The following is a 57,428-nucleotide window of genomic DNA, read 5'->3' as shown; positions in this document are numbered from 1 at the left end:
TTTGAGTGATGTGTCTATGCCGGCCCATCTCCCCACCTTCGACTCGACCCCATCCGCGCCTATGACGACATCGGCCTCTATATCGATGACCTCTCCATACCGCATGGCCCTGACGCCTTTCACAGCTCCATCCGTTCTTATCAGGTCAAGGGCCCTGGTCTTGACCATCACCTTCGCGCCTGCACGGGCTGCGTCCATCGCCAGCGCGCGGTCGAAGATCTTGCGCTCCAGCACGTACCCAACTTCATCCCCGGATTTATCCTCGGACATGACAATGCTGGAGCCATCCGGGGCGTAGAGGCGCGCCCCCTTCACCTCTGCTGCTATCCATCTCGGATCAGGTTTGATCATACTGCTAAGGCGCGACTTGCTGACCCCCTCAGCGCACCTCACCGGATCCCCGATCTCCTGCCGCTTCTCCATGAGAACGACCTTCAGGCCCCTCTCTGCAGCTGTCTTCGCAGCCATCGATCCGCCAGGGCCAGCGCCAACGACAACAACATCACACCTCATCCCTGAGCCTCCTCGAGACTGAGCGCTCCGGTTGGGCAGAGCTTGACGCACCTGCCGCACTCTATGCATCCATCAGAGACCTCAAGCCATGCCTCCACGAGCTCCAGGGCGCAGACAGGGCAGACGCCGACACATGCGCCGCAGTATCCGCAAACATATCTGTTGACAGTGATCAATCGACTCCACCCCTGCATTCAGTAGATTATCCTGAAATCATCATACCCCTTGCACTCGAGCTCCGCGATCTCCATTCCAGAGACCATCGCGCCAGATGGCCCTGATTTCATCAGGCCGAGAAGCTCGCCGACGCTCTTCCGCTCCCCCTCAAGCACAGCCTCAACGCCACCGCCGGGGAGGTTTCTTATCCAGCCCTTAACTCCAAGCGCTTTGGCGTGGGTTGTGGTGTAGTACCTATAGCCGACGCCCTGAACCCTTCCTGAGACCCTGACGCGAACGCATATGGTCATGATCTCAAACCCCGGTTACCAGATCCTCGAGCGCCTTACGCTGGTCCTTCGCCTTCACGATCCCCGAGGCCAGAAGCACGCCCACAGCACCGAGCTCAAGAGCTGCTCTGAGATCATCGCCGTGGGTGATTCCTGCGCCGCAGAGCACCCCGACATCTTTCTCTATGGCCCTGACAGCCTCGACCGAGCCCCTGACGACCTCAGGATCTGCCTTGGAGACGGGTATCCCGGAGCCTATGAGCTCTGGCGGCTCCACAGCGACATAATCCGGCTGCAGGGCTGCAGCTGCCCTTGTTGTTGCGACGTTGTTCGTGCATATTATCGACCTGAGACCCTCTGCTCGGCATGCCCTGAGAGATGCCTCGATGTCAGCAAGCCTGAGCCGGCGCTCCGAATGGTTTATGAGAGAGCCTGATGCTCCTGCCGCCTTCACGGAGGCAGCCGTGATATGCCCTGTGAAGCTGCCGAAGCCGACGCCATCGACGTGCTGCGCATAAACCGGTATGCTCACAGCGGCTGCAACCGCTCTTATATCAGCGACCTGCGGCGCAACCGCGATATCAACACCATACTCAGATGCTACGCTCTCACATATCTTTGAGAGGGCGACAGCCGAATCTCCTGTCGCCTCCCTGTAGGTCTTGAAGTTGAGAACTATCAGCGTCAAAGCCCCTCCCACCTAAACTCTGTGACCGACTGACCTGCCAGGCGTTCTGACCTCGCACAGGCCCTCGCATTTCGCTGCGTGCTCATACTCCGCGAACGATCTGGCGCTGCCTGTCTCGAGCATCATCACGGTGCCGTCTGATACCAAAGCGACAAGCGGAAGCCTGCCGCTCTCCTCCTGGTGCAGGATGTGGTAGATGAGACCCTCTGGTTTTGAGTACTCAAGCCTGATGCAGCGGAAATCCGGGTGGTCATTTAGGAAACGCTCCAGCTCTGGCGCGGCATCCCTGCATACCGGGCAGCCTTCCCGCTCCACGAAGAGCGCGACGCGGCCGTGCTTCAGGCTCTCTGCGAGGCTGAGCGCGGGCCCGTAAACCCTCTGAATCATGCGATCAAGAATCTCATCGATCTCATCGGGATCCAGACCATACTTGGCCTCGAGCTGCGCTCTGAGGTCGCGCCGGGATCGCACCAGAAAGTCCCTGATCAGGCGCTCCAGCTCCATGAGCGGGAATTTCACTTCAAGAAATAAAACTATGGTGGTGGCCCGCTCAGGCCATCACCTGCTCCTTCAGGAGATAGCGTATTAGGTCCTCGGAGAGTTTCGTCTCGCGATGCACCTTTTTCACAGTCTCATCGATGCTGTAGCCCTCAGCCATGAGCGAGGCTATTCGATCTATGACCTTCTCGCTCACGGAGTAGTACTCGTCTATGTCCTTGCGATGGCCCCAGACGTCGCCCTTGAGGATCTCTATCCCCTGAAGCTCCAGGAACTGCTGCGCTGCCTTCGACATCGTCTGATAGTAAGATGGAGGAATCTGAACTGCCTTGAGCCGCGGGCACGTCCTGACCAGGTTCATGACGTCCATGTTGGAGGCCCTGAATGCGAGATGGACGACCTGCTCGTTCCGGTTCAGGTCTGGTATCTCCTTCTTAGAGCTCACAACCCTTAATCTCATGATTAGAAACAATGATGTTAAAATATATATAGATAATGGTAATTGTAGTAGTCAAGAAACTGATATTCTATAAGTAGAAACTGAATCTGCATATATCGCACGTATTTTTGGCCTGCCAAGAATAAGTGAGAATAGATCTTAAGAGTGGTATATGACGCATCCACGCATACCATTGAGATGAGCTGAATGCTGCCTCGTGTGATCTATGGTGCATTGCCAGTGCATGCTGGTTCCCGAAACCCCGTTCGATCAAGGCCCACGACCTGCATCCGTATGATATTTGAGGCAGAAGATCACGCAAATTGTTCATCGAAGACCTCAAACGCTTTTGGCATTGTCTGAGGACGTCAAAAGCTCCCGACTGCACCCTGTGGCTTCAGCGAGCGAATCGTATCGAAGGCAGAAATCCTCGTTCTTGAGGGTCGCAGGAGCTGAAGAAGTGCGTGGAGCCGGCATTCCTGGCGAGATCCTCCGCGAATCTGAAGTCGCCTCAAAACTACAGCAGGAGTGCAGAGACGCAGTCCCCCTCCCTTCCAGAAGACCGTCCGGGAGCTGTTTCAGTGGATCATGACCTGAACTCACTGTGCAGATTCGTCTCTGGCTGGAACACAACCAAAGACCCCATCATCCCGGTACGCCTCTACGGTCGCATGCGGGTTTTGGAGAGTTCGTTCACATCCATCCAGGGATCTCCCTTCCCGGAATCCTCCGCAAAAGTTCGTGTGCTCGATCCATTCAACGCATCTCAGGAATCGCCGATCAACGGCAGGATACCTCATAAACCCTGTGGCTCACATGCTGTTGATCTGATGAGAGCACACGAACCCGCAAAACACTCAAACGATATTAATATATCCTCTATCGCAATATCTCTCCAGAAAATGTATGACTGAATAAAAAAAGAAATTCTTCGAGAGGGTGGTGATAATAATATGAAAAACAAAATATTGCTTACTTTCTGCGTGGCAGTCCTGATCGGCCTTTTATGCGTCAGCGCGCAGCGGAACATAATGATGCCGGGCAGCTTTGGTCCTGGTGTATCCGACCTGCAGAGCATGGTGGGAGGATCTGGCGCAGCCGGCACAGGCGGGCCGTCGGAGGCTGTGCTCTTCGCGGAGGCGAACCAGAGGGGCGCCCACAAGCACATATTCGAGCTTGATTCCGATGTCGGAGCGGACAGCGCATTCAACGCGACGCCCAGATCGATGGTCGTGCTGAGTGGCGTCTGGCGTCTTTACAGAGAGCCGAACTTCCAGAGCCCGTATGACATGGAGTTCGGGCCCGGCATCTACCCCTCGATCCTGGAATACGGCATAAACGCGATCGGATCCATGAAGAGGCTGCGCTAATCGACATCGCTCGTCTCAAACAGGTACGCCCCTATTGCCATGGTCGCTGCGCAGCACCCTGCGAGGAGGAGCGTATCAATAACGATGGGAAGCGAGTTCGCGCCAACGAGGCAGCCTCTCAGCGCATCAACCCCATACGTCAGTGGATCGATGTAGGAGAGGACCCTGACCGGCTCTGGCAGGTTCTGCACAGGGAAGAGCGCCCCTGATAGCAGGAATACCGGGAAGATCATGAAGTTCATTATCAGGCCGAATCCGGACATGTCCTTCATCCTGGATGCGAATGCTAGACCTACTCCTATGAACGTCGCGGATATGAGGACCATGAGCGCAACTGAGAGAATCAGTCCTGTTGGCCCCTTTATTTTCACGCCCATCGCTATACCGGGTATCAGTATTATGATGCCCTGGAGCACGGCCTGGGTCACGCCCCCTGCAGTTCTTCCCAGCACTATCGACAGCCTCGTCACCGGCGCGACCATTATCTCCCTGAGAAAGCCGAACTCCCTGTCCCAGAGAACCGACATCCCCGCGAACGTTGAGCTGAAGAGCAGTGTCATGCCTATTATCCCTGGTGCGAGATAGTTGATGTAGTCCACACCTGCGGGAACCCGGGATGCCATGCCGCTGAAGCCTGTTCCCAGAAACGCCAGGAAGAAGAACGGCGGGGCTATTGATCCCACAACCCTGGATTTGAGCCTGAAGAACCGTATCATCTCCCTCAGCCAGAGGCTGTATATCGCGTACGGATCGAACGCTCTCATGCTACCTCCTCATCAAAGCTCTTACAAGATCGCCCTTTCCGGTCTCGTCCCTCATGCTCCTGCCTGTGTACCTGAGGAAGACATCCTCCAGGGTCGGCTCGTGGACGCTAACGGATTTTATCCGCACGCCAGCGCGGCACGCGGCCAGCACGACCTCCGGGATCCTCGACTGGGCCGAATCCACACTCAGCCTGACGTATCCGTTGCTCGCGTCGAATGAGCGAACCCACTCGAGCCCCATCAGGACATCGCGGAGCCGCTCCAGACCATCCCTCACCTCCAGGGTCAGGGTATCGGTGCCGATCATGCTCTTCAGGGACATTGGGGTGTCGAGAGCCACAATCCCGCCATGGTCGATTATTGCAACCCGATTGCAGAGGTTGTCTGCCTCCTCCATGTAGTGTGTTGTGATCACAACAGTGACATCCTCCTCCCCGTTCATCTTCCTGATGTAATCCCAGATGTACCGCCTGGTCTGGGTGTCCAGGCCAAGCGTCGGCTCATCCAGAAAGAGAACATGCGGCCTGTGCATCAGCCCTCTGGCTATCTCCAGCCTTCTGCGCATGCCGCCCGAGAACTCCTCGAGGAGCACATCCGCCTTGTCGGAGAGCTCCACAAGCTCCAGAACCTCCGCGATCCTTCTCTTCCTCATCGCTCCCGGCATTCCATACATCCTGCCGTGGAAATCCAGGTTCTCCCTCGCTGTGAGCTTCCCATCGACGCTCGGATCCTGGAAGACCACGCCGATGCAGCTTCTCACCGCATCCCTCTCGCGCACGATGTGGTGGCCCCAGACATACGCCTCTCCCTCAGTTGGCCTGAGCATGGTGGTCAGCATCTTGATTATCGTGCTCTTTCCCGCGCCGTTCGGGCCCAGCAGGCCGAAGATCTCTCCCCGTCTCACGGAGAGGTTCACGTCATCGACAGCTACAAGGCCATCAAACCTCTTCACAAGTCCTCTGGTCTCTATGGCATGCTCCATGGAACCGGCGCAGTCTAATGATGGGCTGCGCCATCATCACCTCCATCAACCAGTATGCCGCATCTTTTAAGAAGATGTGCCTCAGCCGTAGCGACCACCGGTGCAACGCGCCAGTCATCGCGCATCACCTATCGGCCGGCGGGCCCCGATGAGCTGCTTGGAGGACACCTCTATATCTGCAAATCTCCTGAAGAGATGGGGAATATGATAAAGGAATGCACATGCATAAGAGTTGACAGCCTGAGCCACTCAGTGGTGCGGGATGCGGTCGCTGAGGAGATCCAGATCGAGCTGTGTGTAAATGGAGATATGCTTGGGATAGTATCGCTGAGCCCATGCCAAATCAGAGAGTTCATCGCCGGCCACCTTCTATCGGAGGGCCACGTTGGGGTGCTGGAGGAGATCGCTGATATGCACATTGAGGGTCGCAGGGCAAATGTGACCCTTCGCAGAGCGATGGAGCAGAAGTGCAAAGAGCATGCAGAAAAGACTGAATGGTTTTCGGTGGGCAGAGATGCCATATTCCGCGCGATGCGCATGCTTCTCGACTCAGATGCTCACAGGATCACCGGTGGCTTCCACCGCGCTGGGGTCTTCGCGGAGGATGGCACGGCATGGATGGCCGAGGATATAGGAAGGCATAACGCGATGGACAAGGCCATAGGCCACTGCCTGCTCGAGCGCATCGATCTCTCGAGAGTGTTCGTCCTGCTGACAAGCCGCATCTCCTCAGGACTGGCTCTGAAGTGCTCGCGCGCAGGGATCCCGATCCTCGCATCCAGGGGCGCGCCGACCAGTCTTGCCATTGAGATGGCAAATGCTGCGGGGATCACACTCATAGGATTTGTCCGCGGGGAGAGGATGAACATCTACACCCATCCGGAAAGGATGGCGGATCTGACGCTCACCGCAAAGTGATAATATGGCCCCTAAACTTCGAATGCCCCGCGGATGTTCCAAGGGTGCGACGCTGAAATTCAACAAGGCGATTGATTTTGCGCTGCTGGTGGCGTGAGAGCGGCAGCCAGATCTACCTGGCGGCCTTTGCCACACGCTCTATGCTGTCCTTCCTGCTGACAGCGAAGCTCTTCACGTCGTAGTTTGCAGCAGCTATTATCTCGTCTGCCAGGCAGCTCTGAATGGAGCGCTTGCTCTTGAATGATGCCTGCCATGCGCCCTTTGCTATGAGCATCAGCGCGGTATCGACACGTCTCTGAGGTGCGGTATCCACTGCCTTTGGAACAGTGATTCCGCCGTACTTGAGCCTGACGACCTCCTCACGCGGTCCAGCGTTTGAGATCGCCCTGACCAGGACGGAGAGCGGGTTCTCCTTCGTCCGCGAATGGATTATATCGAAGGCCTCCTCGACTATCCTGTATGCGGTCTGCTTCTGGCCCGTGTTCTTCTCCTTCCTCATCATCTTGTTGATCAGACGCTCGACCACATGAAGCTCGGACTTCTTGAACTGCTGCTTCGCATGCCTGCCGCCGGTGTGCATCACAGCCCTCGGCTTCAGGTTGATGTAGCCCTTCACGCTCAGATCCGGGATCTCCACCTCAGATGCATCCCATTTGCCAAATACCTTCACAAGATCACCTTACCGGCTTCTCCTTGCGGCCCGAGACCATCTCCTCGAGAGAGACATTGTTCACAGCGACGACCTTGAACCTCACGCCAGGTATGTCGCCCATCGACCTCCCCATTCTTCCGCCGATCCTCTCGACGATGACCTCGTCGTGCTCGTCTATGAACCCTATGGCACCATCGCCGGGGCAGAATGCCGTGACCTGCCTGCCGTTCTTTATCAGCTGTATCCTGACGCACTTGCGTATGGCTGAGTTCGGCTGCTTCGCCTCGACGCCCACCTTCTCCAGAACGATGCCCCTTGCCCTGGGGGCCCCGCCCAGAGGATCTGCCTTGACCTTGAGGCCGAGAGCCCGCCTGCAGTAATGTGGATCGCTCCACCTCAGCTTCTTCCAGTCATCTTCCATCTTCCTGGCCGCATTGATTCCCATTCCCATTTAATCACCGTTGATCGTGAATTTATGATAGCGCTCTTTCAGGGCGTTGTGCCGCTCACTGTATGATTATATCATCAACGCCATGATGCCTCTGTGCCAGCATCTTGGCTTTAAGTATGTTTCGGCCGTCCCGCCCTATGGCAATACCCTTGTCCTTGTTGGCTACCTCTACATAAGCCAATCGCTTGTTGTTCTTGTTGACCACCATGATGTTCTTGACATCCGCCGGCTGGAAGAGGTTCTGCAGGAACTCCTTTACATCATCGCTGTACTCGACTATCTCTATCTGTTTTCCAATGGACTTCTTGACGCGGTTTATGTTGCTCCCCTTTCTGCCGATCGCGGCTCCCATATCGCCCTTCTGTATGACGAAGATTATTCTGTCGTTCTCCTCGTCAACGATGCAGTCCCTTGCCATACCGCCAGTGAGGCTCTCAAAGAGCGCTATGTATCTGATCCCCTCTGTGGTGAGCTTGAACTCACTCATTCGCAACACCCCGGATCTCCCGCAGCAGCGCCATGATCTCAGAGTCCCCGGGCTCGATCACAGCCAGGGCGGCTACCGGGAATGGCTTTCCACATGCTGCGCCCAGATCCCTTCCAGAGCTCTGGTATGCATACACCGGAACCTCAAGGCTGCGAAGCTTCTGGCGCACGTGCTCCGGGCAGTCCGAAGCGTATATTATGAGCTTTGCGTCTCCCCTGATACCGTGCTCCAGGGATCTGTTGGAGCCGAGCACAACTTTACCGGTTCTTATGGAACTCCTGAGTGCTCTATCGATATTTATCATCGAACTACCTCATCAATCCTTTTTGCTACCAGCTGGACATCTCCGGTTCCGAGCTGGATCGGCTGGCCGACTATGACGTTCTCGGTGACGCCCTTGAGGTCATCCACATCACCGCGGATCGCGGCATCGAGTATGTGGTTCACGGTGACCTCAAAGGCAGCGCGAGCGAGGACGCTCGCCTTCTCTCCTGATACGCCGTGTCTGCCGATCTGCTTCACATCGCCGTCACAGGTCATGATATCGGCAACAAGCATGATGTGCCTGACATCGACCTGCAGGCCCTGCTCGCGGAGGGTCTCGGTAGCCTCGTTGATTATAGCATTGCGAGCTGCCTCTATTCCGAGGACCTCGCATATCTCATTAATGTTGTTCGTCTTGGTCCTGGTGGGATCGACGCCCTCGAACTCCAGGACCTCCTTGAGGGAGGAGCCCTCCGTGTAGAGGACGTACTCGTCTCCCTCCTTCCGTATGACCACGCGCTTTATACCATCGACGCCCTTCAGCGTGACCTTCTTTATGCGCTCCACCAGCTGCAGGAGCTCCCTGTAAGATGGCTCCTCAGGCGCCATTATGATGGTGTTTCCCCTCTGATCAACAGCCAGACCAGTGGCCACCCCCAGCTTCTCCGCCACCTCCTCGGCCGTGATCTTCCGCTGTGCCATGGCGTCCTCATTGAGCTCTATGACCACGTTCATCTCCGCGAGATCTGTGGCTATCGAGCCCAGATGCAGGATCGATGTGGCCTCGATCGCCCATGCGACCTCCCTCGCCATGTCGCGATCAGAGGCGTACTCTGGGAGCAGCCGTATGGTCATCGTCGGCGTCGATGGGATCTTGCGTGCGTCGACGATCTCTATCAGCCTCGGAAGACCGAGGGTGACGTTGATCTCCGCAACGCCTGCGTAGTGGAACGTGCGCATCGTCATCTGCGTGCCTGGCTCGCCGATCGACTGGGCCGCGACGACGCCCACGGCCTCGCATGGCTCGACCCTCGCATGTTCGTAATCCTCGACGACCTCTCTGATGATCGTCTCGAACTGCTCATCGGTCACGCTCTCAGCCTCTTCCAGGCCGTTTATCAGGGCTTCCTTGAGGCTGATCGGCAGATCGAGCTCTTCTATCCTTTTACGCCATGCATCTGGCAGCTTCATGCGTTCTCACCTGCGAGGACCTTTCTGATTATCCGATGCACGTTATCGGGGCTGGCATAGTCCCTTCTTGACGGATCGACCCCGTCCTCCCCGTACTTGAACTGGACGATCATGCCGCGGGTCTCCCTGACGGTGCCGTCATAGTTCACCTCCAGATCCTGGAGTGCGTTTACCAGGCGCCTCTGGAGGTAGCCGCTCTGGGAGGTCCTTATTGCAGTATCCACAAGACCCTCCCTGCCGCCTATCGCGTGGAAGAAGAACTCCGTCGGCGATAGACCCTTCTTGTAGCTCGACTCGACGAAGCCGTGGGCCTCTGCGCCCAGATCTCCGCGCTTGAAGTGCGGAAGGGTTCTGTCCGTGTAGCCGCGCTTTATCCTCTCGCCCCTGACAGACTGCTGTCCAACACATGCTGCCATCTGTGTTAGGTTCAGCATCGAGCCGCGGGCTCCGGAGACCGCCATGACCACGCCGCTGTTATCCAGTCCAAGGTAACGGCCCGCTATCTGACCTGCAGAATCCCTCGCCTTGCCCAGCGTCTGCATTATGCGCATCTCCAGGGTCTCCTCGAGCGTGCGTCCTGGAAGCGGTTCAAGCTCTCCCGCCCTGTATGCCTCTATGAGCTTCTGAACGTTCTCCTTCGCGGATCTTGTGACGTCCTGGATCTGCTCTGCAGCCTCCCTGGGCACATCCTCGTCGCTGATGCCGAAGCTGAAGCCAGCGAGCATGATCCCACGGAGCGCCAGAAGTGTCATCCTGTCCAGGAACTGGCTTGCAACCCCGGGGTCGTACTCCTTTATTATGCGATCGATCACCTTCCCCTTGAAGGCACCTACAGCCTCTGCATCGATCGTCCCCTTTAGAAGAACGCCGTTACGTATCACCACGTAGGCATCGTTCTCGCAATCCTCGCCCTTGCAGACAGGACAGTTGCTGCAGAAGTCAGCCTTGAACGTGAGGTTCAGCCCCTTCGGCAGTATCAGGCTGAATATCTGCTTTCCTGTCCAGTACGGATCGCCGTTCTCGTCATATCCTGCAGGCTCAGGGATGTCGCTTATATCAAGCTTCTTGAGAACCTCCATGAGTCTGTCCTTATTGAGCCTGCGCTCCTTGTGGGTGAGCAGGAAGCTTCCCGTGACGTAATCGTGTATCCCGCCTATGATCGGGCCGCCGAATCTGGGTGAGAGGATGTTCTCCTGAACCCTCATCAGGATCTCGGCCTCTGCCCTTGCCTCCTCGGTCTGCGGCACGTGCAGATTCATCTCGTCTCCATCGAAATCTGCGTTGTACGGCGGGCATACCGCTGGGTTCAGCCTGAAGGTCTTGTACGGCATGACCTTGACCCTGTGCGCCATTATCGACATCCTGTGGAGCGAGGGCTGCCGGTTGAAGAGAACTATGTCGCCATCTGCAAGCTGCCTGTCCACCTTCCAGCCGACCTCGAGCTGCTGCGCGACCTCCTGGCAGTTCCTCTCGGTGACCTTCACCCTCCTTCCATCGGCGCGTGTCACGTAATTGACGCCTGGATGGTTATCGGGCCCCCTCATCACGTACTTCCTGACGACCTCGATGTTTCTGGGGTTGACCATTATCGGAACCGTGAGCTCCTTTGCAACCTCAATCGGAACCCCCACCTCGTTGATCGAGAGATTTGGATCGGGGGAGATCACTGTTCGCGCGCTGAAGTTGACACGCTTTCCGGAGAGCGAGCCTCTGAACCTGCCCTCCTTGCCCTTCAGCCTCTGGGACAGCGTCTTGAGGGGCCTGCCGCTTCTGTGCCTGGCCGGAGGCACCCCTGAGACCGTGTTATCCAGGAAGGTCGTGACATGATACTGGAGAAGCTCCCAGAGGTCCTCGATGATCAGCTGCGGCGCACCTGCCTCGCGGTTCTCCTGGAATCGCTGGTTTATTCTTATTATATCAACGAGCTTGTGCGTCAGGTCATCCTCGCTCCTCTGTCCGCTCTCAAGCGTTATCGATGGGCGCATCGTGACAGGGGGCACAGGCAGCACTGTGAGAATCGTCCACTCGGGCCTCGCAGTCTCCGGGTTCATCCCCATGACCATTATGTCCTCGTCTGAGATCCTCTCGAACCTGTCTCGTATATCAGAGGGCGTGAGCTTGTGTCCGTCCTCTATATACGATAGCGGCCGCTCGAACTTGATCTCCTTCTGGGGGGCGCCGCAGTACGGGCATACCTTGTGTTTCCTTGCCTCTGAGAAGACCCTGTTAACCACGTCCTCTGTGGGCTGCCCGAGATCCTCAAGTGTTCTTATCTGTCTGAGAAACTCCTTCTTCTCCGGCTCGGAGAGCATCAACTTTGAGCACTCCCTGCATATCGCTCTCAGTATCTTCCTTATGAGCTTCGCGAAGCCGACGTGTATCACCGGAGCCACCAGATCGATGTGCCCGAAGTGCCCGGGGCACTCCCCTGGCCTGCCTCCGCATGTTCTGCAGCGAAGACCTGGATCTATGACACCGAGTCTGGGATCCATCAGACCCATCTCTATGGGGAAACCATCATCATCATAGGTATCGGCCGTGATCACCTTGACGACGCTCATCTTCCTGAACTCCTGCGGAGATATCAGGCCGAACCTGATCTTTCCGATTCTCTTTGGGACTGTCATTCCATCACCTAAACTGCATCCTCAAGCATGAGGCGCGGTGCCACGCCCAGCGATTTTATCTCGTCAAGCAGAAGCTTGAACGCATAGCTCATCTCCACAGGGTATATGTCAGAGTCCGTGCCGCATACCGGGCAGAGGTCCACGTTTCTTCTCCGGTCATGAACCGCTATGACTCCACACTTGCTGCACACGAGCTCCGTTACTTTATCTGACTCCTCAACGAGCCTCTCCTTCAGCGCAAGAGCAGCGCCATGGGCTATGAGCACATCGCGCTCCATCTCTCCGAACCTGAGTCCGCCCTCTCTCGCCCTGCCCTCTGTTGGCTGCCTGGTGAGCACCTGCACAGGGCCGCGCGATCTTGCATGCATCTTTCCGGTGACCATGTGGTATAGCTTCTGGTACAGGATCACCCCGACAAATATGTCGGCCTGTATCCTCTCGCCAGTCGCTCCATCGTAAAGGACCTCCTTGCCTGTGTGGGCGAATCCGAGCCTTGTCAGGGCGCTCCTGAGATCATCCTCTTTCTCGCCCAGGAATGCTGTCGCATCTATGAACCGCCCCTCAAGAGAACCGACCTTTCCGCCAATCATCTCGAGGACGTGCCCAACTGTCATCCTCGAGGGGATAGCGTGCGGGTTGAGAAGAAGATCTGGGACCATGCCGCTCTCGCTGAAGGGCATGTCCTCCTGAGGAAGAAGGAGACCTACAACCCCCTTCTGGCCGTGGCGTGATGCGAACTTATCTCCGAGCTCAGGGACCCTCTGGTCGCGGGTCTTGACCTTGGCGAGCCTGTTGCCGTTCTGAGACTCTGTGAGAATCACCAGATCGACAACGCCCTTCTCGTTGGACCTCATCGTTACAGAGGTCTCGCGCCTCTGCTGCGGGCTGATACCGAACTCCGTCGGCTCCTCCAGGAACCTCGGAGGGCTGGTCTTGCCTATGAGCACATCATTGGGGCCGACATCCGCGTTGGGATTCACCAGACCATCGGCATCGAGCTGGCCGTATGTCTCAGAGCCACGTGCGCCCCTGACCTCAAGATCGGGGATCTCGAACTTGTCCTCCTGACCGCCGGGGTATTTCCTCTCCTCAGCCTCTGAGACCCTGAAAAAGTGAGACCTGGCAAGCCCGCGCTCGACAGCGCTTTTGTTCATCACCAGAGCGTCCTCGATGTTGTAGCCCTCGTATGCGAGAACCGCCACGACGAAGTTCTGGCCTGCGGGCCTTTTATCGAAGCCGATAGCACTGGCGGTTCTGGTGCTCACAATGGGCTGCTGCGGGTAATGGAGGTAGTGGCCCCTTGTGTCAGGCCTCAGGCGGAAGTTCGCCATCGGGAGACCGAGACACTGCTTGATCATGCCAGCGCCCATGGTGTTCCTCGGGCTTGCGTTGTGCTCCGGGTACGGGACCAGTGCTGTGCATATCCCCAGGATCAGGGATGGATCGACCTCGAGATGCGTGTGCTCCTCTGTGAGATCCTTCTCCCAGATCGCTATGTAGGCATTCTCCTCCTCCTCGGCATCGAGATACTCAATCTTCCCCTCAAGAACCAGATCATCGAAGGTCGCCTCTCCCCTCTCCAGTCTCCGGATATCCTCTTCAGTGACAAGTGGCCGTCCGTTCTCCACGATGATCAGAGGCCTTCTCGCCCTTCCAGAGTCGGTGTTGATCACAATCTCGTTTGTCCTGTCGTAGTATGCGACATTGATCTGGTTGCTTATCACTCCAGATCTTCTCAGACGCCTTATCTCGGCCACGAGCTTCTCCGGCTCAGGATGATGCCCGACAATCTCCCCATTTATGAAGACCCTGGCCTCAGCCACCATAACCACCTACCGGTCTCACACCGAGATTGATCAGCATGGTCTTGACCCCCTCATAGTCCTCAACGCCCTTTGACAGTTCCACACCCTGTGCGAAGTTCTTGACCAGACCGCAGTTCGGGCCCTCCGGGGTCTCGCTCGGACATATTCTGCCCCACTGTGTCGCATGTAGATCCCTGGCCTCGAAGTGCGGCTGCGATCTCGAGAGCGGCGATATGACCCTCCTGAGATGGCTCAGGCTCGCCATGTAATCCGTTCTATCCAAAAGCTGTGAGACGCCCGTTCTGCCACCAACCCAGTTGCCTGTTGCAAGAGGATGAATCATTCTCTCCGTCAGAACATCCGCTCTCACTGTGGTGATGACATTCAGCTCCCTGTTCCTCATGCTGGCGCGCTCGAGCTGGTACTTGATATCTCTGGTGAGCCTGTTGAAGGCGACCCTGAAGAGATCCTCCATCAGATCCCCTGAGAGCTTCAGTCTCTTATTTGCATAATGATCCTTGTCGTCCTCCCCTCTCTTTCCGAGCGCGAGCTCGAAACACGCCTCGGCCATCCTCGAGAGGAAGAGTGCCTTGGCGTACCTGTCCCTCTCCTCGACGCCTATGTGCGGAAGCAGGTACCTGTCCAGGACATACGCTGCGCGCTTCTTCTGGTACTCCTTCGCCTGGCCGGCCGCGACTCTGTTGCCTATCTTCTCCAGAGCCTCTTCTGTCGTAGAGACCTCAGCCTCCTCGAGGTTCTCGAGCATGAACTTCATGATCTCCGGGTTATCGGATACTGCCTTCACTATATCCATATCAGTCTCAAGTCCCAGGGCTCTGACAAGGGTCACGAAGTTTATTCTTCCAGCGACAGATGGGAATGAGACCTCCAGTATCGATCGCTTGCCGCGCTCCACTATGACAAGAGACCTGTAGCCCTGCCTCTGGCTGAAGACCTTCGCGACCTCTATGAACTCGTCGTACCTCTGGTTGTACTCGACGAGTATCTTGTTGGGCGCCAGATCCTCAAGCGTCATTATAACGCGCTCGGATCCGTTAACTATGAAGTATCCTCCGGGATCGAGGGGGTCCTCTCCGTAGGAGATCATCTCCTCCTCGCTCATTCCGCAGAGGTTGCAGACCTTGGACATCACCATGATCGGTAGCATGCCGATCATCGCCTCGACCGGCTCCTTCTCCTCGCCCTTGTCGACTATGGACATCTCGAGCTTTATGGGCGATGCGTATGTCAGGTTCCTCAGACGCGCATCGTTCGGGTAGAGCCTCTCGACAGATCCATCCGCCTCCATGACCACAGGCCGCTCCACCCGGATCTTGCCGAGCTTGACGTATGTGTTCTCGATGTTCGTCTCGATTATCCTGACCTCGTCTATCACCTTCTGCAGACCTCTGTCTATGAATTCGTTGAACGAGTTTATGTGGTGATGCACCAGCTTGTCCTTGGTAAAATAGGCCCTGTAAAGAACGCTTCTGTCCAGCAAATCTTAAATCACCCTCTTCAATCGATAACGAGCCTGTAAAATATCGACTCCTTTGCCGTGGGGCTCTTCCGCTTTATCTTTATTATATCCCCTACCCGGGCGCCTATCTCCCTGGCCACCGGATCCGTGACATGGATCTTCGGCAGGTGGCGCGCCTCTACACCGTACTGCATCAGGACCTGCTGAGCCTCCTCTGGAGTGAGGAGGATGTGTTCCGGTACCAGCTCATGATCCTGTACGGCAAACCGCTTCATCTGATCTCCTCCCAGAAAAGCTACATACGGGCTCGGGGGGATTTGAACCCTCGGCCACCTGGTATCTCCATAAAATTTAAAAGCCAGGCGCTCTGCCTAACTGAGCTACGAGCCCCCATGAGCATACGAGCCCACGAACCGCGAATGTTGAGCTGCACTGCCCCCATGTTTAAAGAAACATGCATAAAGCTTTTTCCCTTTTATAAGCTCCTGACAAGCCTGGCTATCTCATCCCCCACCTCGGATGTGGTGGAGCTGCCGCCGAGGTCGTAGGTTCTGACCCTCCCCTCACGCAGGTTGAGCTCTATTGCTTTCACTATATCTCTGGCCGCCTCCCTCTCGCCCAGGTGCTCAAGGAGCATCGCGCCTGCCCATATCGTTGCGATCGGGTTGATCTTGTTCATGCCCCTGTACTTCGGAGCGCTGCCGTGGATCGGCTCGAACATGCTCGTCCCCTCCGGATTCAGGTTTGCACCCGGCGCAAGCCCCAGGCCGCCCTGTATCATCGCTCCGAGGTCTGTGATGATATCCCCAAACATGTTGGGCGCGACAACGACATCAAACCATTCCGGGTTCTTGACGAACCACATCGTTATTGCATCAACGAAGTTGAAGTCTGTGGTGACCTCAGGGTATCCCTTTCTCACATCCTCGAAGATCTCGCGCCAGAAGCCATAGATATCGCTCAGAACGTTCGCCTTGTCGACGCTTGAGACGTGCTTTCTTCTCTGCATCGCAAGTTCAAATGCGTATCTGATAACCCTGGTGCATCCCTCCCTGGATACCATTCCTATCTGGTACGCGATCTCATCGCTGTCAGAATCTATATCGAGGCCGAACTTCACTTTGTAAAGGGCTCTTTTCACCTCGAGATCTGCGTGGCTCCTCCCGGATCTGGCCCTTCCGCCCTGACCTATGTAGAAGTCCTCTGTGTTCTCCCTGACCACCACAAAATCTATGTCCCTTGGGCCCTTCTCCTTGAGCGGTGTCCATACCCCCTCCAGGAGCTTGACGGGCCTGAGGTTTATGTACTGGTCAAAGTAGAACCTCATCGCCAGGAGGATACCCTTCTCAAGAACCCCTGGCTTCACTCTGGGATCTCCTATGGCCCCGAGGTATATCGCTCTATAACGCCCCAGCTCTTTCAGCGTCTCCTCGCTAACGAGCTCCCCTGTCCTTAGGTAGTGATCCGCGCCAAGTGGATACTCGATCCACTCGATGCCGAAGCCGTGCCTGTCTGCAGCAGCCTCCAGCACCTTCTTGCCCTCTGCTATGATCTCCGGCCCTATGCCATCGCCCGGTATGACAGGTACCTTGTAATTCATGCTCTCACCACCTGTCTCTTCGTGTAGTTCAAAAGGCCTCCCGATCTCACTATCTCCTGCAGAAACGGGGGCAGCGGTGTTGTTGGGTAAGACTCCTTCTTGGAGATGTTCTGTACGATGCCCTTCGAGATATCCACCATCACAGAGTCGCCATCATCTATTTTCTCCGCATCCGCGCAGATGAGCAGAGGCAACCCTATGTTTATTGAGTTCCTGAAGAAGATCCTCGCAAAGGACCTTGCAACGACCGCCTCCACTCCGGCCGCCTTGATTGCAAGCGGAGCATGCTCTCTGGATGAACCGCACCCGAAGTTGGTTCCGGCGACTATGATGTCTCCAGGTCGAACGCTCTCCGCGAACTCAGGCCTGATCCCCTCAAAGAGGTGCTTGGCCAGCTCATCCGGATCATTTATCACAAGATACCGCCCAGGGATGATAACATCCGTGTCGATATCGTTTCCGAACTTCCAGGCTCGTGCCAAAATACCCATCTCCAACAGGTGGACTATCTACCAATAACAAAGCAGTATATTAAACTGATGGAGGCTGGGTGGCGTTGTTTAGTCCCGAAAGTCTTGACTTTATATACCCAATCCTGCTGGGTGAGAAATCGTAACAGGGTAGTAAAGCCGAACGAACGCAAGATTCGGTATATACTTCGAGAGAAGATCAAGAACAGGAGCAACAAAAGGATCGCAGCTGAGATGAAGGTGAGCGTCTCCACGGTTAAGCGTGTCTTGAGGCATTATCTGAGAACGGGGGAGCTGATATCGATAAAGAAGTTCGGCCGGCCGAGGTAGGAGATCGATCCTGAGTTAGAGGATCTGATATTCGAAGTCCACAAAGAGCAAATTTTGGGTGCAAGACGTCTTGAGCAGATAATCGAGTTCATGGTATCCATATTCCACACAACACGATCCACCGAGTCCTTCTGAAGCACAACCTGGCGCATCCTACACCGAACAAGAAGCGTCGGAGGAAGCCATGGATCAGGTACGAGCGAAAAGACAGTTTGACTGTGGTGCATATCGATTGGCATGACAGTGATGCAATCCCTGGGAAGAAGCTGCGCTCTTCTGGACGACAGTTCGAGGTTTATCCTTGCTGGAATAGACGAATCAGGAGACTGCAGATCACAGTATCGGGCTTGTACGGAGTTTAATCGCTGAATACGGAAACGTGCGCATGGTGGAACAGATCATAACCGACCACGTTAGCCAGTTCCACACCAGTAAGGAAAAAATGGACGCTCATCACCTCATAACAACTTATTTATTCTTGATTGACAATGTAAGTTCGCTCTTATCCATTTGATGACTTGCCCAAAGGAGCAGGGGTCATGCTATGCGTTCGTTTCGACGAATGAATGCTTTCATCGACCACATTGCATGCTCTGCAAGTTGCTACGCACATAAGAGCGGTAATGTTATTCGGACAGGACGAGCTCGTGGTCATTTCCAAAAAGCTATTTAATACCTTCAGGGGAGATTGTGCACCCCATGGGACACGTGCTCTTCAGCCCGCTGAACTGGGGCCTTGGACATGCATCTCGCGATATTCCGATAATCAGGGAACTTCTTGCGCGTGGACATGATGTGACTGTGGCATCGAGCGGAAATGCGCTGGAGCTTCTGCGAAAGGAGTTTCCTGAGTGCAGGTTTGTGGTATTCGAGGACTACCCTGTGCCATACAGCTCGACAAGATTCTTCCTTCCCAAGTTCACCGCCTACCTCCCGATAATGATGAAGGCTCTGGCAGACGAGCGCAGAAACCTGGCGCGGATACTATCGAGGGACAGATACGACCTGATCATAAGCGACAACCGCATGGGTGTTTACTCGAAGGATATACCATCATTCTTCATAACCCACCAGCTCAGGTTCAGTGTTCCCTTCTTCCTGTGGCCCGTGGAGCTTGCAACGCTCTATGTTAACGGATACTTTCACAAGAAGTTCACAGGCATCATAGTCCCGGATAATCCCCCGGGACCGAACGCCATCAGCGGAAAGCTCTCACGCTCCAGCTTCAGGGTCACAAACATCAGAACTTTCTACTCGGGCATCCTCTGCAGCACAAAAAAGATGGATGTGCAAGAGGATCTGGACTTTCTTGTTATAATCTCTGGCCCCGAGCCGCAGCGGACGAAGCTCGAGGAGATCATGCTCTCCCGCATAACCGAGCTTCCGGGGGAGAAGGTCGTGCTCCTCGGAAGCCCTAGAAAAAACAGCTTCAGACAGCTGGATGAGAGCACGCGCGTCTACTCATATGTTCCCACGGATCTGAAGGTAGAGTTTATGAACCGGGCGAGGTTCGTGATAAGCAGGTCTGGCTACACGACAATGATGGAGATCGCGGAGCTCGGTAAGAAGCACGGGCTTTTCATACCGACACCCGGACAGACCGAGCAGGAGTACCTGTCGAGGTTCTACAGAAAGATGGGATGGTTCCTCTCCAGGAGCCAGTACAGGCTTGATCTGACGAGAGACGTGGAGAGGGCCATGGGATACACCGGGTTCCCGGAGATGCCGAAGACAGAGGAGAATGTGAGGAACCTCTACGAGAACCTCCTGGCTCAGTATCTGGAATAGACCGGTGTAGTCCAGGTCGTCGGTTATATGCACTGCCACTCTACGAGAATCTCCTGGCACAGTATCTGGAATAGACCTCACAGAGGAATGGCGCTGTTGAGACATACGAGAGAAGAGATCCGCCACGCAGCACTGAGAGGGACTCTCTGAGCGCCAGCAGATACCTCCTTGCCAGCGCCGGACACGAAAACACGAGATCGCCGACGGTGATCTTTATGATTGAGGTTGAGATCTGACATGAGATCGATGAAGGCCATGATGCTCGAGAGACCCGGAGGGCCTTTGATATTGAAGGAGGTTGAGGTGCCCGCTCCTGGCGAGCGGGAGGTGCTGATCAGGGTGAGCGCATGCGGCGTCTGCCGCACCGATCTCCATATACTCGATGGTGAGCTCGCCGGAGCGAAGCTCCCACTCATACCGGGCCATGAGATCGTGGGGAGGGTCGTGGCGATTGGGGAGTGCGCAGAGCGCTTCCGCACCAGCGACAGGATTGGAGTCCCGTGGCTGGGATACACAGATGGATCATGCAGGTACTGCATGCGCGGGGATGAGAACCTTTGCGATAACGCGCGGTTCACCGGATACACATTAGATGGAGGATATGCCGAGTATGCTGTTGCAGACGAGCGATACTGTCTCCCGGTCCCTGAGAGGTACGATGATCTCAGAGCAGCGCCTCTGCTCTGCGCCGGGTTGATAGGATACAGATCATACAGGCTCGCGCTCTCGAAGCCCGGAGTGAAGCGGCTGGGCATATACGGATTTGGCGCTGCTGCTCACATAATCGCGCAGGTCGCTCTCTTCGAGGGCATCGATGTTTATGCGTTCACACGGCCGGGAGATCTGGAGGCGCAGGAGTTCGCCCTCTCACTCGGCGCTCCATGGGCCGGAGGATCTGACGAGATGCCGCCAGAGAAGCTTGACGCGGCGATAATATTCGCTCCTGTCGGCTCCCTCGTTCCAACTGCCCTCAGAGCCACATCCAAGGGAGGGGCTGTTGTGTGCGGCGGTATACACATGTCCGACATACCCTCCTTCTCGTACAGCATGCTCTGGGGGGAGAGGAGCATCAGGTCTGTCGCAAACCTCACACGAAGGGATGGGGAGGAGTTCATGTCACTAGCCAGGGATCTCCACATCAGAACAGAGGTCCAGGAGTTCAGGCTCGATGAGGCGAATGATGCTCTGGGCCTGCTGAGGGCAGGCCGGCTGCGAGGGGCTGCTGTCTTGAAGATCTGATGCCGATACATAACGTCATCGGTTAAGGATTGGTTTAAATAGTGTGTCTGGGTTTTTGGTTGTTCATATGGTACGGTCGTGTTTGGATTTCATTAATAATAATTTGTTGATTTAACCCACATTCCGCATTAACGGAATAACTTTCAGTCGCAGTTGATAATAGTAATAGGAGAACATAAATGCAAATCGGCAAGCTTTGTTAAAAATCTTACAAACAATACAAAATTTTTTATTTATAACTTTATAATTTAGAAAATTGCACAATTAACAATTTTATTCGCTCTTATGTATTCAGCAACCGGCCTGCATGCACTCCAAGTTGCTGGACACATAAGAGCGAAGGGGTTTTGTTCTGGTGCTTGTGTTTCATGTATTCAGCAACCTGAAGAGCCTTCTTCTTCATGGTTCGATCTGCTCACTGGCTGCTCGCCCGGTGTCATCCAGCAGGGTGCTCACGGCCGCCTCCGCCTCGTCGATCAGCTTTTGAACGGCCGCCTCGTCCGCATATGGTGATTGATTCTAATAATAGATCAAGTACATATATGTCTTTGACCTGAATTTAGAATAATGCGCCTGAAGCGGAGCGAGATTTGCGCCCTGATATACGTGTTGAATTCAGGTGGTGTTACCCATCCACGAGATATCGCCAGGAAATTCGGCCTGAGGCCAGAAACAGTATCAAGGATGCTGAGCCATCTCGAGGATGCGGGCCTGGTGAAGCGAAAGCGAGATGGAAGACGTATCGCTCTGCCGAAGTCAGAGCCTGCAGAGAGCTTCAAGAGGCTCTACTACACTCATAGAGCCTCGCCGCTCACCGATATTCTTAGAGGCCGGAGGATAGCGCTTATACATTCTCTTGATCGCGATCCAAAAGGCGTCAGTGAGCTGTCAGGAGAAACAGGCATACCTGCTAAGACTCTGTACTTCCACCTGAAAGACCTGATCAGGCTGGGTATAGCCAGGAAGATCAAGAACAAGGGCATGAAGGGTTTCCTGTACTCGTTCAACTACACCCTCTGGGCGGATCTGAAGAGCTTCGTGACTGCTCTGCTGGAGCATGAAGCGAGGCAGCTGCTGCCCGAGGATGCAGTGCTGATAAAGATCTACAGTAACAGTATCCTGTTCAGAAGCCAGATGCAGCTCGATGCCACGCCCACTTCATTCAGCGTGTACGAGCAGCATGGCATCGATCTGGGGGTCAGAGACTACTACACACTTCCGAAGAGAGAGCTCTCGATAAGAGATGTTTTCATACACTCACTGGACTCTGCAGAAAGCATATCGCACAGGCTTTACTGCATCCTGTTCTACTTAAAATACAGGGACGATTTGAGCGATATCAGGCACCCTGCGATGAGACGGATAAGAGCGGCCCTGCGTGGGGTTCATGTCAGAGGCTATCCATCTCTGGACGAGGTAAAGACCAGGGCGGTTATGTATGAGATCGAGTCGTGATGCGATATCGAGGAGGAGCGATCTCGAGGAGCTGTTCGACTCGACCAGCTCGGCAAACATTTGAAAATAGGCATCCAGGCTATGGTCATAGGCGGAGCTGCGCTGCTTGAGTACGGCATGAAGGACTCCACCAAGGGCATCGATATTGTTTGCAGGACTGAGAGGGATCGCGATGAGCTTCTCCGCGCTGCCAGAGAGCTGGGGTTCGAGCTTGCCTCGCCGGAGAAGAGGCATGCCAGGCTCGGTCTGAACAGGATCGCTATGAGGGGCGGGCATGTTCTTGATGTCTTCGCTGGCAGCATCTCCAGCGGGTTTGGCCTGAGCGATGGGATGTGGAGGCGCGCTACGCTGAGAAAGGTATTCGGTAAGGCGGATGTCAGGTATGCCTCCCCGGAGGACATATTCATAATGAAGCTTATAGCGGGACGAGAGGGAGATATAGAGGACTGCGCCTTCCTGGTCTCGGCAGGTATCCTTGTGATATCCAGCTCATCAAAATAGTACGGGAGGGTGTTGTTCGGCTTGATGAACTTGAAGCTGACATGCTGCCCGAGCATCTCGTGGTATTTCCGTATCGAGAACGAGTAGTTGTTGACCGTGCTCCGTGATAGCCTCATGTCATGGAGATGATCCCTGAAGCGGGCAAAATCATCTGCACTCGGCGAATCAGTTCCCGCGAATTCCAGGTACTTCGTCACATGCAGCACATACATGGGTATGGTGAACGGTCGAAGCCCATTATCCTCCAGGTACCTCCTGTAACGCTTCAGAGCGGGCATGAGATCTTCAGCATAACGCTTCCTCTTCCAGTTCACATTCATACATACGCTTCCTGGACATGCCACATCATCCCTGAAGCAGCGAGCGCGAAAGAGAACCCTGCATCCCAGATATAAATTCTCTGGGAGTTATGAATCAAAAATCGATATGCTTGAATGCGGGGGACGGGATTCGAACCCGCGAACACCTACGTGACAGGACCCTCAATCCTGCGCCTTTGACCATGCTTGGCAACCCCCGCATGCTTCTGGCAGAGAATACCGCATTGGATTTAAACCTCTCGCCTCAGGAGACCGAGGCGAGCGTCTCCTGCAGGACCAGAGCCTTCTTCTTAAGCTCCTCTGCAGCCATCCTCACCAGATCCCTCGCATTTATAGACCCATCGCTCTCTATGCTCATGATGAAAGCGTCCTCCAGTGGTACAAGCGAGATTGCTCGCTGGTCGCACTCCTCGACGCAGAGCCTGCAGAGCGAGCACTCTGTGATGTCCCTCACCTTTAGAGTATCGCTCTCATCGAGCACGAGCACACCACGCGGGCATACCTTCACGCATCTCCCGCAGCCGTTGCATCCGCTGATCTCTATGGACGGAAGGTTCTTGTAGCCGCAGAGCGTGCCTGCCTGCCACTTGGCATGCTCCTTGCCTGTGCGGAGTGTCGCGAAGCCCTCAATCACGAGCTTCTCGCCCTCCCCCAGCACCACAATAGGTATGTTATCGAATGCAGCTCTCACAGCAGGGTCGCTGAATTTTATATCCCGTGAGTACACGGTCCCCGGACCTTCCGCAGTTACCATGAAATCGATCCTGCAGCCAGGGCAACCAACACCTCCACACTGGCACTCCTCCGGGGTCGAGTAGACACTCAGATCATCAGCCCTTATCGGAACAAGACCAAGCCTGAGTGCGATCTGCTCGTCGAATAGCACGGATGTGTTCTCGTATATCGAGATCTCATCTATCGCAAGCTTCGGGACTTCCGCTATGCACGACCGTCTGATGGCGTTTGCAAATGCAGGAGTCACGCCGGAGAGGAGGAACCTCACCCGGTCGTCCCTAAGCTCAATAAGCTCCACATTCAAGGCTTATGCACCGTCAGACCCTTCTGCCCCTCTTCCCGCCCTTCGGCTTTGTGCCATCATGCGGGATCGGGGTGACGTCCTCTATCCTTCCGATTCTCAGACCTGCGCGCGCCAGCGCCCTTATCGCAGCCTGTGCGCCGGGGCCAGGGGATCTCTGTTTGTTCCCGCCAGGTGCCCTCACCTTTACATGCACCCCGACTATTCCCTTGGCCTTGGCCTGCTCAGCGACCTGCATCGCCATCTGCATCGCAGTGTACGGGGAACTCTCGTCCCTGGCGGCCTTCACAACCATGCCACCCGAGATCTTGGCTATCGTCTCAGCGCCAGTTAGATCTGTTATCGTTATCAGTGTGTTGTTGAACGACGAATATATGTGTGCTATGGCCCATTTGCCCTCTGTCATGCCGACCCTCCAGCCCTGGCGATGATCTTAGCTGATCTCTCCGGATGTCCCTCTCTGGCGAGTGGGGATCCGGCATAGTAGTCAATTGTCATCTCATCCCCTCGCTTAACCAGGTAGCTCGGGACGGTCACCCTCTGACCCGCTACCTGGATGTGCCCATGGGTTATGAACTGCCTCGCCTGTCTTATTGTATTTGCGAGACCCTGCCTGTAAACCTGGGTCTGCAGCCGCCTCTCCAGGATATCTGTGATCTTCAGCGAGAGTATGGCATCGAGGTCTGCTCCGTCCTTAAGGATGCCGAATCGCGACAGTCTCTCTATAACCGCAGCCGCCTCGACATCGGCTCTGGCCTCGCCTCGTGCCTTTGATGCAAGAAGCATCCTTCCAACGCGCCTGTACTTCCTGAGAATGCTCTCAGCCTTCCAGAGTTCGCGCTTGTTTCTCAGCCCGTAGGTCTTTATGAGCTCGACCTCCTCGGCCATCCTGCCAGCTTCCCATGGCTTTCGGGGCCGCTCATACGTCTTGTGGCTCTTGCCAGGATATCCCATAAAATCACCTGCTCAGATCAGCTCTTCGTTGCCTGCGCCTTCTTCTTGGTGACGCCAACGGTCGCGCCGCTCCTGCCTGTGGATCTGGTCCTCTGTCCCCTCACTCTCAGCCCGAGCTCGTGCCTTATGCCCTTGTAGCTTCTGGCCTTCTTCATGAGGTCGAGATCCTCGCGGAGTGCTGTGAGGACATCTGCGCCCATGACTTGCCTGTCAACGCCTGTAATTATGTCCTTCCTCCGGTTCATCATCCAGGCCGGAATGCTCTCTGTGGCATTCTCTATCACGTTCTTCAGTGCCTCTATCTGCTCCTCTGGGAGCTTTCCCAGAATCGCATAGGGATCCACCCCTGCCTTTACTGCGAACACCCTGGCCAGCCTTCTGCCAACACCCTTTATACCGGTAAGAGCCATCTGAACCTGCTTCTTCCCATCAAGATCGGTGTTGTAAATGCGGACTATATGCCTCAGCTCAACAGAGCTATCAGTATCCTTCGTCTCCATCTCCAATTACTCCTCCAGAACGCCTGGGCTCAGCGAGCCCGATCTGGAGCAGCCCCGGATCAGATCCGGCGCCGCCCACTCACCGGCTGTGCGGTGGGGCGATTGATGCAAATCCAATGCGAAGATACGCTCCTGATACATAAGATTATCTGTTTGGTGTATTTCCTGTCTGGTCGTCTATTCATATCATTGAGTTCGTAAACTGTGCCCTTGTGGTATTCATCTGGCATTATGCCAATGCCCCCCCTGATCCCGGAACGTCTGTCCAGTTATTCGAGCAAAAGACTCACTGCTTCCTGGAGGTCATTCGGGATCCAACACGACCCCGGTCATTTAACTCGATTCGTTGAACTTCTCTCAGGAATCGCCGATCACAGGCACGATACCTCATAGATCCTGCGGTGCCACATGCTGTTGATCTCGATGATACGAGTACACGGCTCACGACCTCAGTTCATCAATCTCAGTCCATACGCAAACATGCTATCCAGCCTGAAGACCGGAGCCTGCGCCCTCCCACTCTCAGGCATCCGACAGCGTGACTTCCCACAGGCTGACCAAAACGCTATTATCATATGAGGGCAGCTCTGAGTCTCCGATGGCCAAGCAAAAGAAAAAGGCGAAGAGCGGGGAGACCGAACGGAAGGAGACCCCCCAAAAAGCACCGGAACCGCAAGCTGAAGCCAGGAAGGTTCTGAAAAAGAAGACGCCAGAGGAGCGCAGGAGGGCGCAGATAGAGGGGATAAAGAAGACGCTTGTATCCTCGATCCTCGGTATAATCTCCGGTGTTATGTGCTACCATCTTCTCGGCAACGGAACCGATATGATGCTTGGTGGAGTCAGAGTTGAGTGGCACTTCATCCTTCTGAACCTGATACTCCTCACAACGATAGTGCAGAGATTCATATACCCGCTCATAGGGATAGACGTCCTCTCTTTTAAGGGAAAGGACTGGTTCTACGTCGAGTTTATTGTGGTGGATCTTTGGGCTGTGACCTGGACCATACTCCTGAACTGAGGTGCCACCCATGAGGATAGCGGTTGTCAACAGAGATCGGTGCCAGCCGAGGAAGTGCGCCAGGGAGTGTGAGTACTTCTGCCCGCCCGTGCGCACAGGAGATGAGACGATAGTCTTCGTTGATGACAAGCCTGTGATAACTGAGAACCTCTGCGTGGGCTGCGGGATATGTGTCAGGAAGTGCCCGTTCGGAGCGATAACGATAACAAACCTGCCTGAGGAGATCGGCGCGCCGGTGCACCGCTACGGCAGCAACGGCTTCGCGCTGTACGGCCTGCCCATACCTGTCGAGGGAAAGGTCACCGGCCTTCTCGGGCCAAACGGCATAGGAAAATCAACGGCTGTTGCTATACTCTCCGGGCTTCTGAGACCGAATCTGGGGAGAGATGCCAGCTGGGATGATGTTCTCGAGAGGTTCGCAGGCTCGGCGATCGGAGACTATCTCAAGAGAGTCGCTGAGAAGGGCGTCAGGACAGCCTACAAGCCGCAGTACGTCGACAGGATACCAAAGAGCTACAGGGGATCTGTCAGGGAGCTTTTGAAGAGAACAGATGAAAGAGGCGAGCTCGACGCTCTCGTGGATCGTCTCGGCCTGAGACCTCTGCTGGACCGTGAGATAGACAGCCTCAGCGGCGGCGAGCTGCAACGTGTGGCCATCGCAGCAACAGCCGCTCGCGACGCGGAGTTCTACTTCTTCGATGAGATAAGCCCCTATCTTGATATCAACCAGAGGATCCTGGCAGCGAGAATGCTCCAGGATCTCGCCTCCAACAAAGCTGTGATGGTCGTCGAGCACGACCTCGCGCTTCTGGATCTGCTCGCGGAAAGCGTTCATCTCGCCTATGGTACCCCCGGAGCCTACGGCGTCATAACCAGGCCGAAGGGCATCAGGGTCGGGATAAACCAGTATCTTAGAGGCTTCCTGCCAGAGGAGAACGTCCGGATACGCTCCGAGAGCATAGAGTTCGAGGTCCATGCCCCAAGAGATGAGAAGGACGTGCCGGTTCTTGTGGAGTACGGGGAGTTCTCCAAGAGCTACAATGGATTTGAGCTATCAGCGATGCCTGGTGTTATAAGGAGAAGCGAGGTCGTGGGGATCCTGGGTCCGAACGGCATAGGGAAATCGACATACATAAAGATCCTGGGTGGCATAGAGAAGCCCACGAATGGCAGGATAGATGCAAAGCTCAAGATCTCCTACAAGCCTCAGTACCTGAAGGCCGAATCCGATGTCACAGTGGAGGCTCTGCTCAGAAGCATAACTCCCGACTTCGACAGCAGCTACTATCAGTCTGAGTTCGTAAAGCCGATGGCGCTTGAGCGGCTTCTGGATCAGAGCCTGACGGAGCTGAGCGGCGGCGAGCTCCAGAGGGTCGCCATAATAGCATGCCTGAGCATGGAAGCGGATCTGTATCTCCTGGATGAGCCGTCCGCGCATCTCGACGTCGAGCAGAGGATGATGGCTGCCAAGGTCATGAGACGGTTTGCGGAGTCCACTGAGCGGTCTGTCGTGGTCGTGGATCATGATATCTACCTGATAGATATGCTCTCAGAGCGGCTGATAGTCTTCGATGGCGAGCCGGGTGTGAGAGGTATCGCAAACCCGCCATGCGATATGCGTGAGGGGATGAATCGATTCCTCTCAGCGATCGGTATAACCTTCAGGCGTGATGAGGATACAAAGAGGCCGAGGGTGAACAAGCCTGGATCAAAGCTGGACAGAGCACAGAGAGAGGCCGGAGAGTACTACTACGCGCTGAGCTGATCTGTTAACCCACAGGTTGCTCGCTAGGTGAAGATCTCCATGAGCCGTGATGGGATGTCCATATGGCCAACGCTCTTATATGTTTGGCAACTTGTGGGTTGTGCAATGTGGTTGCTGGACGCACTTATTCGTTCACCAAGAATGCATGGCAGGACCAGTGCTTCTGTGGGCATATTATATGGATAAGAGCGATTTAACTGTGAGCACACCGCCCGCGCGCCGTCGATCTTGAGTGCTTCTATGGGCATATTATATGGGATAAGAGCGATGGCCAAATGTGCGCATCCGAGAGCGCTCAGATAAATATGGCCTCACACAACATCTATGGCGATGAGGAAGAGGCAGCTTGAGATCCTGCTTCAGCGTGTGAGGGGCTTCACAAGCCCATCTGCAACGATGGAGCAGTACATGACCCCGCCATCGCTCGCATCAGATCTGCTCCACATCGCATACATGCGAGGCGAGCTATCCCAGGTCCTGGATCTCGGCTGTGGCACAGGCATCCTGGCGATCGGTGCCGCGCTTATGGGGGCGAGGGCATGCGGAGTGGATATCGATTCCCAGGCGCTGAGGATCGCGCGTGAGAATGCCGAGCTGCTCGGCGTGCATGTGGACTTCATCCTGGGGGATATCGAGCGCATCGCGTTCCGCAGGGTAAAAACCATCATCATGAACCCCCCTTTTGGCGCACAGCACGCCAGCCGGGGCGATCGGGCGTTTCTCAGGAGGGCTGTGGAGATCGCAGATGTCATATACACCATCCACAATGCAGGAAGCCTGAACTTTGTTCGGAGCTTCGTTTATCCCTGCAGGGTTGAGGAAGTCTATAAAGCAAGAATTCCAATTAAAAGGACATTCGAGTTCCACAGGAAAGATGTGGAATGGATAGGGGTTGAGTTATATAGGATTGTGTGCAAGTAGTGATAAGATGTCAGGCACAACCGATGAAGTCAAGGATAAGCAGATGGGGAGAGCCCTGGTCCTGCCGGGCGACAGGATAGGCTCGGCTGAGGAGTTCGTCCCAGGGCACGATACATACGTCTCCGGGGGCAACATATATGCATCAACCACCGGCGTGGTCGATATCGATCCTGAGAGCCGCCTTGCGAGTGTGATACCAAGAAGCAACGCCCTGCCAAGGGTGGAGAACGGGGATATCGTCGTCGGTGAGGTTGTCGATATAAAGGAGAACCTTGTGATACTGGCGCTCGCGTTCAAGAAGGGCTACGAGTCCAGGCCGCTTCCGGAGCTGGACGCAACCATACACATATCAAATGTGAAAAGCTCATATGTCAAGGACCTGAAGCAGATGTTCAGCCTCAGAGATATCGTCAGGGCAAAGGTCATAGATGCGAGACAGATGCGGCTCTCGACGGAGCCGGAGGACATGGGTGTGATAAAGGCGTACTGCAGCAGCTGCACGACACCGCTTGTGAAAAAAGACGGCCGCCTGGAGTGTCCTGAATGCAAGCGCACGGAGATGAGAAAGCTGAGCACCTACTACGGCACAGGGCTTGTTTAGGGGGCATGGATTGAACCTGAAGGTTCTTAAGAAGACTGAGGATGAGCTCAGAATAGAGTTCGAGGGGGAGCGGCACACGCTGCTCAACCTCCTGAGAAGCGAGCTGCTGAAGGATGAGAGGGTTGTGCTAGCCACCTACGACGCGAAGTTCCCTATAATGGACAACCCCATCTTCAGGCTCAAGACGAGAGGGGCGGATCCGCTGGATGTGATCAGAGATGCATCCGCCCGGATAGCAGATCTCTGCGACGAGTTTCTCAGAGAGTATGATGAAGCAGTGAGATGAAGAAGCCGCAGATGATCGAGATCGACGGGTCGTATGGTGAGGGCGGCGGCCAGATCGTTAGGACCTCTGTGGCGCTCTCCGCCCTCACCGGCATACCTGTCAGAATAAAGAACATCCGCCGCAACAGGCCGAGGCCCGGGCTTGCAGCGCAGCATGTTAGAGCTATCGAGGCACTGGCAAGGATATCGAGAGCAGAGATGAGAGGGGTGCATCTCGAATCTGAGGAGATCGAGTTCATCCCGGGCAGGATATCTGCAGGAAGCTATGACGTGGATATAGGCACCGCGGGGAGCGTCACGCTCCTCATCCAGTGCCTGCTTCCTGCGCTCACAGCCGCAGAGGGGCCTGTCACAGTGACAGTCAGGGGTGGCACAGACGTCCGCTGGAGCCCGACTGTGGACTATCTGGAGCATGTGGCACTTCCGGCTATGCGTCTTTTTGGTGTTGCTGCCAGCTTCAGGTGCGAGCGGCGCGGATACTATCCGAGGGGTGGAGGGGTTGTGGTGCTGAGCACCAGGCCGTCCAGGCTCAGGCATGCCAGGGTGGAGCGCATCGATGAGGGCATCCGCGGGATATCACACTGCGGATCCCTTCCAGAGCATGTGGCTAGGCGTCAGGCTGATGCGGCGCTCGAGCTGCTGAGGGAGAACGGATATGAGGCAGGAATAGATATCCAGACCGTGAACTCTTCATCCCCTGGAAGCGGGATAACGCTCTGGTCCGGGTTCAGGGGATCAAGCGCGCTCGGCGAGAGAGGTGTTCGCGCAGAGGACGTCGGTAGAGAGGCCGCGAACACCCTCATAGAGGAGATGAGAGCAGGGGCATCGGTGGACGTTCATCTCGCGGATCAGCTCATACCTTATATCGCGCTCGCTGGCGGTGAGTACACAGCACGGGAGATATCAAGCCACACCAGAACGAACATCTGGACGGCGCAGAGGATCCTGGGGTGCAGGATAGATATCGATGAGGGAGAGGTCTTCAGGATACACAGCACCGGCTCAGGGTGAGAGCCGCCTGGCACGATGTCCATCCGCTTGCTCCGATCGCACGGTGCTTTTTGCGCTTGCTGTATCTCTTCTCATCCTCACCTCCGGCTCGCGGTCCCTCGATCTGAGCAATGCCACGGTTGTGGATCTGGCCGGAGGCAGAGCTGTGATAGAGCAGCCTGTATCCGGAAAGATCTTCAACATCACGGCGATAGCAAGAATCGAGAACATATCCTTGATGAGCGGCTCACATGCTGTGAGATGCAGCATTGACGAGAGCTTCTGGAGGGGCGTTTACAGGTACAGGATCACCGCTGGAGAGCCGGTGTCCGGTGTTTTGAGGTACGAGGCGCCCATACGGGGACAGCAGTTCGTATCTCCCGTCGTTCTGAACGGAACCGTCGCCGTCATGATCCCGGAGGGTCACACAACGGGCGCCAGGGCTCTTGGCATTCCGAGACCTGAGCCATATGAGATCATCGAGGGAAACCGCACGGTTGTTATCTGGAGGCTCGATAGGGACTCAATCGTCGAGGTCGGATTTTACAGGAAAGACGCCCCACAGATCCTCGGCTACTTCTTTGTGCTTCTGCTGGCTGCAGGGATTTTCCTGGCTGCAGGATACTACTCCAGCATCAGAAGGTTTGAGGCCATGCGAAGAGGGCTGAGGTAGGTGCAGGTGATGCCGCTTCACCGCTCCTGCATCCTTCCTGAGCTCCCGTCATTTAGAGGTCGTATCGAAGCTGCATCAGCAACTTCTGAGGATTCCTGTTAACCTCCTCTTCGGGGATCTGTGAATGCCGATGCATGCGTTCATCAAAGAAGTTTTGACAAAAGGCAGGTTTCAGGGATCCTCGATGCAGTGCCTCTCGCCTCCAGGCCCTCCTGCAACCGTCGCGGGCAGCTGTTCTGAGACGGGTTCATTACGCCCTCGATAGGGATACGATGACCCTGCGCCCTCAGGCAACCTGCATCGCGAACCTTTCAGGGCCCGGAGAAGCCAACGGGAGGACAGCAATGGCTCACAGACTTCTGTTATAACAGGATTTCTCAGTGGCTCATCTCCGCGAATTATGAAGATCCGGGTTGAACAGGGCTCTTGGAATCGGTGGAGTTTCTTTTTCCACCAGTCTATGCCAACCAACAATTCAACTGGATTAGCCTTTTCAGTTTTCGTAAGTATAAACAGTAGGTGCAACACACAGATAAACATAAATTTGAGCCTAATCATGATTATACAACGCTTCTCATCGATTTTTGCTCAAATAACGCAATTTAGCTATTTTCAAGCAAAATTTTCCGATTAAAAGAGACAATTTTCAAATCCGGCTCAATTTCACATCGATTTATGACATGGTGCAACCAGTTTCATGAGGTAATTCCATTTAAGTTTTTTTATATGGTGTGCAGAGATGCGGTAGATGCTGCGGAGAGGCTGCTTGCATTCCTTGCTGTGACCTCTCTGTTCATCGGAGGAACAGGCTTCTTCAAAACATACATGGCGAGCATTCTGCTTGGAATCGAGCCGAGCATGACGATCTGCCTCTCGGTATTTCTCGTGTCTTTCAGTGTTTACACGCTGGACAAGCTTGTGGATCTCGACCGGGACGTCTCGAACATGCCGTCGAGGAAGAAGTTCCTCTATTCGCGGAGGAGGATCTTTCTGGCTCTGGCGCTCTCCGCTTACATCGCAGCCGCTCTCATCATGGCTTATGTGAGACCTGCAGCTCTGCCTCTGGTATTCGTGCCGGTGATCGCAAACGCCTTTTACGGGATGCGTCTGCTTCCGTGGCTGCCGAGGCTGAAGGATATACCGGTGATGAAGAACATTGTCGTTGGGTCTGCATGGGCAGTGGTGACGGTTCTCATTCCGGTGCTTTATAGCGGTCACAGCGATTCATGGATCCCTGTGCTGTATTTCATATTCATCAAGACGTTCATCGACACAGTTCTCTACGACATACGCGATGTCGCGGGCGATAGAATCAGCGGCGTGCGCACGATGCCCGTGATCCTTGGAGAGAAGCTGACGGTTCTTCTGCTGCTTCTTCTGAACACAGCGATCCTGCCGGTCTCGCTGCTCCTTCCAGGAGATGGCAGAGAGATTGCCCTGGCCCTCACCCTCTACGGATACGCATACATCGCATACCTGAGGAGAAGGCGGAACCCTGCGGTTCTCGATCTGCTCGTTGAGGGGGAGTGGATGATGGCATCTGTGGTGCTGTACATGCTGAACGCTGCGTAGCAGTGCGATTCAGGGGGAGCATCAGAGGCCTTCCCCCATACGCCCTGAGAGCCACGTTCTGTCTTCCACATCTGCAGCTGTTACCCCCACCCCACAAACATCTTTTTCATGGAGGCTGCGGGGTTAGTCCAGGATATACCGGCGACCGGAAGCAATATCAATTCCTCTGTTTAAGACCGGATCGATGGACCGACCCGGCCTGGACGAGTACTTCATGGAGATCGCAGCGGTTGTGTCAAAGCGATCCACCTGTCTGAGAAACAGAGTGGGCGCGGTGATTGTGCGGGACAAGCGCATCCTGTCGACAGGCTACAACGGAGCTCCTACAGGGCTGGAGCACTGTGATGTCGTGGGATGTCTGAGGGAGAGGGTGGAGAGCGGGACGAGGCATGAGCTATGCCGTGCAGTCCATGCGGAGCAGAACGCCATAATCCAGGCTGCTCTACATGGAGTGAGCATCGAGGGGGCGACGCTCTACTGCACCCACCAGCCATGCATACTCTGCGCCAAGATGATGATAAACGCGAGAATACGCAGGGTTGTTTACAGGAATCAGTACCCCGACGAGGAGGCTCTGAGGTTCCTGGAGCAGGCTGGGATTGAGGTCGTGAGGATCTGACTGCAGACGCGGGTGCAGGATTGCCTCTGTGTTCATGCCGGAGTTTGCGATCTCTGCGTGAAGTAGATGTTTCTCTCGTCCGAGCCGAGCTCGAGGAACTTGCCGGTGGCGAGGATCATGTGGCTGTACCTCAGAGGTGCAACCCTGGTGCCCGGACCCACAACAGACTCTTTCTGCAGCCGCACGTTATCGCCGACCACAGGTATGCCCTTCCTCCCGTTGGACTGATCCGAGTCCAGCACGCTGTGTGCCTCGATTGTGGAGTATCTGCCCACAACAGCGCGGTTCAGCCGAACTCCGTGCATTATGTTTGAGAAGCTCATTACCGCGCTGTTTCTTATCTCAACATCCCTCTCGATCATGCAGGTGTGCCCAACATGCGAGTTCTCTATGACGACCCCGGGCTCGATGCGACAGTCTCTTCCCAGGAAGACGCTGCCCCTGAGCTCGATATCGCCACGCTCCAGCATCCGGCCTATGCGCTTCAGGGTCGATGGATGAATCCACTGGTTCTCCCTGTATGGGTGCCGGAAGGTGAAATGCCGCACATTTCCGGAGAGGACGTTCATGGTGGCCTGAAGAAGCCTCTCCGGGGTACCGATGTCTATCCAGTAGCCCCTGAGAGGATAGCCATAGACATCGTAGCCGTTCTCGGTGAGATACGGTATCAGATCGCCCCCGATATCACGGGACTTGTCGCCCATCTCTGCGAGGACATCTCTTATCTCAGGGGAGAATATGTAGAAGGCGGTGTTTATCATCCTGCTCGGCTCTGTGCCTGCCTTAGGCTTCTCGACGAACCGGCGTATGCGCATATCGCTCTCCAGCTCTGCTACCCCGTACTGGGAGATGCTCTCCTCGCGGGGCAGCTCCTTCAGCGCCACGGTGAGAATCGGATTCCTGCGCCTGTGATACGCTATGAAGTCCTCCAGGTCGATATCTATGAGGTTATCGCCGGAGACGACCAGAACATCCTCGTCGATGGAGAAGTATCGCATGCAGTACCTGAGGGAATCTGCGCTGCCGTGATCCTCGTACTGCGGCTGGTAGCTGAACTCCTCGTGGTCATCTATGCCAAGACGCTTGAAGAAACCCTCTCCTGCCTTGAAGTAGTTCGATAAAGCAAGCGTGTTCTCGAATCCCTTGCTGCCAAGTATGAACCTCCTGCACCCCTGGATGGCGAGGATCCTGAAGAGAACTGCTATTATCGCAGTGTCGCATACCTCCACCAGGGGCTTCGGCTGGCAGAGCGTGAGAGGGTATAACCGCGTGCCCCCTCCGCCGACTGTTGCTATGACCGGCGGTGGCATGAAATCGGGTGGAAATTCGTAAATATTAAGACTATCGCTCAGATGCCCACTTCGGAAGGAAAGTTCCACGATCTCTTGGCGGTATCAGTTGACAGGAGAGATCTCAACACCAGTCACACGGCCCTCAGAGTGCCCCTGGTCGTCTGTATCAGGGATCCCTCCTGCCTAAGGCGCGAGATAATCTCCTCAGCCCTGTCCCTGCCAATGCCCTCGGCCTCAGCCCTGTCGAGTACGTCATCGATCTGGGCGCCCTCCTTACCTCCGAGCTCCCTGACTATGTTGAGCATCATCTTTGTCTTGTCCCTGGTGCTCTTGCTTATCCCTATGCTGATCACATCCGCATCCAGCATCCCCGTCTCCGGATCGACACCCACCTTCTTCAGGCACGACTCAACGATTCGTATAACCCGATCGACATCATCCTCTGTGATCCGGTTGCTGAGCCTCAGCCTGGCGCTGGCCTCTCCGAGACGTATGAGCGCCTCGAGCTGTCTTGCCGTGACAGGCACCGGCTTGTTTCCATCCTGCCCCTGGCTCCTGAGGCTGATGTAGTACTCCTTGAACCTCTCCATCGCCACCTCCGTGAGCGTTGGGAATATGTTCTTCCTGGCATAGGCCACATACTTCCTGAGCAGCTCCGGCTCTATCTCCGGCTTTATGATCTCCGTGGCGCTCTCGATATCCTCATCGTTTATTGATGGATTGATGCTCCTCTGGCTCGAGAGTTCCCCGGCGTAGTTGCTCCTCAGGATGTGGGTGGCTATGTGCGCATCCCTTTCAGCATTCGGCTCATCGGTCAGAACGAATATCAGATCGAACCTTGACATCAGGGCTGGAGTGAGGTTTATCTGCGGCGCTATCGGCTCGTACTTGTCGAACCTCCCCATCTTCGGGTTTGCAGCTGCGAGCAGCGCGCACCTTGACTTCAGGGTTGCCATGACGCCTGCCTTTGCAACGCTGATCGTCTGCTGCTCCATGGCCTCGTGCAGAGCTGAGCGGTCATCCGGGCTCATCTTGTCCATCTCATCCACTGCCGCGATGCCCTTATCAGCGAGCACCAGAGCTCCGGCCTCTATGGTCCACCTCCCGTCTCCGAGCTCGTCCTTTATCGCAGTTGCTGTGAGGCCGGCAGATGTCGAGCTCTTCCCGGATGTGTATATGCCCCTTGGGGAGAGCTTCGCCATGTACCTCAGAAGCTGCGATTTTGCAACCCCCGGATCTCCCACCAGGAGTATGTGAATGTCTCCTCTGATCCTTGCCCCGTCAGGAAGCCGCTTGGAGAAGCCGGAGACGAGCTGGAGGGCCAGGGCCTCCTTCACATCCTCGTAGCCATAGATGGATGGAGCGATCGATCTCACTATCTTTCCGTAGACGTCTGGATCTCTGCTCAGCTCCAGAATTCGTTTCTCATCCTCCGGCGATATCTCGATCTCCTCGAACTCCTGCTCCATCATCTCGATGCTGATTCCATCAAGAAACAGATCGAAGTACGTGCTCTTTCCGCTCTGTGTCGTCCTCTGATAAGACCTCAGGATGCCGTTGATTATCACCCTGTCCCCGGGGAAGATCCTGCCAACGAGATCGTCGCCAAGCTCCACGTCCAGTGTCTGGGGCTGCTCTCCTCCCCTGAGATCCTCCGGCGATTCCTGAACGCGAACCTTCTGCGCGTCGACGAAGTGCGATCTCTTCGGGAGCAACCTGAACGGCCCTCTTCTGTCGCATGCCTCGTTTGGGCACTCATACGGCTCTACGAACTTCGTCCCTGACTGATCGACGTAAAAGACATGCCCGCACCGCTGGCACTCATATGCAGCCCTTAGTATCTTCGGCCTTACCTCTGTCGCTGTCCTGACCTGGCCCTCGATGGCTATGAGCTTCCCGATGTGATCGCTTCTGAGATCCCTTGTCTTGAGGTGCTGCGGCAGGTTCACGACCCTCACATGCGCCCCGCTCAGATCCACATCCACAGGAAGCACGATCTCCTGAAGGGCAGTGTGCGCTGCGTCAAACATCACATCAGGATTCTCAAGAAGGTCGTCCGCGAACTCTGTGTCGTATCTGTCGAGATCCGTAAAATTCACAATCAGGCTTCTTGTTGATGGATACGACTCCGCCAGCTTCAGGAGAGCGTCCCAGTACCTGGATCGGATGAACTCCTCCCATTTTGAAACAGGATCGTACGACACAGACTGCCCCCGATGAGAGATGCACAGGATGGTATAAACCCTTCTCCATCCGTGGGTGGGAGAGGGGCATGCGGATTCCGGTATTCAGGCATGGGCAGGAGATTCCATCCGGAAAGATTATAGTCCTCGCTCTTATGTATTCAGCAACTTGAAGGACATGCAGGCCGGTTGCTGAATGCACTCATACCCTCGGAAGGAACGCATAGCGTGACTGGTGCCTCTTTGGGCCAAGTTATCAGATGGATAAGAGCGAATCGCAAAGTTCACGCAGCTCAGATGGGCTAACTCATTTGCCGAGAATTCAAGCTACCTGCTCTCTAACATCCTTGGCTACCTCGGACTCAGGTCTCCTCAATGACTTTAATCGAAATTAGCTTGTGTGACGCACTCGACCAGCATGCAAACATATCTCGGTTCACTGACGAATGCTGGGCTTAACCGACGACCAATTGCATGAGATAGCACAAAATCGCGCACGCCTCAATGAACGCCATACACGTTGCGATTTTCGGCCTGCTCACACCCAGTGCATTTCTGGCTCTGATGTTACAGCAGAGAGCCCAGCAGGAAAGCCGTCAGTGCCAGCGCCATTCCCATCTTTATCCACCTCTGAGATCCGGAGGCGTCGCCCCGGAGCATTCTGTTCATGGAGACGAGAAACGCAATATTGGCTGTGCTGACAGCCACCAGATACTCGATACCCAGCGGCACGAGATAGCTCAGCATTACTGCCACGATCAGAGCCAGAGATGCCGTGATGAATGATTTTCTCTCTCCGATGAACGCGGGAAGAGTTTTCGCCCCATGCGCAAGATCTCCCGGAAGATCCTCAATATCCTTGACGATCTCCCTGCTCAGGGTTGCGAGGGCTGAGAGGATGGAGAGATAGGCTGTTATGCTCGAAGGCATCGCAGCAAGCCCGCCGAACAGGAAGGTGGTGCCTGTGAGATACGAGACCGCGATGTTGCCCGCTGCGGGCAGCCCCTTGAGTCTCGCAGCATAGATGATGAGCACAGATGAGTTCAACACCGCTAGCGCCAGGCAGCTCTGATTTATCATCCCCGAGATAATACATCCCGCGACGAAGAGCGTCACCGACCACATCAGAGCAGCACTCGGGGAGATCCTGCCGCTCGGTATTGGCCGCTCGGGCCGGTTTACCGCATCGATCTCCCTGTCGAAGTAGTCGTTTATCGCATTGCCTCCGCCTGTGATGAGAAACACCGCGAAGAAGACCAGAGCAGGAATACGCAAAGACTGCGGGATTGCGCCTGATGCAATCATGCCTGTGAGCGAAGCAGCCCCTGCCATCGCGCAGTTCGCAGGGCGCATGATCTCCAGGAGGATCAAGAAGAGCGCCTCCGATTTCCAGTCCCGCGAGAAGATCTCACAAGGAAAAAGACATACAGCTCCGCTAAGTAGCTGTCGATTGGTCTGCACTGTGAAGAACTCATCATAACAAGATAGGTCCTCCTCCCCCTGAAGGTGGTCCTGCTCCTTTTCACAAGCCCCCTTCTCTCCATCCTGCACACGATACGCGAGCACTTGCTGCTGCTTATGCCAAGAAGCCTCGCGAGCTCAGACTGCACGATCCCATTGCTGCCGATCAGGGCCAGAACTTCCTCCTCGAGATGGCTGCAGTGCCTCAACCCTGCACCACTCAATCGATACCCTCCGATTCGGAGCATGTAGCAGATCTTCTGGATATATATTTTTTACTTAGCAGCCAATTGGCCTGTCTGGGAAAACATGATGCACTACCGAACTCCATCATCCATACGAAAAACAACCGTTTATACAGACCCACATCAACCGGTCGCATCTCAGTTCAACGAATTGACTTTCAGGAATTTCCAGTGGCAGCAACTCATGAATACCAATGTCAAATGCACTCGATCTCAATGATAGGGGATATGACTTCCCCTAAAGGAGAGGGGGTCTTCTGCCTGCTTTTCTGTTACCCACAACCTGCATAAGACAAAATTTATTGCTCAGAAGTAAACTTTTTTGTTTAAAAACCTTTAAATAAAAATTTACTCTCCCGGATATCGGTGATTGCATGGGTATGCTTGAGGATGCAGCAGCAGGAAGGCTGAACGATGAGATGAGATATGTGGCGCAGGTGGAGGGAAAGACTCCTGAGTTCATATGCAGAGGTATCGCAACCGGAAGAATAGTGATACCTGTCTCCCCTTACAGAGAGACCAGGCCGGTGGGCATAGGAAAAGGTCTGCGCACGAAGGTGAACGCATCCATAGGTACAAGCTCAGACATCGTGGATGTGGAGATGGAGGTCGAAAAGGCGCGTGTTGCAGAGAGCGCAGGGGCTGACACTCTGATGGAGCTCTCGACAGGCGGTGACCTGCACGAGATCCGGAGGAGGGTGATAGAGGCGACGAGCCTCAGTGTCGGCAGTGTTCCTCTTTATCAGGCCTTCATCGAGGCGATAAGAAAGCACGGGGCCGGAGTTGACATGACAGAGGACGAGCTCTTCCGGGCTGTTGATGAGCAGGCGCGGATGGGCACGAACTTCATGGCGATACACACAGGCATAAACAGAATCTGTCTGGAGCGCCTGAGGGCACAGGGCGGCAGGTTCGGAGGGCTCTGCAGCCGCGGCGGCGCCTTCATGATAGCCTGGATGCTTCATAACGAAAAGGAGAACCCGCTGTACAGCGAATTCGACTATCTTCTTGAGATACTCAAGGAGCATGAGGTGACCCTGAGCCTCGGAAACGGCATGCGTGCAGGCGCGATCCACGACTCGACCGACAGGGCTCAGATACAGGAGCTTGTGATCAATGCGGAGCTCGCGGACAGAGCGCAGGCTGCTGGCGTCCAGACGATCGTCGAGGGGCCGGGACACATACCTGTTGATGAGATAGAGGCTAACATAAGGATCATGAAGCGCATGACAAACGAGCGGCCGTTCTACATGCTGGGTCCCCTGGTGACAGATATAGCTCCGGGCTACGATCATATCGTGGCCGCTGTTGGGGCAAGCCTCTCAAGTGCATACGGCGCAGACTTCATCTGCTATGTCACGCCTGCAGAGCACCTTGCACTTCCCACCCCTGAGGATGTGAGGGAGGGGGTCATCGCAGCGAGGATCGCTGCTCACATCGGGGACATGATCAAGCTCGGCATGAGGGACCGGGATCTGGAGATGGGCAGAGCAAGAAGAGATCTGCTCTGGGAGAGGCAGTTTGATCTCGCACTGGACTCACAGCGAGCCAGGCAGATACGGGCTGAGAGAGAGCCTGCTGATAGCAGGGTTTGCACTATGTGCGGCGATTACTGCGCTCTTAAAATAATAAAAAGCAGCATCAACCTGAGCAGATAGCTGCAGTCATCTGATCCAGCTGTGAAACGGGTTCTGCAGGAGGCCGATCAAAGCCCATTCGCACAATCGATCCTGCCATTGAGCGCGCTGCAGATCCCCCTAAACAGGAGATGTTCCATCTGCCCGGAGAATCCCATACGTCATCGGTTAAGATCGACATGTGTAGAATTGGACTTCGCTCTTATGTGCGTAGCAACTTGCAGAGCATGCAATGTGGTCGGTGAAAGCATTCATTCGTCGAAACGAACGCATAGCATGACCCCTGCTCCTTCGGGCAAGTCATCAAATGGATAAGAGCGTTGGACTTAATAGTCTTATCTCGCCTCAGTACTGCTATCAGGACACAAGTCCACAGGCGGTCGATTTGAACCAAACTCTCCAATCTGGCGCGGTCTCAATTTGTCAAATTTCGTGGTCAATATATTTACATAAAATCCTTAACCTACCGATTGGAGGATTCCATAACCTGCAGATCGCCCGCTTCAGCCACTGGATCTATAAATCATAAGCACAGGCTACCACCCTAGGAAGGTCTTTCCATGCGAGAATATCTTCTGGGCAACGTGGCAATCGCAAGAGGGGTCCTGGAGGCAGGCGCAGGCCTTGCAGCCGGCTATCCGGGAACCCCATCTTCTGAGATCATAGATACCCTTTCAGGTATCGCATCCAGGTACGACATTCATGTCGAGTGGTCAGTCAATGAGAAGGCTGCTCTTGAGGTCGCAATAGGCGGGTCCTGGGCTGGAACGAGATCCGTCGCAACGATGAAGCACGTCGGCCTGAATGTTGCAGCTGACCCATTCATGACGCTGGCGTATCTCGGGGTCGATGCGGGTCTTGTCATAGTCTCTGCGGACGATCCGTACTGCCACTCGTCTCAGAACGAGCAGGATACAAGGCGGTACGCCCAGTTCGCATCTGTCCCCTGCCTCGATCCCGCGGACCCGCAGGAGGCGAAGGATATGACGATCTACGCCTTCGACCTCTCAGAGCGTTTCAGCGTGCCTGTGCTGCTCCGCCCCACGACACGCGTCTCGCACGCGAGATCTGATGTTGAGACGGGCGAGATACCTGAGGGGAGGAGAAGGGGTCGCGGATTCAGAAAGGATCCTGCGCGGCGTGTCTCCCTGCCTGTAAATGCGAGGCCGCTCCACAGGGCGCTGATCGATAAGCAGAGAGATATCGAGAGAGAGCTCGAATCCGCGCCATGGAACAGGCTCGTCCTGAAAGGAGATGTGGGTGTGATAGCCTCAGGCATAGCAGGGCTCTACGCAGAGGAGGCTCTGGCAAACCTTGGCGCAGATCTCTCTCTTCTCCGGATAGGTACATATCCAGCCCCATCGCGCATGATCGAGGAGATCGTGAAAAACACATCTAAAGTCATGGTGGTCGAGGAGCTCGAGCCCGTGGTCGAGGAGATGGTCGAGATCGTCGCGAGGCGCTGCAATCCGGAGCTGGAGATCCTGGGGAAGAGTAGCGGTGATATCCCCAGAGCTGGCGAGCTGGATCTCCTCACAGTGAGAAATGCGATCGCGAGGATGCTTGGCATGAGCGCTATCGTGCCGAAGGATCTCCCCGGCACCGGGATCGTCCCGCCTAGGCCGCCATCGCTCTGCCCGGGATGTGGGCACAGAGCTGCGTATTACGCCATGCGAAAGGCGTTCGGAAAGGACGCGATATACACCAACGACATCGGATGCTACACCATCGGGATCTCGATGGGCACTGTGGACACGTGCCTGTGCATGGGCGCAAGCATCACAATCGGCTCAGGCATCCGGTTCGGCGGCGACGAGCGACCGATATGCTGCTGCATAGGCGACTCGACATTCCTGCATGCGGGAATGACAGGGCTGCTGAACGCGGCCTACAACAAATCCAGGATGACGGTGGCGATACTCGACAACTCGACGACAGCGATGACCGGTCATCAGCCACATCCCGGCACAGGGGTGACCGCGACAGGCGAGGATACGGTGCGCATATCCCTGGAGGGGATCGCGAGGGCTCTCGGAGCTGGCCATGTTGAATGCGTCGATCCATACAACCTGGAGGAGAGCGTTGATGCCTTCACGCGTGCAAGAGATTTTTCAGGGCTCTCCGTGGTCATATCGAAAGCACCATGCAGAATACTGCTCAGAAGAAAGGGTGAGAGATTCAGACGCTACCGGGTCACAGATAAGTGTGTGGGATGCAGACAGTGTGTCGAGTTTAACTGTCCAGCTATAGAGTTCGATGAGAAAGCGTTCATCAATCAGCTCTGCACCGGATGTGGGGTCTGTGCGCAGATCTGCCCGAAGGGCGCGATAGAGGTGGTGAAATGAGGACATCGAAGTGCGATATGGTGATAGTTGGTGTTGGTGGACAGGGCGTGATCCTCATCTCGGAGATCATAGGCAGGGCGGCGCTCAGGGCGGGCATTCCTGTGAGGGCTGCAGAGACACACGGAATGGCACAGCGCGGCGGGAGCGTCATAAACCACACACGTCTAGGATGTGTCTACGGCCCGATGGTCCCCGAGGGCGGCGCAGATATCCTCCTGGCTCTGGAGCCGGCTGAAGCCCTCAGATACGGCAGGTACCTTTCCAGAGGCGGTGTCGCTCTGGTGAACACAAAGCCCGTGCTTCCCACCACCGTCACCACAGGACAGTTCAGGTACCCGGATATCGAGGAGATACTCGCTCCTCTGAGAAGCGTCGCACGGGTGATAGCCATAAATGCAACAGAGATCGCAGAGAGGGCTGGAAATCCACAGACAGCGAACATCGTGATGCTTGGAGCCATGTCCAGATTCATGCCGATCGAGGAGGCTCTGCTCCTGGATGCGCTCAGGGACTCTGTTCCGGGGAAGTACATCGATGCCAACGTGAGGGCTTTCGAGCTGGGAAAGGCTGAAGTATCCGGATAGCTGCATATCTTAGCATGGAGATGAACCCCGATAAAAATCAGGGCGATGAGCCCGAGGTCCCCGAGGTCCTGCCCGATGAATCGTGGCCCACAGATCGTCTCATAGAGGCAACCAGAGACAGAAACATGCTCGTCAGATCGAACGCTGTGAGCGTTCTGGCCGCCAGAGATGGGCCGGAGGTAGTCGAGGCCCTCATAGAGGCAATGAGAGATGAGGACTATGTTGTGAGAAGCAACGCAATGGTCAAGCTCTCTGAGAGGGGCACGGCGATCCTGGACAGAATTCTTCAGGCACTGGATGACCCGGACGAGAACATACGGGCCGGGGCTGCATGGGTGCTCGGGGAGCTGAAGGACCCCAGGGCGATAGAGCCGCTTCAGAACGCGATGAACGATGAGAACATGATCGTGAGGATCCAGGCGAGGGCATCGCTGATGGCCATGGGAGTCATCGGCCAGAAAAAGTGATCGATGGGAGCGGAGGACTGGCGTTTCCGCAGCCTATCGATCTCCTGAGGATTCCTGAAACCCAGCTCTTTGGCATAAAGCTTCTCTCATACACATGCAGCCACATTCGCAGATCCTCGAACAAGGAGGTTAATGGGAATCCTCTCCTGTGTCCGATCTTCAGGCGGTGTGCGTGCATCAGCTGCCTGGCAGTATTTTTGTTGGGGGGCTCATGCCGGTGGTTCGCCGGACCGGTAATCTCGCAGAAAGATGCCGGTTACGCCTGGTTCGAGTGCCAAGAGCCTGCATCTCAGACGATTCAACCACATGAACCTTGGCGGGAGTTACTCGAGCAGATCCTCGGGTATCACGCCTGTGAGCGATTCTATTCTGCGCTCTGCGCTCTCTATTTTGGAGCTGCAGATCCTCACAAGCCGGATGCCCCGCTCGAAGAGCTCCAGGCTCTCGTCGAGCGAGAGCCTTCCGGACTCAAGCTCCCTGACGATCTCCTCCAGCTCATCCAGAGCGCTCTCAAGAGATTGCTCCGATATCTCAACCACCCTCCGACATCTTCACATTCCATGCCGCATTACATCTCTCAGAACAGCAATCCTCCCCCGCAGCGCCTGGCAGAGACACATGTTGCGATGACGCTGTTTTTGAGACGATCTCACCGTGCGAGTGCGCTGGACAGCGCTGGATGTTATCGAGAATTACTATAAATATGTTCGTCCAGTGGTGCTGTGTTGGATAATTAAGGCCTATATGGTTGAACGCCATCGGTTTTTACTATAATCACAATTTGTATGAATTGGCCCTATGATATCGTATTCTCAAACATTATTCAACACAGCATCCAATGGTGAATTCCTCCTCGCTCTTATGTATTCAGCAACTTGAAGGACATGCGGGCTGGTCGCTGAATGCACTCCATTGGTCATCGTTTAAGGATTTTCTGTAAATAGATTGACCATGAAATTCGACAAATTGTGATCACGCCAGATTGGAGAGTCTGATTCAAACCGACCGCCTGTGGACTTGAGTCGTGATAGCAGTACTGATGCGGGATAAGACTATTAAGTCCAACGCTCTTATCCATTTGATGACTTGCCCGAAGAAGCAGAGGTCATGCTATGCGTTCGTTTCGACGAATGAATGCTTTCAGCGACCACATTGCATGCTCTGCAAGTTGCTACGCACATAAGAGCGAAGTCCAATTCTACACATGTCGATCTTAACCGCTGACGCATGGAATGCACTCATACCCTCGGAAGGGACGCATAGTGTGACTGGTGCCTCTTCGGGCCAAGTTATCAGATGGATAAGAGCGTTCCTCATTTCCCTGAAGGGTAAGAGCTCCCTGCGCTTCGATCTGTCATCGAAGCAAGTCGAAGGTTTCATGGATCTGGTTATCCAGTGTGCTTCTGCTGGCGTAGAGGCAGCGCATCTACGTTAGTAGATGCTGCTTCTCCACAGGCTCTACCCCTCAGTCCGGCATGGGATCCCCACTTTTATGGCTCTCGTTCTCGAATATCGACTCGAAGAGGAAGTACTTCTCAACATATGCCTTCAGCTCCTCGTCAGATATGCATGACCTTCTCTTCTCCTCATCGTACAGCCTCTTTATCTCGGAGTGTATTAGATTGAGCCGCCAGTCATCCTTGTCTACACTTACATCCATATCCATGAGCTCTCTCAGCGCCTCCTCGACCTTGATCTTCAGAACCTCTCTGCCAGATGTCGGACCTATCATGAGGCTTCTGGTCGCTCCCACGATCTCCGGCGGATACGGCTCGTAGGTGAAGGGGTTCCGGATCACGCCGGCTGTGTGTATGCCGCTCTCGTGTGAGAATATGTTCCTGCCAACCACTGCCTTGTTCCTCGGCACCCTTATGCCCACATGCTCCTCCATGAACTGGGCGAACTCTGTGAGGCATGAAAGGTCGTACTTCTCGAAGCCCTCGACCCTGGTTTTAAGAAACAGCAGAACCTTCTCAAGCTCCGCGTTGCCGGCTCTCTCCCCTATTCCCAGAAATGTGAGGTTCGACCAGTTTGCTCCGTACCAGTAGCCAACTATGGAGTTCACTGTGCCAAAGCCGAAGTCGTCATGGATGTGCGTCTCTATATTTTTAACTCCCAGCTCGCGCAGCCTCAGGACCATGCTGGGTATCGAGTACGGATCGCTCAGACCCTCAAACGGCAGCCCGTACCCGAGGGTATCACAGATGCGGATGGTGCAATCCCTGTCTATATCGATTATATCCCTCACAAGAGGGTAGACAAATCCCTCCAGATCCGAGCGAGTGATGTCCTCCAGATGCGCTCTGGTCCTGAGACCATGGTCGACAGCATACTGAAGCGCGCTCAGATACATCTCCCGCGCAGCCTCCCTGCCTGGAAGCCCCATCTTTATCAGTATGTGAGGATCTGATATCGACATCAGTATGCCGGTCTCTCTGATCCCGTCCATCTCCAGAACAAGATCTATGTCATTCGTGTTCGCCCTGCTCCAGCCGGTGACCTCGGGGTTGCAGCCCCTGTCCAGCATCTCCCTTGCAGCCCTCTTATCGGTGCTGCTGAACAGGAACACCTCCAGCTTCTCTATGCCTATCCTGTGAAGGTATTCGTATATCCTCAGCCGGTCCCTCAGAGTTATGACAATTCCGGGCATCTGGGCCCCATCGCGAAGCGTGGAGTCGCTTATGAAGACATCATTTCCGTTCGGCAATCTTATCTTCGGGAGATCCTCATAGGACATGAACCGCACACGCATCAACCTCCATCCAGGGACCCATGCTCGACGTGCTGCGGCTGAAAGGACAAACTCTAAAAGCAGGCATCAAAGCTGAGTTCCGCACAGGCACGAAGATGCAGGCCCTGGGCTAGATTGTGAGGTTGACGATAATATTTATAAATTCTGCTCGATCTAAAATATAGATCACTATTAATATTATTGGCCCGCATTCCCGCTTGCTTCAGGAGCACCTATTGCCTTGGGATTGATTCGGTGAGCTGGACGTCATCCATTGAATTCGTGGAGTACAAACAGCCATCATTTCCGAGTGCCTGTTAAGACATTCCATTGATCATCGGTTAAGGTTTTTCTGTAAATATATTTGCCATAAAATTTGACAAATTGAGATCGCGCCAGATTGGAGAGATTGATTCAAATCGACCGACTGTGGACTTGAGTCGTGATAGCAGTACGGAGGCGAGATAGGACTATAAGTCCAATTATACACATGTCGATCTTAACCGATGACGCATGTCAGACATTTGAGACCACACCGCGATGTGGACCCAGACTTATAAACGGAGTTCGGCTCAGCACGCAAACCATCGCTGGATCTGCAGCATGCACTCCTGAGCACGAAAGCGATAACGCTCTTATGTATTCAGCAACTTGGAGGTCATGCGGTAGGTTGCTGAATGCACTCATCCGCTCACCAGGAGCGCATAGCATGACTGCTGCCTCTCCGGGCAAGTTATCAGATGGATAAGAGCGAAGCGATAATTGCAATCCGAATAAACCCGCATGACTGCAGCTTTGCCGGAAGAATGGTGCTCCGGTAGGGATTTGAACCCTAGTCGAAGGAGTGAGAGTCCTTCATGATTGGCCGAGCTACACTACCGGAGCGCGGAGCAATGATAGTCCTTCAATCATTTAACCTTTTTGGCCGGATCGCTGCTTCAGGACGCCGCTGATATCCGCACTGAATCAGGCTGCAAGCTCCTGCAGGCGGACATGTGTTTGAGCCCGAATATCCCTCTGACCACCGGTATCCTTCTCAATGTCATGACCAACCCGGCAGGAGGACCTCCGTGAGCCCGGCTCTCCCTGGCTTCCACCCGGTACCGGCAATGCTAAGCTTTATGATCAAGAGTATGATATGTCCCAGGACCTGATGTGTTGGAGCCTCAGGGAGGTCTCCAGCAAGCTCTGGATACAAGTGGCATCGGCATGAACGTAAAAATCCTCCTGTACTCGTTCGGGGATCTGCTCAGGATAATCAGCATACTGATGCTCTTTCCCGGCATGGTCGCAGCATACTACAGAGAGCCCGAGGGAGTGGTGGCCTTCGCATTCACATCAATAATCGCGATGGGGATCAGCTCTCTTCTCAGAAGGCACGGCGAGATGGGTGAGCTCAGCATAAAGAACGGGTTTGCGCTGGTGGCATTCGGCTGGCTGACAGCTGCGATGATAGGCGCGATACCCTACATGCTGCTTGGAATGGGGCTCACAGACTCACTATTCGAATCGATGTCCGGATTTACCACAACCGGCGCATCTGTGCTCACTGAGAGCAACAGCGAGGGGTACTGGATCATAGATGGTGAGCTGGCAAACCGGAGCGTTGCATTTATCGTTGCCGGGTCCGTCGAGTACCTTCTCTGGGCGACAACGAATACAACTGTATCTCCGGTGCTTTCCGAACAGCCCACGTACTATGGCCTCCTCTTCTGGAGGTCCTTCTCCCAGTGGCTGGGCGGAATGGGCATAATCCTCCTGTTCATCGCGATACTCCCCAGGCTCGGGGTTGCAGGCAGACAGCTTTACAGGGCAGAGGTCCCGGGGCCTGATAAGGAGTCGCTGACGCCCAGAATAAGGCAGACCGCAGAGCTGCTCTGGGGGATCTACCTCTCACTCTCCATAATAGAGGTTGTCCTTCTCAAAGTGGCTGGAATGCCGCTTTACGACGCTGTATGCAACACATTCGCCACGATGGCAACAGGCGGATTCTCTCCCCAGTCCCTGAGCATCGAGGCTTACGGAAGCCCGGTGATCGAATACATACTGGTGCTTTTCATGTTCCTGGCAGGAGCAAACTTCGCGCTACATTACAAGACCGTATACCAAGACAGGATGAGCCTGATCAGAGATCCGGAGTTCAGGCTCTACTCTTTAATCGTGATAATCTCCACGCTCTTCATCGCTGCCACTGCCGGCATGGTGAGCCCTGTTCCAGATCGCATAAGATACGCGCTGTTTCAGGTCGTCTCCATCATGACCACGACAGGCTTCTCGACAACAAATTTCGACACATGGTCTCCGGCTGCGAAGATCGTGCTGCTGCTGCTGATGTTTGTGGGCGCATGCGCCGGATCAACCGGTGGCGCGATAAAGGTCGTAAGAGTCCTGCTGACTCTTAAATACGTTCAGAGAGAGCTCATGCTTGCAATACATCCAAAGGCAGTCATCCAGGTAAAGCTTCATGATACCGCTATCAAGGAGGAGATCGTTCGCTCCACGATCAGCTTCTTCGGGATATACATGCTGACCTTCGCCCTGGCATCCGTCACGCTCGCCGCGGTCTCGTATTCGGATCCAGCGATGAATCTGGAGGCGATCTTCTCAGCAGTTGCATCATGTCTCGGAAACGTTGGGCCTGGTTTCGGTCCTGTGGGTCCCTACATGAACTACTCCGCCATACATCCGCTGGGCAAGACGATACTCATTCTGTGCATGTGGATGGGCAGGCTCGAGATCATGACGGTACTTGTGCTCCTGCTTCCGGATTTCTGGAAAAGGTGAGATCAGAGCAGTTCGCTGATCATATTGTACGGGAAGACCGGCCCCTCCCTGCACACACGGTATGGGCCGATGGTGCAGTGCTCGCACTTTCCGATCCCGCATTTCATGTGCCTCTCCATAGATACAAATACGTCTGATTTCATGAAGCCCTTCTCCAGAAGCCTGTTCGTGACCGCCTGGATCATCGGCAGCGGCCCGCAGATCGCAGCTGATGCAGGTGGTGATATCTCCATTTTATCTAGCAGCGCTGGAACCATCCCGACATTACCCCTCCAGGATTCATCGCCGACGTCCACTGTCAGCTCGATCTCAATGCCCTCCATCTTCCAGGACTTGTACTCCTGCATGAAGTACAGATCGTGACGGGTTCTGGCTCCGTATGCCACAAAGACCTCCTCGAACTCATCTCTCCTGTCCACGATGTAGTTAATCAGAGACCTCAGGGTCGCGAAGCCGGAACCGCCCCCTGCTATGACAATCCTTTTATTCATTTTATCGACAGGAAATCCATTCCCCAGCGGCCCGCGGATGCCCAGAACATCACCTATCATGGAATCCATTATTCCGTTTGTTATCCTCCCCGCCCTCCGGATGCAGAGCTGGAGCACATTTCTCGTCGGGCTCGATGCTATCGATATGGGGCACTCGCCCATTCCAAAAAGCGATACCATGACAAACTGTCCCGGGCGGTAGGTGAAGCTCACATCCCTGTCAAGTATCTGGAGAGATATGAGATACGAGTCACGTGTCACGCGATCGATATCCACGATCTCTGCCTGAAAAGGTATGTACTCACTCAACCTGATCCCTCATGAGACGCCCATAGGCTTGCTGTTTGAGACGAGCTCCTGAGAATGTTGCAGATCCTGAAGAAGAATCTTGTGATGCGGGGCATACGCTACGCATTAGAGACATCTCCCGTTGAGCTCTCAGGGATATCTGGCTGGTCGTATAGTCATATCACTGAGCTCAGATGCATGCGACATTGTGGTATTCATGTGGCATTGTGCCAATGCATGCTGAATCCCGACAGCCTGTTCAGGCATTCGAGACCATGAGGTGTGCGATGGAAGCATGTGGTATCAATGGCGCACCCATGCTGTAGTGCATCTCCATCTTGCCATATCAGCATCCTGTTGGGCTCATGTGAGTCCCACAGGATGCTCAGTGATTTATAATGCGTTGATCAACGGTCTCCTGAGGTGTTAAATTTGAGATCTCTCATCATGGTATTGCTGATTGCGGGCGTGATCGCAGGCACAGCAGCCTCGATAACGCCGGAGGAACTCTTCGGCGATGCGAATTACAGCTATCTGGATATGACCGTTCCCGGATTCGGCTCGAACACGACGTTCTCGATGATGGATCACTTCGACAATGCAAGCATGTCATTCTTCAGCCAGTTCTACTTCAGCAGCTCTTCTGTCACTTCCTCCGTATCCATGACATCAGGCCTGAGCCAGCCGCGGAGAATTGAGATACGGGGGCATGAGCCGCAGCTCGTCTACCTCTTCGGAGCTGAGCCGATACCCTACAGGGAGTTTGTATCGCGCGTCTCCCTGCTGGGAACAAACCAGCTCTGGATCGCCGGACCTGACAAATGGACGCAGTACGTTGTATGCCCGGTGAACACACTGCTCAAGCTCATCGCAGACTCCACAGCTGATGGTGTGGCTGACATCTACGAGATATACCCGAACAACACGATCAACCGCAGACAGTACCCCATATTCCCAGGGCCCAACGAGATGAACTTCAGGGCAGATTCTGTTGGAAGGAACATGGTTTTCTTCATAGCGAACAGCATCCCGAGCAACATCGTCATCATAGACGTCGTTCCTGCTGTTCAAACCGCCCCGCCGCAAATACCCCAACAGACAGCTCCCGCCATCTCTGCAGTGAGCGCTGTTCAGGTGTACGCCCCTCCGGCTGCGCCGCTGGCGTCATCACAGGCTGGCGATACTGTTGTGATCATAAGATCCACGGGAATGAGAGGCTATGATGTCTACCTGGATGATGTGTATGTTGGAACCGATGGAAGGGGCGGAGATCCTCTCGATGGCTCGTTCACCCTGAGGGTCGTGGGCAACATGGAGCACTTCATAAAGGTCTGGGATGGCCAGTTCTTCTACGGAAAGCCCAAGTACTATCCGAGGGGCGTGACCACCACGCTCTGGGTCGAGCCCGGATATGCCCTCTACATCTGAAGCAAACGCCCTGAAAAGCAGTTGGTCATAAATATGACACGCCCGGGGATGCCATCAGAACATCTCCAGGGCGTGATGCACTTTTTGTTGATACAGGTCATGCTGTTTTCGGCTTTGGCGGCTTGAGCATCGTCATGGCCACAATGAAGCCTATGACGGCCAGCACAGCCACATACGGGAAGACCTGGATGTACGCGCCGAATATATCCTTGGCCTGGCCTGCCATGATGTTGCCGATGACCGCGCCTGCGCCGTAAGCTGTGAAGACCAGCCCATAGTTGCGCGCGTAATCCTTCGTGCCGAAGAAGCTCGCAGTTGCTGTCGGGGCGATCGCCAGCCAGCCACCCAGACACATCCACAGGATGGCGAAGCTTATTGTGTAAGCTGAGATCGACGCCGGGCTCGTGTATATCAGCAGAGACGCCAGCAGTATCAGTATGAACGACAGCATCGCAGCCCTTGGGGGAGTGAGCTTATCTGTGAGCCATCCGAATATCGGCCTTCCACCACCGTTACAGAATGCGAACGGTATTATCAGGCTGGTCATGAGCGCCGAGGCGCGCGCCTGATCCATGCCAGCGTTGCTCGCAACCTCAAGGCCAACTGGCTTGGAGACGCCTATGGCCATCAGCCCTGCAAGTGTGCCTATAGTGTAGCATATCCAGAGTCCATAGAACGTCGTGGTCTTGGTCATCTCGCTCCTCATGAACTCTGCTTTTGGAGCGGCTCCAGCCTTTGGCTCAGGCGGTTTCCAGCCCGCTGGTGTCCAGCCGGCGGGTGGGAACACAAGCACAGTCGAAAGGACCACGGTTATTATCAGGAAGGCTATTCCAAGGAAGCGGAACATGTTCAGCACGCCGAAGTTTGCGGTTAGATAATCCGCTATCGGTCCGGTGACGGCTGCAGAGAAGCCGAAACCAAGAACCGTGAGCCCCACAGCGAGCCCTCTCCTATCCGGGAACCATCTCGCAGATGTCGTGATGGGGCAGTTGTATGCTATTCCCACACCGAGACCGCCGATAACGCCGTAGTATATCGCAAGCGTTGTGGGAGATGTGGAGAAGGACGCCAGAATCCATCCAAGACCCACAAGAACGCCGCCTCCGATTCCGACCTTCCGAGGCCCGAGCTTCTCTATGTACTTTCCGACCAGGGGCATGGTCAGGGCGAAGATCAGCAGGAAAACGATGTACGGAATCTGCATGGCAGTCGCGCTGACAGTCAGCCCGTAGTTCTCTGTGAACAACTTCTTCAGCGGCGGGTTTATTATACTGTATGCATAAATGGCACCAAGACAAAGCTCTATCAGAAGGCCAGCTATCACAAGGATCCAGCGCCCTGACTCAGCCTTCATTCCCATAATTTTCACATCATCAGACATGAATAACACCTCTTCAGGATGCTCTGCATGCTATACAAATTGTACTAATTTATTATACAGTTTAATTATTATAAAATTCCAATCGCCACTCTCTTCACTACCCTCCTTTACCACTTTGGCAAACCTGATGAATGCATCAGGTTTATTTTAATTGATAATGTAGGTAACTCTATTTAAAATTAGCGCATAAGGTGCACCATGGATGGAGCTTTTGATGACGCTAAAATGTAACGACAAACCGGCCATACACTTTGGAACATTTATTCATATGCATCCTCGAAGATCCGCCGGATTTGAACGTGCTGAACATGACAGATCGCCCGCTGCAGTTGTGCACCCGTGTCGATTGTGACTTGCATCATTGAATTCAGAAGCATGCGACATTATGAGATTCATGTGGCATTATGCCAATGCATGCAGAATCTGATGGCCAGTTCGGCTATTCGAGTACACACATAACTGAATCAAATATAATTTGACGAAAGTATAAAAGATGTTCAATCAAACAAGTACACGACCCGTATGCTCTGCCTTGGCGCTCCTGGAGTTTCACACACTCCAGCTTTGAGGTGCATGGGCTGAGACGTTATATCTGGCTGACGGCCACACCACCTGTTTCCCGTCATATTTGGGGAAACCCTTATATTGCAGCTGGGCCAACTCAAGCCAGCCTGTGTCTTGGGGCCATAGGGTAGCCTGGTATCCTACAGGACTGGGGGTCCTGTGACTCGCGTTCAAATCGCGATGGCCCCATACGGGGCTGCTCCTGTACGGGTTTTGGATGATATGAGTTTTTGATACGATCGTCCGAGCATGCCGGTTTTTGAAAAAGCTCCACAATCGCCTGATCGACCGCTGAGTCTGCAGAATAACCGATGAATGTATAAACAGCCATGAAGCATGGTGACCAGAGGGATCACAACGCAGATCGCTTCTGAATGCATGATGCTTTTTTATCATGCTAATAAGATGATCATAGATGATCCGGCTTGAACAGATGCCCTGGGGGAGATCCATGAGAAGGGTGAAGTTTGATGTTGCTATTGTCGGCGCATCGCCCGCCGGGCTCTCTGCTGCAGCATGCTCTGCCCGTACCGGCGCGAGGACCGTGCTCGTCGACAGGGATCTCGCATCGGTGCCGAATGCCAACACGGTATTCGATGGGATGGCATCTGTTGCATATCTCAATGTGGATCGGTTCTCCATTCATCAGGTCAGTGGCATGCGGCTCGTCTCCCCATCAGGCCATACCCTTGAGATCGATGCAAGAGGCCATTTCCTGGACAGGAAGAGGTTTTATGCTCATCACCTGAACTCAGCAGCCGACTGCGGTGCTGAGATCATCGAATCAGAGGTCAGGTCTGTATCGAGATCCTCGAATGGCATGGAGCTCTCGCTCTCCTCCGGCGATGTGATCGATGCCAGGATCGTCATAGATGCTGCCGGTGTGGATTCTCGGATTGCATCATCTCTGGGAATCAAAACCATGCGTCATCCAGAGGACGTGGCCTGGGCTGTCGAGGTCGATGTGCGCCATCCGGGCATCGGGGAGGAGGATCGGTTCGAGTACTGGGTGGGGAGCATAGCACCGGGATGGAAGGCCACGTTCTCACCCGCTGGCGATGACATGGCCACGCTGGGGGTCTTTGTGAGACGCCACGGGAGAGACGTTCAGATGTTTCTGGACGCGTTCCTGAAGAGGTTCATCAGAAGAAGAGCCGACTCATATCACGGCCTGGAGCAGATGAGGATCATGGAGACCAGGCGGGGCGGCGACCCGATCGCAGCACTTCCGGGGAGGATTGTTGATGATAGTATAATGGTCACAGGCGGGGCTGCAGCCCAGAGCGGGCTAGCCTACTCGATGCACGCCGGTTCGATATGCGGCGACGTTGCAGGCAGAGCTGCCCTGGCAGGAGATGCATCCGGGAAGCGCCTCTCAGAGTACAGCAGAAGGTGGTGGCGGGAGCTCGGCCTCGAATACGTTCTCGGAAGGGCATCGCTTGAGAGTCTCAGATCGATGAGCGATGATGAGATCGACCGGCTCTTTCTCTCCCTCTCCGGCCGTGATCTGCTGGCATCTGGAGGTCTGTGGAAAAAGAGCGCGAATGCTTTTTTGAACGTGGCAAGAGCCATGCCAGGCATGCTGCCGCGATTTATTCTCAATCTGCTCCGGTTTTGAGGATCCTCCAGGAACTCTCACTTCCCGCTCTGCTTCTCATCCCACCAGCCGATCTTAGCATCCGGAACGCAATCTATTCCCGGAGAGTACGGCTTTATATCGATCAGCGGTGTGCCGTCGAGTGCGTCCAGGCCCCTGACCTGCAGCCTTCTCCCATCCACAGACAGCAGCTCTGCGACACTGAATGCCACCGGATTCGGCCGATCCGGGGATCGTGTCGCAAAGACCCCATGGACACGGCCGTCATGAGGCGGTACAGCTCTGAGCTTCGTTCTGTCTGCTCTGTCCAGCCAGTAAAGCACTATGAGATGCGTGCATTTCTCAATATCCATCAGCCCATCCTCAAACTCGGGAAAGATCTCGATCTCGCAGATCTCTCTGGAGACCCTGCCCTGGTGCGGCGCCTCGGCCCTGCTGGTGAAGGGGGTGTGGATCACCCCAATGGGTCTTAGTACCATCTCGCTCTCCATGTCCATTCATCCCATCTGCCAACTGCCCGACCTGAAGACCGGAGCTTGTGACTGAAGGAGATACTATGTTGTTCCATCTATCTGATCAGCCTGTCGGCGATCTCTCCCATTATCGCGATCTCTGGGAGTGCTCCGCCGGTCAGGCTTGCCCTGAATAGATCCTTACGTTTCGGTATCACGCCGATGACCCTGTCCCTGTCGATCATATCCAGGATGTCCTCAGAGTCCTCATCGATTCTGTTCACGATGAAAAACACATCTTTTCCAATCTTTTCGCCCATCTCAGCTATCTTCTCAGATAGCTGTACAGACTCGTAGCATGGATCTATGACAGCCACGATCTTATCGCAGCCTGTCTCCACACCCCTCCCAAAGTGCTCTATTCCAGCGTCTGTATCGACGATCACATATTCTCCATTGGTCCTGAGCTTCTCCAGAAACTCCCGGGCGAGAGCGCCCATGGGGCACGCGCACCCTTCGCCGAAGTTGTGGATCTTGCCTATGGCGACGAGCTTTACCATCTCATCACCAACCACGACCTCCGGAGGTATATCCTTTATCTGGAACTCCTCTGGAATTATGCTCAGCGCCTCTCTCCGTTCGGATCTGATGAAACGCATCAGTCTCTCACTGAGCGCCCTCTTTCCTCCTAAGGATTCCATGAAGTCTTTCGGCTGATCAAAGCCGAGCATCCTGTAAATTCCGAAGTTGGACTCGTCAGCATCGACCACAAGAACCCTCGTGCCCCTTCCAGCAATCTCCCTGGCGAGAAGAGCTGAAACTGTGCTCTTACCGCTACCGCCCTTGCCGCATATCAGTATCTTCATCATCCACCTCCAAAAAAAATTCAGGCCAGGAAGGCCATCTTGTTCAGCGGAATTGGCACGCCGCTCCCAACGCCGTTCTTTGTGTAGAAGAGATCGACCTTCCCGTCGTGTGCCCAGTAGTTGGTCGGGTAGTAGAGCGGGAGCGCTGGAAGTTCTCTCGCGTAGACCTCCTGTATCTCGTTCACCAGCTCTCTTCTCTTCTCCGGATCCATCTCCGAGATCTCCCTCTTGAGAAGATCACTCAGCTCCTGGTTATCGTATCTGGCGCTGTTGAAGCCAGACCCTGTGATCACCTTGTTCAGTATCGCCGGATCTCCGCCCATTCCGCCGTGCCCGCTGAGCGCGAGATCGAAGTTCCACTCGTTGACCGCGTTATCAAGAGTCTTCGAGTCGACGCTGCGCATGTTGACCTTTATGCCC

The 57,428-nt window shown here is 54.8% G+C and carries 58 protein-coding genes and 4 tRNA genes (2 of these 62 cut by a window edge); 24 read left to right on the top strand and 38 right to left on the bottom strand.

Annotated elements, in window-relative coordinates:
* The 6 genes in view from QHG98_05125 to QHG98_05100 are tightly spaced (at most 46 nt apart) and all read right to left on the bottom strand, a layout consistent with a single transcriptional unit that may run on beyond the window.
* Positions 1-513, bottom strand: the 5' end (the start) of a protein-coding gene (locus QHG98_05125) for an NAD(P)/FAD-dependent oxidoreductase (GenBank protein MDH7597111.1). Its footprint begins 663 nt before the window's first position; only the first 513 of its 1,176 coding nucleotides appear in the window; the start codon lies at positions 511-513; the stop codon falls past the left edge of the window.
* Positions 510-689, bottom strand: coding sequence for a 4Fe-4S binding protein (locus QHG98_05120; protein MDH7597110.1), 180 nt, complete (start codon positions 687-689; stop codon positions 510-512). The genes QHG98_05125 and QHG98_05120 overlap by 4 nt, the downstream gene beginning before the upstream one ends.
* Positions 690-707: 18 nt before the next feature.
* Entirely contained in the window at positions 708-980 is a 273-nt protein-coding gene (locus QHG98_05115; GenBank protein MDH7597109.1) for an acylphosphatase, read from the bottom strand.
* A 4-nt stretch (positions 981-984) separates the two neighbouring features.
* Positions 985-1,647 carry a triose-phosphate isomerase gene (gene tpiA, locus QHG98_05110; protein MDH7597108.1) on the bottom strand — a complete coding sequence of 221 codons (663 nt, stop codon included), beginning with the start codon at positions 1,645-1,647 and terminating at the stop codon, positions 985-987.
* A 12-nt stretch (positions 1,648-1,659) separates the two neighbouring features.
* Complete coding sequence (locus QHG98_05105; GenBank protein ID MDH7597107.1) at positions 1,660-2,151, bottom strand: hypothetical protein; 492 nt, start codon at positions 2,149-2,151, stop codon at positions 1,660-1,662.
* Positions 2,152-2,197: 46 nt separating this feature from the next.
* Positions 2,198-2,605 carry a DUF1699 family protein gene (locus QHG98_05100; protein MDH7597106.1) on the bottom strand — a complete coding sequence of 136 codons (408 nt, stop codon included), beginning with the start codon at positions 2,603-2,605 and terminating at the stop codon, positions 2,198-2,200.
* 962 nt (positions 2,606-3,567) lie between these two features.
* Here QHG98_05100 and QHG98_05095 point away from each other — a divergent pair.
* Positions 3,568-3,954, top strand: a complete 387-nt coding sequence (locus tag QHG98_05095; GenBank protein MDH7597105.1) for a beta/gamma crystallin-related protein — start codon at positions 3,568-3,570, stop codon at positions 3,952-3,954.
* Here the strand turns inward: QHG98_05095 and QHG98_05090 are convergent.
* Both QHG98_05090 and QHG98_05085 read right to left on the bottom strand, forming a co-directional pair.
* Positions 3,951-4,718 carry an ABC transporter permease gene (locus QHG98_05090; GenBank protein ID MDH7597104.1) on the bottom strand — a complete coding sequence of 256 codons (768 nt, stop codon included), beginning with the start codon at positions 4,716-4,718 and terminating at the stop codon, positions 3,951-3,953. The genes QHG98_05095 and QHG98_05090 overlap by 4 nt on opposite strands.
* A gap of 1 nt (position 4,719) precedes the next feature.
* Positions 4,720-5,670, bottom strand: coding sequence for an ATP-binding cassette domain-containing protein (locus tag QHG98_05085; GenBank protein MDH7597103.1), 951 nt, complete (start codon positions 5,668-5,670; stop codon positions 4,720-4,722).
* 234 nt (positions 5,671-5,904) lie between these two features.
* Here QHG98_05085 and fdhD point away from each other — a divergent pair, with 234 nt between their 5' ends.
* Positions 5,905-6,618 (top strand): formate dehydrogenase accessory sulfurtransferase FdhD, encoded by a 714-nt coding sequence (fdhD, locus tag QHG98_05080; GenBank protein ID MDH7597102.1) that lies wholly within the window; start codon positions 5,905-5,907, stop codon positions 6,616-6,618.
* Positions 6,619-6,730: 112 nt separating this feature from the next.
* Here the strand turns inward: fdhD and QHG98_05075 are convergent, their stop codons facing one another.
* The 12 genes from QHG98_05075 to QHG98_05020 all read right to left on the bottom strand — a co-directional run bounded on the left by QHG98_05075 (position 6,731) and on the right by QHG98_05020 (position 17,666).
* Positions 6,731-7,288 (bottom strand): 30S ribosomal protein S7, encoded by a 558-nt coding sequence (locus QHG98_05075; protein MDH7597101.1) that lies wholly within the window; start codon positions 7,286-7,288, stop codon positions 6,731-6,733.
* Positions 7,289-7,292: 4 nt separating this feature from the next.
* On the bottom strand, positions 7,293-7,721 hold the full coding sequence (locus QHG98_05070; GenBank protein ID MDH7597100.1) for a 30S ribosomal protein S12: 429 nt from the start codon (positions 7,719-7,721) through the stop codon (positions 7,293-7,295).
* Between the two features lie 55 nt (positions 7,722-7,776).
* Entirely contained in the window at positions 7,777-8,208 is a 432-nt protein-coding gene (locus QHG98_05065; GenBank protein MDH7597099.1) for a NusA-like transcription termination signal-binding factor, read from the bottom strand.
* On the bottom strand, positions 8,201-8,512 hold the full coding sequence (locus tag QHG98_05060; GenBank protein ID MDH7597098.1) for a 50S ribosomal protein L30e: 312 nt from the start codon (positions 8,510-8,512) through the stop codon (positions 8,201-8,203). Before QHG98_05060 ends, QHG98_05065 begins: the two co-directional genes overlap by 8 nt.
* The gene (rpoA2, locus tag QHG98_05055; protein MDH7597097.1) at positions 8,509-9,663 is read right to left on the bottom strand and encodes a DNA-directed RNA polymerase subunit A''; all 1,155 of its coding nucleotides are present in this window, start codon (positions 9,661-9,663) and stop codon (positions 8,509-8,511) included. The genes QHG98_05060 and rpoA2 overlap by 4 nt, the downstream gene beginning before the upstream one ends.
* On the bottom strand, positions 9,660-12,290 hold the full coding sequence (locus tag QHG98_05050; GenBank protein ID MDH7597096.1) for a DNA-directed RNA polymerase subunit A': 2,631 nt from the start codon (positions 12,288-12,290) through the stop codon (positions 9,660-9,662). Before QHG98_05050 ends, rpoA2 begins: the two co-directional genes overlap by 4 nt.
* 8 nt (positions 12,291-12,298) lie before the next feature.
* The gene (gene rpoB / locus QHG98_05045; protein MDH7597095.1) at positions 12,299-14,116 is read right to left on the bottom strand and encodes a DNA-directed RNA polymerase subunit B; all 1,818 of its coding nucleotides are present in this window, start codon (positions 14,114-14,116) and stop codon (positions 12,299-12,301) included.
* On the bottom strand, positions 14,106-15,596 hold the full coding sequence (locus QHG98_05040; GenBank protein ID MDH7597094.1) for a DNA-directed RNA polymerase subunit B'': 1,491 nt from the start codon (positions 15,594-15,596) through the stop codon (positions 14,106-14,108). The genes rpoB and QHG98_05040 overlap by 11 nt, the downstream gene beginning before the upstream one ends.
* Positions 15,597-15,613: 17 nt before the next feature.
* A complete protein-coding gene (locus tag QHG98_05035; GenBank protein ID MDH7597093.1) occupies positions 15,614-15,850 on the bottom strand; it encodes a DNA-directed RNA polymerase subunit H in 237 nt (78 codons plus the stop codon).
* Between the two features lie 27 nt (positions 15,851-15,877).
* Positions 15,878-15,965 (bottom strand) — tRNA-Lys (locus tag QHG98_05030).
* Positions 15,966-16,050: 85 nt separating this feature from the next.
* Complete coding sequence (locus QHG98_05025; GenBank protein MDH7597092.1) at positions 16,051-17,175, bottom strand: 3-isopropylmalate dehydrogenase; 1,125 nt, start codon at positions 17,173-17,175, stop codon at positions 16,051-16,053.
* Positions 17,172-17,666: a 3-isopropylmalate dehydratase small subunit gene (locus QHG98_05020; protein ID MDH7597091.1), complete on the bottom strand. Its 495-nt coding sequence runs from the start codon at positions 17,664-17,666 to the stop codon at positions 17,172-17,174. Before QHG98_05020 ends, QHG98_05025 begins: the two co-directional genes overlap by 4 nt.
* Before the next feature lie 111 nt (positions 17,667-17,777).
* Between QHG98_05020 and QHG98_05015 the strand changes: the two genes are divergently transcribed.
* Both QHG98_05015 and QHG98_05010 read left to right on the top strand, forming a co-directional pair.
* Positions 17,778-17,975, top strand: a complete 198-nt coding sequence (locus tag QHG98_05015) for a helix-turn-helix domain-containing protein (protein ID MDH7597090.1) — start codon at positions 17,778-17,780, stop codon at positions 17,973-17,975.
* Positions 17,976-18,674: 699 nt separating this feature from the next.
* The gene (locus QHG98_05010) at positions 18,675-19,763 is read left to right on the top strand and encodes a glycosyltransferase (GenBank protein MDH7597089.1); all 1,089 of its coding nucleotides are present in this window, start codon (positions 18,675-18,677) and stop codon (positions 19,761-19,763) included.
* Between the two features lie 40 nt (positions 19,764-19,803).
* Here the strand turns inward: QHG98_05010 and QHG98_05005 are convergent, their stop codons facing one another.
* Entirely contained in the window at positions 19,804-19,956 is a 153-nt protein-coding gene (locus tag QHG98_05005; protein MDH7597088.1) for a hypothetical protein, read from the bottom strand.
* 26 nt (positions 19,957-19,982) lie between these two features.
* Here QHG98_05005 and QHG98_05000 point away from each other — a divergent pair, with 26 nt between their 5' ends.
* The 3 genes from QHG98_05000 (at position 19,983) to QHG98_04990 (ending at position 22,958) form a co-directional block, all read left to right on the top strand.
* Positions 19,983-21,002, top strand: a complete 1,020-nt coding sequence (locus QHG98_05000) for a zinc-dependent alcohol dehydrogenase family protein (GenBank protein MDH7597087.1) — start codon at positions 19,983-19,985, stop codon at positions 21,000-21,002.
* Between the two features lie 567 nt (positions 21,003-21,569).
* The gene (locus tag QHG98_04995) at positions 21,570-22,457 is read left to right on the top strand and encodes an ArsR family transcriptional regulator (protein MDH7597086.1); all 888 of its coding nucleotides are present in this window, start codon (positions 21,570-21,572) and stop codon (positions 22,455-22,457) included.
* A gap of 81 nt (positions 22,458-22,538) precedes the next feature.
* A complete protein-coding gene (locus QHG98_04990; GenBank protein ID MDH7597085.1) occupies positions 22,539-22,958 on the top strand; it encodes a hypothetical protein in 420 nt (139 codons plus the stop codon).
* Positions 22,959-23,393: 435 nt separating this feature from the next.
* Here QHG98_04990 and QHG98_04985 read toward each other — a convergent pair.
* The 5 genes from QHG98_04985 to QHG98_04965 all read right to left on the bottom strand — a co-directional run bounded on the left by QHG98_04985 (position 23,394) and on the right by QHG98_04965 (position 25,768).
* A tRNA-Leu gene (locus tag QHG98_04985) sits at positions 23,394-23,478 on the bottom strand.
* 44 nt (positions 23,479-23,522) lie between these two features.
* Positions 23,523-24,311 carry a DNA-directed RNA polymerase subunit D gene (locus tag QHG98_04980; GenBank protein ID MDH7597084.1) on the bottom strand — a complete coding sequence of 263 codons (789 nt, stop codon included), beginning with the start codon at positions 24,309-24,311 and terminating at the stop codon, positions 23,523-23,525.
* A gap of 19 nt (positions 24,312-24,330) precedes the next feature.
* The gene (locus tag QHG98_04975) at positions 24,331-24,720 is read right to left on the bottom strand and encodes a 30S ribosomal protein S11 (protein MDH7597083.1); all 390 of its coding nucleotides are present in this window, start codon (positions 24,718-24,720) and stop codon (positions 24,331-24,333) included.
* Positions 24,717-25,268, bottom strand: a complete 552-nt coding sequence (locus tag QHG98_04970) for a 30S ribosomal protein S4 (GenBank protein MDH7597082.1) — start codon at positions 25,266-25,268, stop codon at positions 24,717-24,719. Before QHG98_04970 ends, QHG98_04975 begins: the two co-directional genes overlap by 4 nt.
* Before the next feature lie 17 nt (positions 25,269-25,285).
* Positions 25,286-25,768, bottom strand: coding sequence for a 30S ribosomal protein S13 (locus QHG98_04965; protein ID MDH7597081.1), 483 nt, complete (start codon positions 25,766-25,768; stop codon positions 25,286-25,288).
* A 598-nt stretch (positions 25,769-26,366) separates the two neighbouring features.
* Here QHG98_04965 and QHG98_04960 point away from each other — a divergent pair.
* From QHG98_04960 to QHG98_04920, 9 genes are all read left to right on the top strand, one after another.
* Entirely contained in the window at positions 26,367-26,786 is a 420-nt protein-coding gene (locus QHG98_04960) for a hypothetical protein (protein ID MDH7597080.1), read from the top strand.
* Between the two features lie 10 nt (positions 26,787-26,796).
* Complete coding sequence (locus QHG98_04955) at positions 26,797-28,551, top strand: ribosome biogenesis/translation initiation ATPase RLI (protein MDH7597079.1); 1,755 nt, start codon at positions 26,797-26,799, stop codon at positions 28,549-28,551.
* Positions 28,552-28,881: 330 nt separating this feature from the next.
* A complete protein-coding gene (locus QHG98_04950) occupies positions 28,882-29,472 on the top strand; it encodes an METTL5 family protein (GenBank protein ID MDH7597078.1) in 591 nt (196 codons plus the stop codon).
* Between the two features lie 7 nt (positions 29,473-29,479).
* A complete protein-coding gene (locus QHG98_04945; GenBank protein ID MDH7597077.1) occupies positions 29,480-30,073 on the top strand; it encodes an exosome complex RNA-binding protein Csl4 in 594 nt (197 codons plus the stop codon).
* 10 nt (positions 30,074-30,083) lie between these two features.
* On the top strand, positions 30,084-30,359 hold the full coding sequence (locus tag QHG98_04940; protein ID MDH7597076.1) for a DNA-directed RNA polymerase subunit L: 276 nt from the start codon (positions 30,084-30,086) through the stop codon (positions 30,357-30,359).
* Entirely contained in the window at positions 30,356-31,369 is a 1,014-nt protein-coding gene (gene rtcA / locus QHG98_04935; GenBank protein MDH7597075.1) for an RNA 3'-terminal phosphate cyclase, read from the top strand. The genes QHG98_04940 and rtcA overlap by 4 nt, the downstream gene beginning before the upstream one ends.
* Positions 31,326-32,021 carry a DUF5803 family protein gene (locus QHG98_04930; protein MDH7597074.1) on the top strand — a complete coding sequence of 232 codons (696 nt, stop codon included), beginning with the start codon at positions 31,326-31,328 and terminating at the stop codon, positions 32,019-32,021. Before rtcA ends, QHG98_04930 begins: the two co-directional genes overlap by 44 nt.
* Before the next feature lie 726 nt (positions 32,022-32,747).
* Positions 32,748-33,593, top strand: a complete 846-nt coding sequence (locus tag QHG98_04925; protein MDH7597073.1) for a UbiA family prenyltransferase — start codon at positions 32,748-32,750, stop codon at positions 33,591-33,593.
* A gap of 184 nt (positions 33,594-33,777) precedes the next feature.
* Positions 33,778-34,212 (top strand): dCMP deaminase family protein, encoded by a 435-nt coding sequence (locus QHG98_04920; protein ID MDH7597072.1) that lies wholly within the window; start codon positions 33,778-33,780, stop codon positions 34,210-34,212.
* 32 nt (positions 34,213-34,244) lie between these two features.
* Here QHG98_04920 and QHG98_04915 read toward each other — a convergent pair whose 3' ends face one another.
* The 4 genes from QHG98_04915 to QHG98_04900 form a co-directional block, all read right to left on the bottom strand.
* Positions 34,245-35,522 carry an NDP-sugar synthase gene (locus QHG98_04915; GenBank protein ID MDH7597071.1) on the bottom strand — a complete coding sequence of 426 codons (1,278 nt, stop codon included), beginning with the start codon at positions 35,520-35,522 and terminating at the stop codon, positions 34,245-34,247.
* A gap of 113 nt (positions 35,523-35,635) precedes the next feature.
* Positions 35,636-37,708: a minichromosome maintenance protein MCM gene (locus QHG98_04910; protein MDH7597070.1), complete on the bottom strand. Its 2,073-nt coding sequence runs from the start codon at positions 37,706-37,708 to the stop codon at positions 35,636-35,638.
* Between the two features lie 546 nt (positions 37,709-38,254).
* A complete protein-coding gene (locus QHG98_04905) occupies positions 38,255-39,058 on the bottom strand; it encodes a geranylgeranylglycerol-phosphate geranylgeranyltransferase (protein ID MDH7597069.1) in 804 nt (267 codons plus the stop codon).
* Positions 39,055-39,396 carry a MarR family transcriptional regulator gene (locus tag QHG98_04900; GenBank protein ID MDH7597068.1) on the bottom strand — a complete coding sequence of 114 codons (342 nt, stop codon included), beginning with the start codon at positions 39,394-39,396 and terminating at the stop codon, positions 39,055-39,057. Before QHG98_04900 ends, QHG98_04905 begins: the two co-directional genes overlap by 4 nt.
* A gap of 371 nt (positions 39,397-39,767) precedes the next feature.
* On the opposite strand from QHG98_04900, the gene thiC reads away from it, so the two are divergent.
* From thiC to QHG98_04880, 4 genes are all read left to right on the top strand, one after another.
* Complete coding sequence (gene thiC, locus QHG98_04895) at positions 39,768-41,051, top strand: phosphomethylpyrimidine synthase ThiC (protein MDH7597067.1); 1,284 nt, start codon at positions 39,768-39,770, stop codon at positions 41,049-41,051.
* Between the two features lie 539 nt (positions 41,052-41,590).
* On the top strand, positions 41,591-43,375 hold the full coding sequence (iorA, locus tag QHG98_04890) for an indolepyruvate ferredoxin oxidoreductase subunit alpha (GenBank protein ID MDH7597066.1): 1,785 nt from the start codon (positions 41,591-41,593) through the stop codon (positions 43,373-43,375).
* Positions 43,372-43,959, top strand: a complete 588-nt coding sequence (gene iorB / locus QHG98_04885; protein ID MDH7597065.1) for an indolepyruvate ferredoxin oxidoreductase subunit beta — start codon at positions 43,372-43,374, stop codon at positions 43,957-43,959. Before iorA ends, iorB begins: the two co-directional genes overlap by 4 nt.
* 14 nt (positions 43,960-43,973) lie before the next feature.
* A complete protein-coding gene (locus tag QHG98_04880) occupies positions 43,974-44,426 on the top strand; it encodes a HEAT repeat domain-containing protein (GenBank protein MDH7597064.1) in 453 nt (150 codons plus the stop codon).
* Between the two features lie 323 nt (positions 44,427-44,749).
* On the opposite strand, the gene xseB is transcribed toward QHG98_04880, so the two are convergent.
* The 3 genes from xseB to QHG98_04865 form a co-directional block, all read right to left on the bottom strand.
* Complete coding sequence (gene xseB, locus QHG98_04875; protein ID MDH7597063.1) at positions 44,750-44,965, bottom strand: exodeoxyribonuclease VII small subunit; 216 nt, start codon at positions 44,963-44,965, stop codon at positions 44,750-44,752.
* A gap of 926 nt (positions 44,966-45,891) precedes the next feature.
* Entirely contained in the window at positions 45,892-47,178 is a 1,287-nt protein-coding gene (locus QHG98_04870) for an isopropylmalate synthase (protein ID MDH7597062.1), read from the bottom strand.
* Positions 47,179-47,964: 786 nt separating this feature from the next.
* Positions 47,965-48,042 (bottom strand) — tRNA-Glu (locus QHG98_04865).
* 324 nt (positions 48,043-48,366) lie between these two features.
* Here QHG98_04865 and QHG98_04860 point away from each other — a divergent pair.
* A complete protein-coding gene (locus QHG98_04860) occupies positions 48,367-49,941 on the top strand; it encodes a TrkH family potassium uptake protein (GenBank protein ID MDH7597061.1) in 1,575 nt (524 codons plus the stop codon).
* Positions 49,942-49,943: 2 nt separating this feature from the next.
* Here QHG98_04860 and QHG98_04855 read toward each other — a convergent pair whose 3' ends face one another.
* Entirely contained in the window at positions 49,944-50,741 is a 798-nt protein-coding gene (locus QHG98_04855; protein ID MDH7597060.1) for an FAD/NAD(P)-binding protein, read from the bottom strand.
* A 426-nt stretch (positions 50,742-51,167) separates the two neighbouring features.
* Between QHG98_04855 and QHG98_04850 the strand changes: the two genes are divergently transcribed.
* Positions 51,168-52,148: a hypothetical protein gene (locus QHG98_04850; protein ID MDH7597059.1), complete on the top strand. Its 981-nt coding sequence runs from the start codon at positions 51,168-51,170 to the stop codon at positions 52,146-52,148.
* Positions 52,149-52,245: 97 nt separating this feature from the next.
* Here QHG98_04850 and QHG98_04845 read toward each other — a convergent pair whose 3' ends face one another.
* Positions 52,246-53,529: an OFA family MFS transporter gene (locus QHG98_04845; GenBank protein MDH7597058.1), complete on the bottom strand. Its 1,284-nt coding sequence runs from the start codon at positions 53,527-53,529 to the stop codon at positions 52,246-52,248.
* A gap of 680 nt (positions 53,530-54,209) precedes the next feature.
* Between QHG98_04845 and QHG98_04840 the strand changes: the two genes are divergently transcribed.
* Together QHG98_04840 and QHG98_04835 are read left to right on the top strand one after the other, a co-directional pair.
* Positions 54,210-54,282, top strand: a tRNA-Pro gene (locus tag QHG98_04840).
* Between the two features lie 226 nt (positions 54,283-54,508).
* Complete coding sequence (locus tag QHG98_04835) at positions 54,509-55,711, top strand: NAD(P)/FAD-dependent oxidoreductase (GenBank protein ID MDH7597057.1); 1,203 nt, start codon at positions 54,509-54,511, stop codon at positions 55,709-55,711.
* Between the two features lie 17 nt (positions 55,712-55,728).
* On the opposite strand, the gene tsaA is transcribed toward QHG98_04835, so the two are convergent.
* The 3 genes from tsaA to QHG98_04820 form a co-directional block, all read right to left on the bottom strand.
* Positions 55,729-56,169 carry a tRNA (N6-threonylcarbamoyladenosine(37)-N6)-methyltransferase TrmO gene (tsaA, locus tag QHG98_04830; GenBank protein ID MDH7597056.1) on the bottom strand — a complete coding sequence of 147 codons (441 nt, stop codon included), beginning with the start codon at positions 56,167-56,169 and terminating at the stop codon, positions 55,729-55,731.
* Between the two features lie 89 nt (positions 56,170-56,258).
* On the bottom strand, positions 56,259-57,008 hold the full coding sequence (locus tag QHG98_04825; protein ID MDH7597055.1) for an AAA family ATPase: 750 nt from the start codon (positions 57,006-57,008) through the stop codon (positions 56,259-56,261).
* Positions 57,009-57,028: 20 nt separating this feature from the next.
* Positions 57,029-57,428, bottom strand: partial view of an ABC transporter substrate-binding protein gene (locus QHG98_04820; protein MDH7597054.1) — the 3' end only. It continues 1,133 nt past the right edge of the window; the window shows 400 of its 1,533 coding nt (coding positions 1,134-1,533); its start codon lies off the right edge, out of view; its stop codon occupies positions 57,029-57,031.

It is taken from the genome of Methanothrix sp. (genome assembly GCA_029907715.1).
Classification (GTDB): domain Archaea; phylum Halobacteriota; class Methanosarcinia; order Methanotrichales; family Methanotrichaceae; genus Methanothrix_B.
This window is presented reverse-complemented; position numbering and strand designations above follow the sequence as displayed.

Coding starts and splice junctions, on each gene's coding strand:
- QHG98_04990 (MDH7597085.1), top strand. CDS start 22,539: ATGGTCATAGGCGGAGCTGCGCTGCTTGAGTACGGCATGAAGGACTCC.
- iorB (MDH7597065.1), top strand. CDS start 43,372: ATGAGGACATCGAAGTGCGATATGGTGATAGTTGGTGTTGGTGGACAG.
- rpoA2 (MDH7597097.1), bottom strand. CDS start 9,663: ATGAAGCTGCCAGATGCATGGCGTAAAAGGATAGAAGAGCTCGATCTG.
- iorA (MDH7597066.1), top strand. CDS start 41,591: ATGCGAGAATATCTTCTGGGCAACGTGGCAATCGCAAGAGGGGTCCTG.
- QHG98_04915 (MDH7597071.1), bottom strand. CDS start 35,522: ATGCCACCGCCGGTCATAGCAACAGTCGGCGGAGGGGGCACGCGGTTA.
- QHG98_05020 (MDH7597091.1), bottom strand. CDS start 17,666: ATGGGTATTTTGGCACGAGCCTGGAAGTTCGGAAACGATATCGACACG.
- fdhD (MDH7597102.1), top strand. CDS start 5,905: ATGATAAAGGAATGCACATGCATAAGAGTTGACAGCCTGAGCCACTCA.
- QHG98_04960 (MDH7597080.1), top strand. CDS start 26,367: ATGGCCAAGCAAAAGAAAAAGGCGAAGAGCGGGGAGACCGAACGGAAG.
- rpoB (MDH7597095.1), bottom strand. CDS start 14,116: ATGGTGGCTGAGGCCAGGGTCTTCATAAATGGGGAGATTGTCGGGCAT.
- QHG98_05010 (MDH7597089.1), top strand. CDS start 18,675: ATGGGACACGTGCTCTTCAGCCCGCTGAACTGGGGCCTTGGACATGCA.
- QHG98_04845 (MDH7597058.1), bottom strand. CDS start 53,529: ATGTCTGATGATGTGAAAATTATGGGAATGAAGGCTGAGTCAGGGCGC.
- tsaA (MDH7597056.1), bottom strand. CDS start 56,169: ATGGTACTAAGACCCATTGGGGTGATCCACACCCCCTTCACCAGCAGG.
- QHG98_04900 (MDH7597068.1), bottom strand. CDS start 39,396: ATGCTCCGAATCGGAGGGTATCGATTGAGTGGTGCAGGGTTGAGGCAC.
- QHG98_04945 (MDH7597077.1), top strand. CDS start 29,480: ATGTCAGGCACAACCGATGAAGTCAAGGATAAGCAGATGGGGAGAGCC.
- QHG98_04930 (MDH7597074.1), top strand. CDS start 31,326: ATGAGGGAGAGGTCTTCAGGATACACAGCACCGGCTCAGGGTGAGAGC.
- thiC (MDH7597067.1), top strand. CDS start 39,768: ATGGGTATGCTTGAGGATGCAGCAGCAGGAAGGCTGAACGATGAGATG.
- QHG98_04950 (MDH7597078.1), top strand. CDS start 28,882: ATGAGGAAGAGGCAGCTTGAGATCCTGCTTCAGCGTGTGAGGGGCTTC.
- QHG98_04870 (MDH7597062.1), bottom strand. CDS start 47,178: ATGCGTGTGCGGTTCATGTCCTATGAGGATCTCCCGAAGATAAGATTG.
- QHG98_04825 (MDH7597055.1), bottom strand. CDS start 57,008: ATGAAGATACTGATATGCGGCAAGGGCGGTAGCGGTAAGAGCACAGTT.
- QHG98_05070 (MDH7597100.1), bottom strand. CDS start 7,721: ATGGGAATGGGAATCAATGCGGCCAGGAAGATGGAAGATGACTGGAAG.
- QHG98_05050 (MDH7597096.1), bottom strand. CDS start 12,290: ATGACAGTCCCAAAGAGAATCGGAAAGATCAGGTTCGGCCTGATATCT.
- QHG98_04995 (MDH7597086.1), top strand. CDS start 21,570: ATGCGCCTGAAGCGGAGCGAGATTTGCGCCCTGATATACGTGTTGAAT.
- QHG98_04860 (MDH7597061.1), top strand. CDS start 48,367: ATGAACGTAAAAATCCTCCTGTACTCGTTCGGGGATCTGCTCAGGATA.
- QHG98_04880 (MDH7597064.1), top strand. CDS start 43,974: ATGGAGATGAACCCCGATAAAAATCAGGGCGATGAGCCCGAGGTCCCC.
- QHG98_04920 (MDH7597072.1), top strand. CDS start 33,778: ATGGACCGACCCGGCCTGGACGAGTACTTCATGGAGATCGCAGCGGTT.
- QHG98_05065 (MDH7597099.1), bottom strand. CDS start 8,208: ATGAGTGAGTTCAAGCTCACCACAGAGGGGATCAGATACATAGCGCTC.
- QHG98_04925 (MDH7597073.1), top strand. CDS start 32,748: ATGGTGTGCAGAGATGCGGTAGATGCTGCGGAGAGGCTGCTTGCATTC.
- QHG98_04970 (MDH7597082.1), bottom strand. CDS start 25,268: ATGGGATATCCTGGCAAGAGCCACAAGACGTATGAGCGGCCCCGAAAG.
- QHG98_04850 (MDH7597059.1), top strand. CDS start 51,168: ATGGTATTGCTGATTGCGGGCGTGATCGCAGGCACAGCAGCCTCGATA.
- QHG98_05035 (MDH7597093.1), bottom strand. CDS start 15,850: ATGAAGCGGTTTGCCGTACAGGATCATGAGCTGGTACCGGAACACATC.
- QHG98_04955 (MDH7597079.1), top strand. CDS start 26,797: ATGAGGATAGCGGTTGTCAACAGAGATCGGTGCCAGCCGAGGAAGTGC.
- QHG98_04975 (MDH7597083.1), bottom strand. CDS start 24,720: ATGACAGAGGGCAAATGGGCCATAGCACACATATATTCGTCGTTCAAC.
- QHG98_05115 (MDH7597109.1), bottom strand. CDS start 980: ATGACCATATGCGTTCGCGTCAGGGTCTCAGGAAGGGTTCAGGGCGTC.
- QHG98_04965 (MDH7597081.1), bottom strand. CDS start 25,768: ATGGAGACGAAGGATACTGATAGCTCTGTTGAGCTGAGGCATATAGTC.
- QHG98_05105 (MDH7597107.1), bottom strand. CDS start 2,151: ATGGAGCTGGAGCGCCTGATCAGGGACTTTCTGGTGCGATCCCGGCGC.
- QHG98_05100 (MDH7597106.1), bottom strand. CDS start 2,605: ATGAGATTAAGGGTTGTGAGCTCTAAGAAGGAGATACCAGACCTGAAC.
- QHG98_05025 (MDH7597092.1), bottom strand. CDS start 17,175: ATGAATTACAAGGTACCTGTCATACCGGGCGATGGCATAGGGCCGGAG.
- QHG98_05090 (MDH7597104.1), bottom strand. CDS start 4,718: ATGAGAGCGTTCGATCCGTACGCGATATACAGCCTCTGGCTGAGGGAG.
- rtcA (MDH7597075.1), top strand. CDS start 30,356: ATGAAGAAGCCGCAGATGATCGAGATCGACGGGTCGTATGGTGAGGGC.
- QHG98_04835 (MDH7597057.1), top strand. CDS start 54,509: ATGATCCGGCTTGAACAGATGCCCTGGGGGAGATCCATGAGAAGGGTG.
- QHG98_05060 (MDH7597098.1), bottom strand. CDS start 8,512: ATGATAAATATCGATAGAGCACTCAGGAGTTCCATAAGAACCGGTAAA.